Raw genomic sequence first — 57671 nt, forward strand, 5'->3', positions numbered from 1 at the left:
TCTGATTATGGCCTATCCGGTTGCCATGCTGATTGCCCAAAGCGCTAAAAAATACCGCAACCTGATGATATTGCTGGTCGTCCTGCCATTTGCCAGCAATTTTTTGATCCGCATCTATGCCTGGATGATTATTCTCGGGCCGGAATCAGCATTCAGCCATTTCATCAATAGTGTACTCCAGGCCTTTGGCTTTGAGCCGGTCATGATGTTGTTTTCTCCGTTCGCAGTATTGGTCGGAACCGTTTACGTGCACCTACCCTTCATGATTTTGCCGCTCTACACCAATCTGGAAAAACATGATCCGGTGCTGCTCGATGCTGCACAGGATCTAGGCGCAAACCGCTGGCAGCGCTTCTGGCTGGTCACCTGGCCACAGTCACTGCCGGGCGTCTTCTCCGGCTCCGCACTGGTATTCATCCCGGTGCTGGGCATGTTCGCTATACCGGATATTCTGGGCGGCACCGGTGACATTCTGATCGGCAACCTGATCAAGGATCAGTTCCTGGGAACACGCGACTGGCCGTTCGGCTCCACATTGTCCATCATGCTCATGCTGGCCGTGCTGTGTGTGACTGGATTATTCACTCTACTGGCTCGCCCTCGTGTACCCAGGTAAATAAATCTCCTGTTCTGATATGAAACACACCAATCTCACCCTGTGGCTTGCTGCCAGTCTGGTTTATATTTTTCTTTATATTCCACTGGTTATTGTCGTCGTTTACTCGTTCAATGATTCCCGCCTGAATGCGGAATGGGTCGGCTTTACGCTGGACTGGTACTACAAGCTGTTTAATAACCAGGAAATGCTGCTGGCCGCGCGTAATTCATTGATTATCGCTGTCAGCGCCAGTCTGCTTGCAACCATACTGGGAACCATGGCGGGATTAGCCATTCATCGCTACCGGATCAAGGTATTGCCGTTTCTTGCATTTGCACCAATTGCCATGCCGGAAATCCTGCTGGGAGTTTCGCTGCTGCTGTTCTTTCTACAAGTACTGAATCTGACGTTAGGTCTGGTTTCGATCATCATTGCCCACACAACATTTTGTGTTGGTTTCGTCGCCATTATTGTGCGTGCTCGGCTGCAAGGTATGGATGACAGTATTTTTGAAGCAGCCCGCGATCTGGGCGCAACACCCTGGCAAACCTTCAGGCTGATTACTCTGCCGCTGATCATGCCCGCAGTCATCGCCGGGGCGCTCATGTCGTTTACGCTGTCAATTGATGATTTTGTTATTACTTTCTTCACCAAAGGCATTGGTGAACCGATTCTGCCGATTCAGATCTACACCATGATCAAAATTGCTGTTACGCCCGAAGTTAACGCCATTTCTACATTATTCATGTTGTTGACACTGGTATTGATCATCATCGCTAATCGTCTGGATTCCGGCATCTTGCAGGGGGAAAAGAAATCGTGAAACTCGGCTACACCCTGATGGGTCTCTTTTGCCTGCTGATCATCGCGCTGACCGGCTGCACATCCGAAGATCAGGTTGCGGGTGATTTGTCCGGCAAAAATGGCAATATTCTGAGACTGTTCAACTGGAATAACTACATCAGCCAGCAAACAATCGAGCGTTTTGAGCAGACCTGTCAATGCCGGGTGACACAGGACTATTACTCAGATAACGAGGAATTGCTCGCCAAACTGGCAGCTGGTGCAACCGGCTATGACTTGCTCGTTCCAACCGGTGATGCCATGGACACCCTGATTCACCAAGGGGCACTAAACGCGCTGGACAAATCACAAATTCCCAATCTGAAGAATATTGATCCAAGCTATCTGGGAACTGTGTTCGATCCGGATAACCGCTACTCTGTCCCCTATGCCTACACCACGACATTAATAGGATTTAACCGTGAAAAACTGGCCGAACTAAACCTGCCTGCCGATAGCTGGGCGATCATCTTCGAGCCTGAGTATTTGAAAAAAATCAAGGGACGTATCACCGTACTCGACAGCCAGCGCGAACTGATGGCAGCCGCACTCAAATATCTGGGCTATTCCGCTAGTGATACTGATGAAAATCACTGGCAGCAGGCAAAGGCACTGATTATCCGGGCAAAACCTTACTGGGCCGCTTTCAGCAACACTAGCTATATCCGCGAACTGGCAATTGGTAACCTGTGGGTGGCTCACGGCTATTCAAACGATATGTATCAGGCTGCACTGGATGCAAAAAAAACCGGACGCCGCTTTAGCGTGGATTTTGTCATTCCCCGTGAAGGCGCAGTGCTGTCACTCGACAGCATGGTGCTCCATCACAGTGGCCATCGTCCTGATCTGGCCCACCGCTTCATCAATTTCATGCTGGAAGGTAAAAACTCCGCTGAACTGACCAACCTGACCGGTTCCGGCAACCCCAATCTGGCTGCTCGGCCCTATATCCATCCTGAAATTATCGCCAATCATGCTATTTTCCCGGATACAGCACAACTGTCCCGACTGGAAATGCTGCATGATATCAATCACACACAACGCCGGCTGCTCAGCCGAATCTGGACAGAAATCAAACTGAGGTGAAAGCATGAGCTATTATCAACATCACGTTTTCTTTTGCGTTAACCAACGTGGCAACTGTGAAGGCTGCTGTAATGATTATCACGCCCAGGCAATGCGCGATTACGCCAAGGCGCGCATCAAAGAACTCAAATTAAGCGGCAAAGGGAAAATACGCATCAACAATGCGGGTTGTCTCGATCGCTGCAACGAGGGTCCGGTTATCGTCGTCTACCCGGAAGAAGTCTGGTACACCTACGTTGACCAGGAAGATATTGACGAAATTATCGAATCCCATTTGAAAAATGGGCAAATCGTCGAACGCCTGAAAATCTGATCACCCCTTATCCGGAAATAACGAAAACCTGCAAAAATCACTCCGCTATCACGGTAACAACGGCAAACCCAGTTCTTTCAGAAAGGCGTTATGCTTGTTTTTTGCAGTTTCAATTTTCTGTACTAATGCAACCAGCTCATAAAACTTCTGGATAAAAAAACTTCCCCACGCCTGTGGGGAAGACGCAGCTACCAGTTTTGCTTTTTCCATACCAGCAGAAACACCCCCACGGGCGTGGGGAAGACGCCTCAATCGTGGAAGCAGGACATGAAAGAGCAGAAACACCCCCACGGGCGTGGGGAAGACGGCTTAATATCAAAGTTAAATAGCGTCCCGACAGAAACACCCCCACGGGCGTGGGGAAGACGCTTGCAGAGATTCCCAGTACAGCTTGTAATAGGAAACACCCCCACGGGCGTGGGGAAGACTACCTTAGAGGTCAAGTGGTTATGTAGCCATCAGAAACACCCCCACGGGCGTGGGGAAGACGTACCATTGGTATCCACGCCATACAAGGACATAGAAACACCCCCACGGGCGTGGGGAAGACACAACCGCTGGAACATCATCAATCGCGCGACCAGAAACACCCCCACGGGCGTGGGGAAGACCAGAAGATTCTGCCTTCTTCATCTTTTGCTCGAGAAACACCCCCACGGGCGTGGGGAAGACACCACTGGTATGGCGCGCGAAGACATAGACTTAGAAACACCCCCACGGGCGTGGGGAAGACGTTATCCTTCAGGCTCATCACAGAGAATCGATAGAAACACCCCCACGGGCGTGGGGAAGACCTAGGGTACATTTTTCTATATCTCTTTAGGGCAGAAACACCCCCACGGGCGTGGGGAAGACTCCGCTGGTAGATCCACTACAGCTACTTATGGAGAAACACCCCCACGGGCGTGGGGAAGACGTATACAAGTAGCAATATTCCCAAGGTAGGAGAGAAACACCCCCACGGGCGTGGGGAAGACTCGAAAAGGAATGGCTGTCGTACTCCTGGGTCAGAAACACCCCCACGGGCGTGGGGAAGACGATCCGTATATCGTGATAGGGGTACAGTAAGTAGAAACACCCCCACGGGCGTGGGGAAGACACGTTTCAGTCTAGTTATACCAGTATGGAGCGAGAAACACCCCCACGGGCGTGGGGAAGACTTGATTTCCTCCAGGGAGGAATCGTCAAGCGAGGAAACACCCCCACGGGCGTGGGGAAGACATTGCCCGCTGCGTCTGCTTTGATTAGGGCTTGGAAACACCCCCACGGGCGTGGGGAAGACGGTTATTTTTTTAATTCCCCGTGACCTCATCCAGAAACACCCCCACGGGCGTGGGGAAGACTTCCATTTTTGGAGCTGGCAGCGCTTCTTGCCAGAAACACCCCCACGGGCGTGGGGAAGACACACTCCAAGTGCCAGTGCCATGCCAACAACTGGAAACACCCCCACGGGCGTGGGGAAGACCCCCTACGTTCATCTTGAGAGAGACGGTATCAAGAAACACCCCCACGGGCGTGGGGAAGACTTAATTTAATAGTACTCTTGTCTACAATCCCTAAGAAACACCCCCACGGGCGTGGGGAAGACGCGCGCCATTTGCTGCTGGAACGCCATCTGCTGGAAACACCCCCACGGGCGTGGGGAAGACGAGCTGACACACCTACATTTGATAAATCATGCAGAAACACCCCCACGGGCGTGGGGAAGACCATCATACGCGACGAGATTATATCCTCCCAGTGGAAACACCCCCACGGGCGTGGGGAAGACCCATCCGCGCTCATGGCAACCAGAGTAATCGTGGGAAACACCCCCACGGGCGTGGGGAAGACCCAGGTGGCCATATCTCAGAACCCTGCCAACTAGAAACACCCCCACGGGCGTGGGGAAGACTGAGATCAGCTCTTTCAATGCTTTGATTTTTCAGAAACACCCCCACGGGCGTGGGGAAGACAGCAATATATTGTTAAAGAATGCTGTTTTCAGACTACATTTAGTTATTTTCCGATTTTCAGGGTTTCAACAATTAACTGTAATCCGGAAACATTAATCATTGGTTTACGTGGTGGGCCGATGCAGCGTATTTCAAATCCAGGTGGCTGTGGTACTGAGCGCACCATTAGCAAACCGGATTCTGGTGGGCAATGCTTGTAAAGATAATCCACCACGGTGGACGCTACTGAATCCTTGATGCCTGATACAAAAACATTGGGTCGAGGTTCAATGAACCATAGTTTCATACGTCCACGCACAGCGGGTGGCAGATCATTTGCGAGAACGACGAGCACGGTCACCTCCTAATATTACAGTTACATCGTCCCCCACCTTAGCCAACAAATCTATTTCAACTACCCGTTCGCGAAATTTTGCCGCTACCTGATGCTTATCGTAGCGCCCAGCCAGTTCACGAGTCATGAAAAAAGCCAAGTCAATACACAATGCCTCTTTATACAAATCAGCCAGATCGTACACAAAAGGCAAGGGACTACCGGAATGGATAAAGCCTATATGCGGCGAGTAGCCCATGCTGTGCACCGCTGAGCACAAAATTCCATAAAGAGCTGCATTGGTGGAGGTCAGGATCTGGTTGGTCAGGTCACTGGTCTCAAATTTTCCTGGCGTAAAACTCCGTCCTTTCCAGCCAACCTGATATTGCTCGGCCTTTTGCTGGTATAAGCTGCGTACACGACTGCCCTCCATGCCCATCATTTCCTGCAACGTCTTACCTTCCAGGTCAGCATCGGGAAAGCGGCGGGCAAACATACGTCGCGCGACTTCAATAGATTTTTTAGGATCTGCCGAAAGCTCAATTTGCTTTTTTAGGTTACGTGTATCAGCGGTGGGCAAAAAACCTGCAGCATAAAATAGTAAAGAATCTTCGCCTACCCAGCAAACGGAACAGTTAGCTGCCGCAGCGGTTTTGACAGCATCATGTGTAATACTCGTGCCTGGACCAAGCAATAATGTATTGAGTGTGGCTACAGGCAGTGGTACTACATTATTGTTTGAATCAATCCATTTAATGCTACTGTCATCAATCTCCAACCGTCCTCGTTCCAGGTATAAGAAAGGATATTTATCCTTGATCTGAGGTAAAGATTCACGGGTAACTTTGACGAATAGTCGTTGTCCTTCTGCCATACTTGCTACTCCAATCGCTGCACACTGACGCGCCGGTCGCGGTATTTCTTGTGTTCACCAAACTGCAATGGCACATCATTCAGGGTCAATACCTCGCCGTCATGTTCGCCCTGCAATATGCGCAGTGCAAAAGTACGTTTTTTTTCATCTGCCAGCTTCTGCCCCGCAGCCAGAGCCTGTTCAGCACTGTCGAAAATACCTTGATAAATAAATTCGCTGGGTACGCAGTTTTTGCGCCCCAGATACAGATCCCACACTGGCGATTGCAAGGCACCGGCAGCCTCCTGCACCAATGCTGCCGGTGCCTGCAGGGCGACAGCATACGCCATGTCTTGCAGGTAGTAGCGGTAGGTCATTTTGGTGCCGCCGCCCATGGCTTTGCCACCGTCGCTTTTTTTGGGGATTAGCAGAGTTTGCCAGGGATCTTGATCGTCATAGCCGTTGCCGATCATATGAAAATCCCGTAACAAGGGCTGGCGTAGCAGGGGTTGGCCTTTAGCATCCTGCAGCACATAAGCTACTACCCGCATATCCAGATTAGCCCAGGCTGCCAGCCACTCGGCCTGTTCATCCCCCGCGCCACGAGCACAGCAGATCAGCCCCAGTACGCCGGACTTGGTGGGAAAGTCCAGGCTATCACGGCGGCCGAATTTGGAATCATGCCCCCAAGCTTGCAAGGGGGATTCCAGCCAGAGTAAAAGATAGGGATCGTTCATAAATCTACATGACTCTGCAGGGCGGAGACCAGGTTGTCGATACTGAAGTTCTCATTTTCACCCCAATCGTAGGCGGCCACTTTGCCAAACAGCGAGCCGCTGAGTTTTTCTTTTTTGTCGAGATAGGCTTTCAATTCATCGATGCTGGGCAACAGATAACCCTCACCTTTGGCTTTTACTGGCTTTTCAAAAGACACTTGCAAACGTTGTCCCTTGCGTACCAGCACACGGGCAAATTCCCAGTTACCAGCGCCAGACATTGTCGTCTGCCGTGCATTTGGAATTGCCGAATACAGCGCTTGGGTGAAAGCAGCAATAGCTTTTTTCAGTTCCTCTGCACCCAGGGTTTGTGCCAACTGACCTAAATCCAGACTAACGTAGCGGTAGTAGGTGGCAGAGTTGAACTCCAGGCTACCCATATGAGCTGATCCTGGCTCCATCTGCAAATCATCGAGAGCAGTGAAAAACTCTACCTCGTTGCTGACTTTATGCGTGGAAATAGCATGAGCAAAAGAAGCAGCGGCTTCCACGTTCATTTCTGCAGCTTTGGCGACCATGCGGCCAAAAAGAGCAATATCCAACGCGTCCACTGCCGGGTTGAGTGCCTTTTTAGCAATCTTGGCCAGCTCCTTATCTTTGAATGTGCTGGCATCAAAGCCGTTTTCCTTGGCGTACTCGGCAAAGGCTGCCGCTTCAGTATCGCTGATAAACAGTAAGGTATCGTCAATAATCAAATCGGCCAATTTCTTACCGCACTCTTCTGCCTTGGCTTCTTCTGCGCCAGCAGCCTTACAGGCGTAAGCAAAGACAGTAGCAGCCTGCTTGGTGCGCATCGCCAACTTGATGCCAAAATTACGCATCGCCAGCCTTACCTGCCGCTTCCAGCATTGTGAGCTGATGCGAGCACGGGTAACGCCACCGACCACAGCTGTCTTGGGTGCACCCACATCGTCGCGATTGAGGCAGGTAACGGGAAACGATTGCAGGATGTGGTACTCGATGCGGGTATTGGTGCAGGTATTGCTCATAAGTTGTCTCCTGATCAGGCAAAGGGGTTATCAATAAGGGGAATGATTTGCAACAGGCCGCAGCCAAAGGCACGACCTCGGCCGATACCTTGAGCAAAACTTTTCTGAAACAGTGTTTGATCAGTGACTTGTAGTTGGCCGCTGATATGAGCCTGAGCCAGGGTCACAGGGTTCTGCGCTTTATCGTTGAATTGCAGCACATCAATACGATCAACCTGCAAATGTTCAAGTGACACGGCAAAACCCCAACTAGCCGGCGCGCGCTCAGCAAACCAGGTGGCTACAGCTTCACGCCCCTTGAGTGGAATAAGCTTGCCGCTGCGGCTTTTCTGTTCAGAGAAAGATTCACGTCGTTTCGGGTCACGCTTTGTAGGGTTAACAATTACCTTGAAACGATAACGTTCGTGCGTCAGAAAATTATCGTTAATCGGTTTGCTAACCACCTGGCCGTGGCCACCTTCAGCCTGTTCGCTGGGAATGCGATTGGCCAACAGTAAGATTTTGCGGCTATTAAAGTCACCACCCTGATCAGCATACAAAATGCCGCTGGATAGGCTAGCGGCCTTCTCTGCCCTACTGCGGCTATCTTCATAGAGGCTGTACACCACGCGGTGCAGAGAGTAGGAGTCGGTGATGCGCAGCGCCTTGATGGCAGCACGGTCCAGATGAAGGATACTGGCGGTTAGGTTCATGCGGTGCCTCCCGTTTCTGCCTGCCTGTCCGCTGATCGATCATAAAATTCCTGCGCCCATTGCACTTTGCTTTTTTGTGCATCAAAGGCAAAACGGCGTAATTGTTGTAACAAACACACATAATCCAGCGGCTGCGTTACCCGGCTGTCGATAAGCGTTAGAATCGGACGCAAAATACGGCACAATTCCGGCAGCTCATCGCAGGCCAGCACGCGGCGCAGTTTGGCCTTGGCTTGATCGCTCTGGTTGCCATCGGCGTAGCAGGCTGCAATGGCTTGACCCAACTTCAAACTACCGTTGCGATCGGCTTTAGCTTTCGCCAGTGCAGAGGCCACGGTGACAAAAGGCAGGCGCTGGTATTCTTTTTCCAAATCAATGCCAAAACCCGCCAAAAACTCCCAGCTTTGGTATTCGGTAGCGGGGTTGTCGGCACGGCGCAAACGGGCAGCCATACCCTTATCCTGTTGCATGCGGACAAGCAGGTAATTGACAAAATTTTCTTCACGGCTGACGGGACGAGCAGGCGTTTCCGTACTCATGAATTAATCCTCCTGTTTCAGATATTTACTGAGATTGGGGCGACACTTGGCCCAGGCGTCCAACTGGCGAGCGGTTTCGCTGGAGCAAAGGCGGTTGTAAGCCTGGTGGACATAATCAGCAAAGCACAGGCGCAATTTTCTGCGCCGGATCTGGCTTGCTTCATCTTGATCGCAGTTATCCACCAGGGTTTGAAAGTCGCGTTCGCACAGTTGCCAGAAAAGATTAGTGGCCTGGGCGGCGAGTTTGCTGCCATCAACGAGCTGGGATTTGAAGTAGGCCATGACGCAGCCGTAAAGTGTTTTTGCAATCGTATCCAGCGCAGATATTTCAGTTTGAAGCTGGGCAAACCAGAGAGCACCTAACGTACTGCTGTGCAGCCAGATCTGGGATTCAACAAAATCATTACTGCCAGAAACGTATTGCTCACCAGCATTGCTGCTCACACACAGGCCACCGGACCAAAGTGCAAAGCTTTCAGTGACATCACAGGCACGATCAAGGCTGGCTTGAATTTGCCAGCATTGAAACCCCTGGTTTCTTTGCTGTGAAATGAAACTGATCAAAGCTGTTAATTCTCGCCAAGGACGTTTTTCAGGATTAACCCACAATGCTTTGGGATCTTTACCCGAGTAATCAATAGCCGTTGTTGGATCTGTAAGGCCGTCTTTGTAGCTTAAATGTAGCAACCCCTCGGAATAGTGCAAGCCATCCTTGACCAGCAGGCAAAAACGAGACAGCGGGATAAGACGTCCCATCAGCGATTGTTTGAGCTGCTTGGCAATGGCGCAATCTTCACCCTCCGGCATCTGTTCCCAGGGTGCAATACCACAACCTTGAGGAAAAAGATTGATCTGCGCTATTTGCTGATGAGTGAACAGGTTGAGCCACAGACTGTGCCACAGATCGTGCCCCAACAGAAAATTGTGTAGCAGTCCCATGTGGGCTACTGCAGGCCCAGGTTTACCGGTGGATGGTTTGCCTTTGTCATTACTTTTACCAGCATAGCCTGTGCTCAAAACCACGCTGTTGTCCGTTTTTTTTCCGCCCAAAGCAAAGCTCATCAAATTCACCAGTAACAAAGCTCTTTCTGCATCATCGGGAGCGCGTTCCTGCTGGGTTTGGGTCAGTACAGTGGTATTGCCGGTGGAAATTTCCGGTTGCACCGCGCCATAACTTTGCAGGTTTGCCTTGGCAATCGCAAGCATCTGCAAAAATGGCTTTTCTCCATACAGCCAGAAACGATCGTGCCATTTATCCAGATAGGCCAAGCAGCGCTGCGCCAGGCCCCTTGCACCCAGTGCTTTCCATTCCTGTTCATCTTTAGGTGTGCAGGCAGCTTGGGCAATGGCCAGTAGCAGCTTCATTAGGGCGATTTTCTGCACTGGATTACCGCCCAGGGCACGATATTCCGAATTGCTGAAAATCTGCTTGAGGCTCACCCGTCCTACATCGGCCACAGGCAACCAGGGTTTGTCGATCAGGTTGAACCGGTTTTCCAACATGTTTGTCATCAGATTCTCCATTTCAATTTTTCACTACCCGGTAACCCAGCTCATCTCGGTATTCCAAGGTATGGCGATCATGCGTAGACGCGCCGTAGAGACCTTGCAACCGACCTGTCTCATCAACCAGAGCCAGACGCAGCAAGCTTTCGTCATCTGCCCAGTTGCGATCACCCAGATAAAAGCAATGGTGAAAGCCCAGTTTCTCCAGCAGCTCACGAGAAGGTGCCAAGGGCGCATCCTGAGCACGTACTGGCACAAGTTGCTGCATTAAATAGGCAGTGAGGGCCTTCCACTGCGGTTTTGTTAGTTTGTGGCGCTGAGTAGGTAATTCCAATATTTTCCTATCCAGCGAGGTTAGGCGGGTAGTTTGGCTGATTTCGTCATAAAACAAACAGCGTAATAACAGCACTTCATGGCTGTCATTTTCGCTATAGCGCGTTTGCGCCTGGGATTCAGGCAAGGTTTTGCCATCTTGCGCCAAACCAATGCGTGCCAATTGCTGCAAGGCAATCCGGCCTTTACGCGCGTTGCGGCCTTGGGTGCCGTGATCCAGCTCATACAGCCAGCGCACCATCTGTCCCTGCTCATCACGACTGGCATAGCTCGCTTCAATCAGGCGTCGAATATCACCGGGCAAGACAAGCTGCTGGATGGACTGCCATACCTCCAGGCTACGACACAGTACGTAGGGCGCATAGACAAAAGCACTGGCACCGAAGCTGCTGATAGGCGATTCAGTAGCGCTAGCCAAATCAGGAGCTAGTAGCCAGGCTTCGCAAATTGCACCTGCAGCGCGCGGCGTATCAGCGTGGCGCCACAAACGACCCATGCGCTGCAATAGCATGTCTGTAGGTGCAAAGCGGCTGACAAGAAAGTCAGCATCAATGTCAAGTGACTGCTCCAACACTTGGGTGCCAACCAAGATACGTCCTTGCTGGTTGCGGATTGGCCAACCGGGTTTGCCAAATAAATCCACCCAGTGATCTTCGATAGTTTGGCGGTCAATGGCGGTAAAACGCGAATGCAACAAGCCACAATCCAGACCCAGCTCACGGGCACGAGCCGCCAGATCCAGATAGCGTTGTTGAGCTTCATTCACTGTGTTTTCTATCCACAGTATCTGCTGCCCTTGCGCTGCACGATCAAGCGCGGCTTGCACCGCCTTGGCTTCGTCTTGCAGCAAAATAATGTTGACTCGCGTATCGGCAGGCGGCCCAACGGCCAACTCATGTACTGCCTGCCCTGTGCTGGCAGCGGTAATCAGCGGGTAGGCGTTGCTGGTGAGCTGAGTTTTGAGCAACTGGCTACGGCGTTCCTGATTGAGCGTGGCGCTCAAAATGATCACCGTACAATGCAGGCTGCGCAGTAGTTCAACCAAGGCATCGAGCAAAGTACCAGTGTAGACGTCGTAGCTATGCACTTCATCGAGAATCACCACCTTACCCGCCAAGCCAAAGGCACGCACAAAACCGTGTTTGACGTTCATGGCAGCCATCAGTGCCTGATCGATGGTGCCCACAGCAAAGGGAGCGAGTAACCCGCGTTTAGCCCGATCGAACCAAGCACCACCGGGACGCCCCTCCTCGCCCATTTCCATTGTTTGCAACCAGGCTTTACCATGCAACAGCAAGGCGTGACGATGCAAACAGCTGGGTGCAAGAATGCGCTCTAGAAAGTAATTGAAGCGTTGGTAAATTTTGTTGGAGGTGAGCTGGGTAGGCAGAGCAAAGTAAATGCCGCAAGCTTGGCCAGATTGGAGCGCCTGATAGGCAGCGTATAACGCTGCCTCCGTTTTACCCAGACCCATGGGCGCCTCCAATACATAAACACCAGGTTCTTTCACAACTTCAATTAGCTGATTTTGTACTGCACGTGGTGCAAAACCAAACACTTCGGCGAAGCTCAAACTCTGTTGATAAACGGGAGGAATAAAACCCGCTTCATCCAGGGCACGTTCGATATTATTCTGCCAAGGCTGTGACGGATCTTCAAAATGCTGACCTGAACCGATCCAGTCGGCCACGCTGGTCAAGCCCGCCACCAAGCGAGCTTGCTCTGGCGAAGAAATTTGTGGCCAATCCATACCAAGCCGCTGCTTCAGCTCATCCACCAGTGCACTGCGTTCCTGCAGCCAGGCAAGACCACCGAAAAGCTCGGCATCAGCGCGTTTGCCGGCGATGGATGGAGAAAAACCATGGTGCTGGCCTAGAATCTCGGGTACCCATTGCGGCGCGTGGAGTGCCTTGGCTGTGACCTGGCTGATACCGGCATGGCCACCCCATTGCCTTTCTAAGTCAGGATTGATTGGCAAGGCCGGCAGCCAGGTCACAGGCTTGGTGAAATACCGTCGCAGCTTTTCCACAAAAGTTGGGCTGACCTTACCAATATCGTGGCAGGCAGCGGCAAAGGGAGCATTAACGGGAAAAATAGGCCGTAAAGCCAAGGGAATACGAGCAATCAGAGCCCTGGCTACTTCACCGACAATTTGGCAGTGCTCTGGCACTGATCGACCGGGATTAACATAACCGTTATCACGTTGATATGTTTTTGCAGGACAGCTCGCAAATGGAATACAGGGAAAATTGTCTGAATTTCCAGATTGACGTCGTCGCAACATATTAAATTTTGTTTGTCATATTAAATAATCTATCTGGAGATCCTCTGCAAAATTCTGTCATTACGGAGGAATCGCAGGCTGATATGGAACCTAGTGCCGCTGTACCCTTTTGCTGCCTTTCATATCCGTTTACCCGAATAGCCTCTAGCACCCACCGCGTTATACTCACAATTACAATTGCGATGTGGAAGCTATGCAAATTATCCCTGGCATCGCTTAAAACAAATTGTCGAGAAATTCCTGTTGAATACATCATGCGAGAAATGCTGATCGAAGTCATGGAAGCAGAAATTCACCAAGAATATTTTGCAACAAGATTTCTGGCATCTTGCCATATCCGAAATTTGGCCAGACTCGGAAACAGAGAGATGTTTACTGGCCTGCTATCGTAGATAGCCTTTGGGAATGTAATTGATTAGTGGAGAGAAAAACGAAATTATGGCTTTACTGATCGCATTCTCACAACATGCTATTTCGATAGATAGGGTTCATCTACTCATGCACGCTTTCCCACAGTTTTTGTAGGCGTTTGACTGATACAGGCATGGGGGTTTTCAGTTCCTGGCTGAACAGGGAAATACGCAGTTCTTCAATTTGCCAGCGGAATATTTCCAGATTCGGGTCGGTTACGCTGGCCTGGTGGTGTTTATGCAAGCGTTGTTCGTACTGTTCACACAGTGCGGTGATGATTTCGGTTTGTTCCTGGTCACGTTCCGGATTTTTGTTGTATTTGTCGAGGCGCAGCATCATGCCTTTGAGATAACGCGGGAGGTGTTGCAGGTACTGCCAGCGGGTTGTGCTCAGGAATCCCGGATAAATCAGGTGGTGCAGCTGTGTTTCCAGATCTTTTTTCAGGAAAGCCACTGATTTTTCCAGAGTGGCTAGTCGCTTTTTCAATTCCTGACAAGGTTGGGCAATCGTCTGGATCAGCTCGGCCATCTCCTGCGAAATAGCTCCCAGCCGTGTACGTGCACGTGTAGATTGTGCGGTAAATTCATGTTCGTTACGCGGTAGCGGATCATCGCCGATCAGAGCCAGATCAATGATGGCCGAACGGATATCTTCCCTGAGCCTGCCAATCTCGATTAAATTGCTCATGAGTAGGATTGCTTTCTGATCAACGGGTAAATTTTTTTCCAGTTGCCTGATTCTGTCCTTAAGCGCAAGGCATAACAACCGCCGCACCCCTCCCCGCATACTGTGTTGCGCGCCTTGCTGCGTATCAAATATACGAATGGCAACACTTTGCTCCTGATCAACCAGTGCCGGATAGCCGGTCAGTTGCTGATTGCCCCGGTTAAAACGGGTTTCCTGTGGTAATTCTCCAAAATCCCATTGGGTGATGCCGTCACGCTCGATTGAATTGGGCTCTGCTCCCGCGCCACGCGTAAATAATTGCTGTGCTGTCTGGCCAAATTGTGCTTTTAATTCAGCCAGATCATGCCCCATGCCCAGCGTGGTGCCGGCATCGTCGATCACTTTGACATTCATTTGCAAATGCACGGGTAACGATTTGTCATCCCAGCTATCCAGCGGCACCTTGATTCCAGTTTCGTTGCGGATGAATATGGACAGGGATTCAGCAAGCAGCACAGCCTGATCCGGGCAGGTGTCCAGCCATTCCAGAAAGCGGGTAACGAATTGCGGCACCGGAATGGCGTGGCGGCGGATCGGCTTGGGTAACATCTTCACATACCAGGTCACTTTTTCCCGGATTAACCCCGGTACCAACCGGTCGAAATGAAACGGTATGAATTGATTGAGTAACGGCAGCGGGATGGTAACTGTTACCCCATCCAGAGGATGACCGGGATCAAAGTGGTAGCTCAAGGGCAGATCATGGCCAGCTACTACCAGTGTTTCAGGAAACTGCTCGATGGTTGCTGCATCTGCAGCTTGCCGCATCAGCATTTCCCGCGTCAGGTACAACAGCCTGGGGTCAATCTGTTCTACCTGCTTGCGCCATTTTTCAAAGGTATTGCCACTACTAATATCTGCAGGAATACGCGCAGCATAAAACTCGAATATCTGCTGATCATCCACCAGAATATCCTGCCTTCGCACCTTGCTTTCCAGTTCGCAGATTTCATCAATCAACTGCTGATTGTGCTGCAGGAAAGGTGCATTGCTTTTATATGCTCTTGCGACCAATGCTTCACGGATAAAAATTTCGCGTGCATGGGCTGGGTCAATCGGGCCATAAGCCACGCATCGTTTGGGTACGATGGTCAGGCCATACAGGGTGACACGCTCAAACACGACAGCTTGTGCGCGCTGTTTTTCCCAGTGCGGATCAAAGTAGTGTTTTTTACACAGTTTGCCAGCGATTTTTTCCAGCCAGATTGGATCGATGGCGGCTACACAACGTGCATAAAGTTTGGTGGTTTCTGCCAGCTCGGCCGCAACTACCCATTTCGGCTGTTTTTTTCTCAGGGATGATCCAGGGAAAATTGAAAACTTGATTGCACGCGCACCTTCGTATATCCCCTTCTCATCCGATTTGAAGCCGATATTACCTAGCAGGCCGGACAGCAGCGCCCGGTGAATTTCATCATAACTGGCAGGAACCTGGTTAGGACGTAACCCCATTTCCTGAATCTGCGTATGCAACTGGCCGTGAATCTCGCGCCATTCCCGCATTCTGCGATGGGAAATAAAATTTTTCTGACATTGTTCAATCAGCTTTCTATTGGATTTTTTGTGTTTGAGCAGATCGTTATAGAAATCCCACAATTTGAGATAACCAATGAAATCGGAGCGATCATCGCGGAATAGCTGGTGCGCTTGATCAGCCGCCTGTTGATGTTCAAATGGTCGATCACGCGGATCCTGCAGACTGAGGGCGGAAGCGATGATCAGCACTTCGGTCAGGCAGTTTTCTTGCCTGGCGGCAATAATCATGCGGGCAATTTTAGGATCGATGGGAAACCTTGCCAGTTGATGCCCGGTTTGTGTCAGCCCTTTTTGCTCATTCAGCGCACCAAGTTCCGATAAAAGCTGGTAACCATCGGCAATCATGCGCGCAGCAGGCGGCTGAATAAACGGAAACTGTTCCACATCTCCAATTTTCAGCGATTTCATGCGCAAAATAACCGCCGCTAACGAGGAACGCAGAATCTCCGGATCGGTATATTGCGGGCGGGCAGCAAAATCTTCTTCTGAATACAGGCGAAAACATACGCCGTTCATCACCCTGCCGCATCGTCCAGCACGCTGATTGGCCGAAGCCTGGGAAATTTTCTCGATCAGCAGCTGCTCCACCTTGTTGCGATAGCTGTAACGATTAATGCGTGCCAACCCGGTATCAATCACATAGCGAATACCGGGAACCGTGAGTGAAGTTTCGGCAACGTTGGTGGCCAGCACAATGCGTCGCCGTTGGCCAGGCATAAAAATACGCGCCTGTTCTGTGTGGGACAATCGGGCAAACAGGGGCAAGATCTCTGTGCCAGCCCTGCTACCGGGGCCGGAAAAGGTGTGTTTACGCAAGATTTCTGCGGTTTCCCGTATTTCCCGTTCTCCGGGCAGGAATACCAGCATATCTCCCTCCCCCATGTGCATGGCTTCATCAACCACATTCAGAATGACTCGGGACAGATCACGCTCCTCACCATCTGCCTGATCGTTGAACGACCGGTAATGGATCTCTACCGGGAATAATCTGCCAGATACCTCAATGACAGGTGCATTATTAAAATGGGAAGCAAAGCGCTGGGCATCAATGGTGGCGGATGTAATAATCAGCTTCAGATCCGGACGGCGCGGCAGTAATTGCTTGAGATAGCCGAGCAGGAAATCGATATTCAGGCTGCGCTCATGCGCTTCATCGATGATGATGGTTTGATAGGCGCGCAGCATGGGATCTTGCTGTGTTTCAGCCAGCAAGATCCCATCGGTCATCAACTTGATACGTGTATCAGGATGCGTCTGATCAGAGAAGCGGACTTTATAGCCGACCAGTTGTCCAAGCGGGCTGTTCAGTTCCGTGGCAATACGTGCAGCAACGGTTCTGGCAGCAATACGCCGGGGCTGGGTATGACCAATCAGTTTTTTGGCACCCCGCTGCTCTCCAATACTATGTTCCAGTTCCAGGCATATTTTTGGTAACTGCGTGGTTTTGCCGGAACCGGTTTCACCACAGATAATAACGGCTTGATGCTGCGCGATCGCGCGCGCGATTTCTTCACGTCGCGCGACGACCGGCAGTTCTTCCGGATAGGTGATGCGGGTAATTGATTCGGAGGGAGGTGCCAATAAATGTTACTTGCCGACGATGATGGTCTCTTTCTGGTTGCTGAGTGTGCCCTGCTCAATAATGGCAACGGTTAGCTTGGAAACAGCAACACGCTTGCCAGTGGCCTCCTCGGTAATGTCCGTTTGCCAGACCTGGATGCGTCTGCCGACATGCAACGGCGTACATACACCAATGACATTTCCTTCAGCCACTGCCCGGATATGGTTGGCATTTATTTCAATGCCAACAGCCCGGTAAATTTCAGGGTTGATCGTCATCCACGCGGATACGCTGCCCAGGGTTTCGGATAGCACGCAGCTGGCACCCCCGTGCAAAATACCAAAAGGCTGGGTGGTGCGATGATCTACCGGCATGCTGGCCTTAAGGAAATTCGGGCCAACTTCCAGGAAGCGTATACCAATATGCACACCCATATTGGCATTACGCAACCCTTCCAGATAATCAATAGTGTAGTTTTTAAACCAGATCGCTTGATCAGAACTCATATTGTCTCCACATACTTAACAGGTCGGGGCTCAGGAATTTGCAGCAGAATGGATTGGGATCAATACCGGTTCGGCGCGATGTTTACCTCTGCGCTTTTCCACTGCTTCGGCCAGATCGGAAAGTACCTGTTGTGTTGTCTCGAAATCAATACAGCCGTCTGTAATACTCTGTCCGTAAACCAGCTCTTTCAATTGTTTGCCTTCCACATTCTGCCGACCTGCCACCAGGTGGCTTTCAAGCATGACACCACTGATTGAGCGATTACCTTCCGTAATTTGTCGTGCAACATCAGCAGCCACTTCCGGCTGACGCCGATAATCCTTGTGGCTGTTCGCATGGCTGCAGTCGATCATCAGATAAGGAGGCAGTTTAGCTTTTGTTAACGCCTCAACTGCAGAAGCAACATTTCCTACATCATAATTCGGTGATCTTCCGCCACGCAGGATGATATGACAATCCTCATTTCCCCTGGTTGTGAAAGTGGCCACCCGTCCTTCTTTGGTGACTGACAGGAAATTATGCGGGTGGGAGGCTGCACTAATTGCATCAATTGCAATATTCAGATTACCGTAGGTGCCATTCTTGAACCCTACCGGACACGAAACACCGGAGGCCAGTTCGCGATGTCCCTGGCTTTCAGTTGTCCGGGCACCGATAGCTGCCCAGCTAATCAGGTCGGCCACATACTGCGGGCTGATCAGATCAAGAAATTCAGTAGCAGCCGGCATATCTGTATTGCCCAGTTTCAGCAATAAATTGCGAGCCAGTCGTAACCCTTTGTCAATATTGAAACTGTTATCCAGATCCGGATCATTGATCAGGCCTTTCCAGCCAACGGTTGTGCGGGGTTTCTCGAAATAAACCCGCATAATGATATGTAACTGACCTTTCAGCTCCTGACGCAGACGACTCAGCCGGGAAGCATATTCTACGGCTGCATCTACATCATGAATTGAACACGGGCCGCAAATGACAAGCAACCGATCATCCTCTCCCCGCAATATGTCATGGCACTCCTGCCTGGCAGTGACCACTGTTTCCGTTGCACGCTCGGTCAGAGGGTGCTCACGAAGCAGTTGCACTGGCGTGATCAGCTCATCTCCTCTGATAATGCGCCGATCGTCAGTTTTATGTTCCACTGATAATTCCTCGATGATTATTTCTCTCCATTTGTCCTCGCTACTCCACAAAAACGTACTATCCACTGTTCACTGTTACATTATGTGGTTCAGCTCTGCCTTAACAAGTAGGTCTATTTTACTGCGATGTCTCGCTAATCTCCATCATTCCTGTAACGAAGCCAGATGACTGGCCACATCTTCCTTGCTGAAACCGATTGCACTGGCAATACGGTCTGCATGGCTGATGCGCGAGACACCCGGAACAAGCCGGTGTGTCGGCTTCTCTGAAACGAATTCAACTTGCAGATAGTCTCCGATTTCTTCCTGCTGCAAACGTTCGCACAATTCGTGATTATGGGTCACCAGCAGCGTGGTGGCACCCAGCTGATGAAATCCTTTCAGCACATACTCCGAAAGTGTCATTTTTTCTTCAAAGGTGGTGCCTTCCGCCAGTTCATCCAGTATCACCAGAGAACGTGGTGTCGAATTGAAGAAGATTTCGCGGGTTTGTTTCAGCTCATGTGCAAAACGCCCCATTCCTTCCTCCAGTTGGCCGGGAGCAGGAATCTGATAAAAAATATGCTCTGCAGGCACTATTCGTGCTTGCGTTGCTGGGATATACGCTCCGGCTTGCGCCAGCAGCTGAATCTGAGCAACCGTTTTGCAGTAGGCGGTTTTTCCACCGCTGTTTGGCCCCGTCACGATCAGCAAGCGTTTATTGTTATCCAGCGTAATATCGTTGGGAACATAATCCGGATGCGTCCGTACCAGCAATGGGTTTTTGGCGGCAGAAGCAACCAGTGTGTGACGTTCGTTCCTATAGATTTCCGGCAGAACGGAATCTCCTGGTATGGAATGCGCATGCCGACGCAATGCCAGCAATTCATCAATCATCCCCAGTGCTTCAATTGCTCTAGCCAATTCCGGACTACTCCGAAACAGTTTCTGCAGCGGGTAGATGACCGAATCCCGGTCGGATGCACTGACTGCTTGTAAAATGATCGGAATGATCGGCACAAGCAGGATCAAAACCCCATAGCCAATGTAGCTGGCACCCAGCTCGCTCAGTGTACTCTGAAAGAAAAAAAGCAGACCGGCCATAAAAACCAGAAAGAAACCGATAAACGGCCACTTGAACACAGAGGGGCGAAATCGCGGAATAGGTAAGCGAGATTTTTCTTCTCTTGTCAGAAATTTTCTTTCCGAGACATAGATGGGTCCATGCATGAGTGAATAAGTACGTGTCCGGGCAAAATCACGCAACGCTTGCACCAGCGTGCGCAGGTAATCACTATTGGGAGTGGGAAGCGCTTCTGCCTGATCTACCATATCTACGGCAAAACCAGTGCCATCAACAAACTGACGATAGCCGTATCCACCAAATTCCAGTCTTTCCTTACCGGTTTTATCTTTGGGATCATCGGTCGTCAGTCCGCCTGCAAACTCGCCGTAAAGCAGATGGTATAGTGAGGTTTCATCGAACGCCATTCGTTTGATGTACTTTTCCAGGGCGTCCAACAGCTCAGGATTGGATTCAAGTTCACGCAACGCTTCCTGCTTGCTTTGTAATAATGCAGCATCGGTCACCGGGCGCGCAATTGAGCGGTACAATACGGATTGCCCTACCCGGGTCTGTGCATGGTTGATTTCATCAAACAGGGCATCAGCCTCCACCGCAACAAAAGTCTTGGCATCCAGTGCCCCGTAATTATCTGCAGTGGGTTTTGTATCCCGTATCTGCGTCTGATGTTTGCCGGATGACAAAATGAAACTTTCGCGCCAGACAGAAGCAGTAACAGCTTGTGATGTATCATTCATATTTTTATATATTGATGGATTGCAATTGAACTTAGCTCGTACAACTTTAGACGATTTTACTACCTCATGCAGGGATTAATGGTGATAAAACCTCCCTCATCGCCTTACTATTAATTACTAAGTAATTAATTTTTTCGGGCAAGAATCATGCTGCGTAAAATTTTTAAAAAATATCTGCCTTCTCACGAAAGTATCCAGCAGAGCCGCTTTGTGAAATTTTTTGGCACGCTGCTGTATCATCATAACCTTTGGCATTTACACCGCCGTTCTGTTGCCGGAGGAGTAGCTGCCGGTCTGTTCGCCGGTCTGGTTCCGGGCAGCAATCCGGTGCAGTTCTTTTTTGCCACTCTGTTTTCCGTGATTTTCAAGGTCAATCTGCCCATCGCTGTATTTACGACGCTTTACTCCAATCCTTTTACTATCGTACCGCTTTATATAGCAGCGTATTTTTTGGGTAGCTGGGCGACCGGCAGCAAGATAAGTAGCATGGATGACCTGCCTCCACTAGAATTGCATTTGCTGGACAAACATCTTTCTGAATGGGCTCCCGTACTGACGGACTATCTGGCAACCCTCGGGAAACCACTGATTGTCGGGCTATTTTTACTAGCCTCCCTGCTATCTGTCACCGGCTATTTCGCGGTACGCATGTTCTGGCGTTACTACGTTATCCATACATGGCATAAACGAGCCAAGCGTAAGCGTCACTCCAACAATAACCCCTAACCTTTCATCTTCATGCCTGGAACACGTTTACTGCTTCGCATAGCAGGCATTGCGCTACTGATTACCGCAGCAGGGTACATCACTTGGCATTTAACCAGAAGCCAGCCTCTGGAAGTGGAACTGGCGACCGTTAGTCGCGGTGCCGTTGAAGCCACGGTGGTCAATACGCGCGCTGGCACGATCAAGGCATGCCGACGAGCCAAATTATCTCCACAAGCAGGTGGCCAGATCATCCGTATGGAAATCAGAGAAGGAGATCGGATCAAGAAAGATCAGGTGCTACTTGAATTATGGAATACCGATCTGCAAGCACAACATGATCTGGCAAAGCAGCAATTGGCTACAGCAGAAAGCCGGCGACAGGAATCCTGCATCCTGGCTGACAACGCACAACGTGAATATATCCGCACCCAACAACTGGTTGAGAAAGGATTTGTTAGCGTACAGCGTGCCGATGATGCAAGCGCTACTGCCAAAGCCAACCGGGCAGCCTGTGCCGCCACGGGTGCAGAAGTCAGGCGAGCGCGTGCACAGATTGCAGTCAGCCAGGCCAACCTGGATCGAACACAGCTTATTGCTCCTTTTGCTGGAGTCATTGCTCAGATCACAGGAGAACTGGGCGAATATGTCACCCCTTCCCCGCCGGGAATTCCCACCCCGCCAGCAGTTGATCTGATTGATGACTCCTGCCTGTATGTCAGTGCGCCGATGGATGAAGTCGATGCACCCAAAATCCGGGTGGGACAAGTTGCACGCATCACGCTGGATGCCCTCCCTGGCCAGATTTTTGAGGGGAAAGTACGTCGTATTGCCCCTTATGTGACTGAAGTCGAGAAACAGGCGCGCACGGTGGATGTGGAAGCCGAATTTGCCAATCCTGATCAGGCTGTTTTGCTGGTGGGTTATAGCGCAGATATCGAAGCAATTATTGATCATCGTGAAAATGTGCTACGCGTTCCCACCCAGGTGATCCGTCAGGGCAACAAGGTTTGGGTGCTGGATCAAGATAGCAGGCTTGAGGAGCAAACGCTGAAAACAGGCCTGGCAAACTGGGCCTATACCGAAGTGCTTGAAGGGTTGTCTGAAGGGGATCAGGTACTGCTGTCCGGCGATAATGGAGAAATCAAAACGGGCACACAAGTGACCCCCAAACCTCCTCAGCCATGATACAGCTCCAGGGTATCACCCGGATTTTTCATATGGGGGATCAAGCTATCCATGCACTTGACCATATTGATCTGACAATCGACTCTGGTGAATATGTTTCCATCATGGGGCCTTCCGGATCGGGCAAATCAACCCTGCTGAATGTTATCGGTTTACTCGACCGGCCGGACAGCGGGCATTATCTACTGGATGGCAGAGACGTCACCGCACTGTCGGAAACCGAGCAAGCACAAGTTCGCCGGGAAAAAATTGGTTTTGTTTTCCAATCTTTCCATCTGATCCCGCGTTTGACGGCTGCAGAAAACATTGAAATTCCTCTGATACTGACTGGCATGCCTTCAATAGAGCGTAAGGAGCGCATCGCAGAAACCTTGCAGGCATTCAACTTGAGTGATCGTGCACACCACCGACCGGCTGAACTATCTGGCGGGCAGCGCCAGCGGGTGGCCATTGCCCGCGCAACGATCTTGCGTCCTACTGCATTGCTGGCGGATGAACCCACCGGCAATCTTGATCATCGTATCGGCTCAGAAGTAGCAACGTTGCTGGAAGCATTGAATCAAACAGGTACCACGCTTATCGTCGTAACGCATGATCGCGAACTGGCATTACGCGCCCGGCGCCGGGTTGCCATGCACGATGGTCGGATCGAAACCGACGAACAATGAGACTACAGGATCTCCTGCGTTTTTCCCTTAAAACTATTACCAGCTACCCTGCTCGCTCGTTTTTGATCATACTGGCCATGGCATTGGGTGTGGCTGCAGTGATCATTCTGACTGCATTGGGCGATGGGGCGCGCCAGTATGTCGTCAATGAATTTTCTTCGATCGGCACCAACCTGATTATTGTCCTGCCTGGTCGTTCCGAAACAGCAGGGAGTTTTCCAGGCGCAGTCATGGGCCAGACGTCAAGAGATCTGACGCTGGATGATGCTCATTGGGTAGGAAGGCTGCCACAAGTCAGGCGTTACGCTCCCCTGAATGTCGGTGTGGCTGAACTTTCTGCTGCAGGCAAGCTGCGGGAAGTCACGCTGATGGGCACCACCGCGGATATTTTCCCAATCCGTCACATGAAGCTTTCACAGGGAAAATTTCTTTCAAGCGCGGATGAAAGCAGTGCCCAGATTGTATTGGGTGCCAAGATTGCACAGGAATTTTTCCCGGATGGAAATGTACTGGGGCAGCGCGTTCGCCTGAGTGATCGGCGTTTTCTGGTCACCGGCGTGATGGCGGAACAAGGCGAATCCATGGGATACAACTCGGATGAACTGGTCATTATTCCTATCCAGCATGCCCAGACATTACTCAACACTAATTCGCTGTTCCGGTTGCTGATTGAAATCCGCCATCATGGCGAAATCGATAATGCCAGGGAAGCAATTCGTCAAACGCTCATTCGACGTCATGACGGGGAAGATGATGTCACCGTAATCGCCCATGATGCTGTACTGGCTACATTTGAACGTATCCTGCGTGCATTGACACTGGGGGTTGCCGGTATCGCCGTCATCAGCCTTGCTGTTGCCGGCATTTTGGTGATGAATGTTATGCTGGTATCGGTCAGTCAGCGCACGGCAGAAATTGGGCTACTCAAGGCAATTGGCACGCCGGCTGCTGTCATTCGCTATATTTTTCTGGCTGAAGCCGTCTGGCTATCCCTGGCGGGAGCCCTGGCCGGATTCATACTGGGACAGGCAGGCAGCTGGGCACTACGTCTGGCATATCCGCTGTTGCCCGCCTGGCCACCACTCTGGGCCAATTTTGCCGGGGTAGGAGTCGCAGTATTGGCTGGCGTTCTGGCGGGATTATTACCGGCAATCCGTGCGGCGAAACTGGATCCGGTTGATGCACTTGGCAAGCGATAAAGTCGATGAATCTTGTTGAATCCCTGAGATTTGCACTCCGCGCATTAACCGCCCACCGAACGCGCACATTTCTGTCTGCATCCGGTATTGCCATCGGCATTGCCGCCGTGATCCTGTTAACATCAATCGGTGCAGGTATCCAGCGTTTTGTGTTATCCGAATTCACCCAGTTTGGAACCAACATTGTGAATATCACACCCGGCAAGACTCGTACGCGAGGTGCTTCGACCGGATCAATTAGCAGTGTGCGCCTGTTGACAATTGAGGATTCGCTCGCGCTGAAATCCTCTCGCCATGCGGTCTATACCAATGCAACCGTCACCGGGAACGCGGAAGTACGCGGTAACGGCCACAGCCGACGAGTTACTGTATATGGCCAGGGGCCGGATTTCGATCGGGCATTTAATATGCACACTGCGATCGGGCAATTCCTACCAGCGGACGATCCGCGTAATCCACGCGCCTTTGCTGTGCTCGGTGCAAAAGTACACAAGGAGCTGTACGGCAGTACCAATCCGCTTGGCTCGGTACTGCAGGTCGGTGGTTCACGTTTTCGTATCATTGGTGTCATGGCCTCCAAGGGCCAGGTACTGGGTTTTGATCTGGATGATACGGTTTACATTCCCACAGCACGGGCATTGGAAGTTTTCAACCGGGAAGGTGTGATGGAAATTCAGGTAGTCTATCCGCCAGCCACACCACTGGATGAAGTCACGCAAGATATCAAACGTATCATGCTTAAACGGCACGGGCGTGAAGATTTTACGATAACACCACAGCAGCAGATGCTCAGTACACTCTCTACCGTACTGAATGTACTGACTTTTGCCGTCGCGGTATTGGGAGGAATTTCATTGCTGGTCGGAGCGGTGGGGATGATCACACTGATGCACATCACTGTAACAGAACGGATGGCCGAGATCGGCTTGCTGAATGCATTGGGTGCAACCCCCATGCGTATCCGTATCTTGTTCCTGCTGGAATCCACCGCGCTTTCGACGCTGGGGGGGATTGTCGGATTAATCACAGGATCAGGGATTGCCGGACTACTGGGAATACTGGTCAGCGATTTGCCCATCAGCATCCCGTGGCGCTATGTCATCGCGGCATTGCTCCTGTCAGGGGTAATCGGGCTGGCAGCGGGCATTGTTCCCGCCATACGCGCAGCCCGTCTTAATCCGGTGGATGCCCTACGCGCTGAGTAAAGCCTGGCTTCAGTGATTTTTTACGTAATCCACTAACTTCTGGAAGGAAAATAGATTGTCCTGTTTCTGTAACGGGTTATGACATTGTGCACAATTCAGATCGTTATCCTTTACTTTGCCATTTGGTTCATACAAGGCAAACCCCCAGTTACCGGAGCGATCTTCTGCTTTAAAAGTGCCATCCCAGTCACTTCTTTTTTCCATAACACCTACAGCAGCCAGTTTGTCGATGACAAACAAGCCATCCTCACCCGATTGGATTTTGCCCTCGGCATCTTTCTTGGGTATATATATTTCCATGACCACAACTGAACCGGGAGCAGCCTCCTCACCTTTTTTGTAGCTATCCACGGCAATCTTATTTGCATAGAATTTTGCTAACTGTGTTTGATTAGCACGGTTAGCGGTGCCATATTGCGAAAATATCTCAGTATAATTTTCCGGAAACTTAACAAACTCCGGGTTTCCTCCCCCAAAGGCAGGGAATGACAACGTTAAACCGATCAGTGCAGACAAACCTAAACTTGATTTCATTTTTTCTCTCCTTTTAAAAATCATTCTGCGGGCAAATCACCAGCAAACATGATTTACTTTGTTTTTGAGCGGAAAACGAAACATACGTGTAAAACACGCAAATTCCACTGACATTATAGACGCTCCCCATACAAATCATGAAACCTATCATCTGGATGATGATACTCATCACAGAAATTCCTGCAGAGTCAGAAAATACCCATCCTTAATCATCTTGCAGACTGACCGGAATATCTCTCCGGACATGCAAAACGTCAATGTAAACGGCGGAAATAGAACCACAACGCTGATAATGACATTCAAACTTATGAAAACAGCTCAGAAAAAATGGTTTTGATTAAGCGGCTGAAAATTGTTAGCAGATGTCGTTTTCGGCGTTAAATTTGTGACGCGATTAAACAAAGTAGAGATCAAAAGCAGATGGCTACTTGATCCTCCATACATTCAATTTGACTATCGCTCATCGCAAACACAATCAGCCCTTGCTTAATCTGCGCTACAAATTTGATAGTCAGCAAGTTTCGGGTCGTATTTATGAAAATTCGCTTTTATTCTATGGGGATAGGAAGGATAGAATATAACGCGAAGGATAAAAATGATGATCGATCAAGCGCAAACTCATTACGACCGTATTGTCAAAGCAATCGAATATATTCAAGAAAATTTTAAACAGCAGCCTGCTTTAGAGGATATTGCGGCGGCAGTACATTTAAGTCCGTTTTATTTTCAACGACTGTTTTCTGAATGGGCGGGAGTGAGTCCCAAGAAATTTGTCCAGTATCTTAGTTTGGAATACGCTAAAAGTTTGTTAAAAAACAGGAATTCCAGCTTGATGGAAGCAGCGTATGAGACAGGGCTATCGGGAGCCAGCCGATTGCACGATCTCTTTGTGAATATAGAATGCATGACGCCGGGTGAATTTAAAAATGGTGGCAAAGCCTTGCGTATCGATTACTGTTTTGCTGACAGTCCGTTTGGGAAAGTGATGATCGCATCTACCTCCAAGGGAGTTTGCCGGATCGCTTTTGAAGAGGATGAAGTCTTGGCTTTCAGCAATCTTAACAAGAGCTTTCCCAATGCTTCCTATACACAAAGGGTTAATCAATCTCACCAGGCTGCCCTGTTTATTTTTCAAAAAGATTGGTCACGGCTGGATGAAATCAAGCTACATTTAAACGGCACGCCGTTCCAACTCAAAGTTTGGGAATGCTTGCTCAAAATTCCGATGGGCGATCTAACCACCTACGGCCATATTGCAAAAACAATCGGCAACCCTAAAGCCTCCAGAGCTGTCGGTACGGCAATCAGCCGTAATCCCGTCGCATTTCTCATCCCATGCCACAGAGTCATCCAATCCAGTGGGCAGATCGGCGGTTATATGTGGGGGGCCACCCGAAAATCCGCGATGATTAGTTGGGAAGCCGCGAGAACGGGAGCATGAACATGCAAGACACTCTGAAAAAGATAGCTGCGGCGAATTGGCAACATGTGGCTGATGACATGCACGAAAAAGGCTATGCGATCGTGCCCGGTATTTTGTCGGCTGTGCAGTGCCGTCATTTCATTGAGCTTTACGACTGCCCTGACAGCTATCGCAAAACGGTAACCATGGCGCGTTATAGGTTTGGCCTGGGGGAGTATAAATATTTTGCCTACCCGTTGCCGGATATTATTCAGGCCTTACGGGAAAAGCTCTATGCCAAACTCGTTCCTGTTGCTAATCGATGGATGAACGCTTTGAATATCGAAACGCAGTTTCCAGAAAAACTGGCAGACTTGCATAAGCAGTGCCGCGACCATCATCAATGTCAGCCAACCCCCTTGATTTTGAAATACGGCAAAGGCGGGTTTAACACCTTGCATCAGGATTTGTACGGGGATATTTATTTCCCAATTCAAACCGTATTTTTTTTAACGGAACCTGATGAAGATTTTACCGGGGGCGAATTTGTCTTAACGCAGCAAACATCGCGAGCACAGTCCAAGGCAATCGTGTTAAAACCCAGGAAAGGCGACATGTTGATGATGACGACTCACTTTCGCCCTGTGAAGGGAAGCAGAGGTTATTACCGCGCGAATATGAAACATGGTGTCAGTGAAGTGCATAGCGGGCAACGCTATACGATGGGTATTATCTTTCACGATGCAGTAAGTTAAAGATCAAATAAACTCAGGCAGGGAGAGTGACGAATCCTGGCTGATGGTACTTGGGGTAGATGATTTACTAAAATCAATCACATTTTACGAAAATGGGTTTGTACCCCCATATTTTGAACACCTAATGGAAAATGTCACACTCCCTAAATTTACCCCTAACTCTGTTAAGTGGATAGACCCAGAAAATGATTCGGCATAGTGAAATTAGTGATCAGGATGTAAGGCGAGGGATAAAAGCCCTGCACATTCAATTTGGCGGCAACAGTCAACTGCAAATCTATGGCACTTTGGGATGTCAATCTGGCAAAAGAATGCGGCGCAAAAATCGGGTATTTTTTGCCAGTGCTCAAGCAGCCATCGAGGCAGGTTATCGCCCTTGCGGCAATTGTATGAAGGAAGCGTATAAGAAATGGACCGGATCACGCATACTTTAGATGCCCCTGAAAATCTGTTACCCCAAGCGGGGGAAGTCAATTATTACGGGCCAATTTTATCGCTGGAAGAATCTGATCGTTATTTAGCGATACTTCTGAAAGATATCGCGTGGCAACCGGATGAAGCGATTATTATGAGCAAACATATTTTGACCAAACGTCATGTCGCCTGGTACGCGAATTCACCCTTTCAATACACGTATTCGAAAATCACCAAACAGGCTCTGCCATGGACGCAGGATTTATTGGAGTTAAAAACGATTACTGAGCAGGTAAGTGGGGAGACATTCAATTCATGCCTGCTGAATCTTTATCATGATGGCTCCGAAGGCATGGCGTGGCACAGCGATGCAGAAAAAGATCTGAAAAGAGACGGGGCGATCGGCTCCTTAAGCTTGGGTGCAGAACGGAAGTTTGCATTTAAGCATAAGCGCAGCAAGGAAACCGTTTACATCCTGCTGGAACATGGTAGCCTGTTAGTGATGAAAGGAACCACCCAAACCCATTGGCTTCACCGATTGCCCCCAACCAAAACCATCCATACCCCCCGCGTTAATTTAACATTCCGCATGATTGTGAATCAGGGTATTGAGGTGACGTAATAGAATTTTTCAAAACAATGGAATATCTAGCCAAAGATTCCACACTGAAAACACTGCCTACCTACCCATTTCTGTGAATAGGGTGAACAGGCTCGCAGGCGCAGCAACAGTTACCTGTTACAGCTTAGCTTAGCGTTTAAAGTGCAATAATCGGTTATTAGCGGGCATGTCGTAATCTTGCTGCAAGTTGAAGCCAGCCTTAGCGGCAAGGGCAATCACATCTTCAATATTACGAATGCCCATTAACGGATCGCGTTGTTGTAAATGCTGATTAAAACTAGCATTACTGGCACTGGTAAATTGGCCATTGTAGTTAAAAGGGCCGTAAATACACAGCTGTGCTTCAGGTAAGCAAAACTCATTTAAGCGTTGAAACAGTTGTTCAACTATCTGCCACGGCATGATATGCAAGGTATTAGCAGTAAACAGCGCATCCACTTTTTCAGCACTAAACACCGAGCTAGTAATATCTAAAGCTAGCGGGGCAGGTAAATTTGCTAAGTTAGCTTGTTGGATCCGGGCGCTAAGGTCGGATAAATAAGCCGGTTGATCGCTACTTTGCCAGTTTAAGTGTGGTAAGTGCTTAGCAAAGTGGACGGCATGTTGGCCGGTGCCACTGCCTATTTCTAACACCCGCTTGCTATGCTGAAATACCTGCGTCAACACCTGCAGAATAGGCGCTTTGTTATTTTCACAAGCTTGAGAAAATGCTAGCACTATTTTTTTACCTACTTAGGTTATTCTGCCGCAAAGCGTTGCTGCAAGTAGGCAATAATATCGTTAGATTCATACAACCATTGCACCTCTCCGTTATCATGGCTAATACGTAAGCAAGGGACTTTAATCCGACCTCCACCCGCTTTGAGAGCTTGGCGATGGGTTGAATTATCCAGGGCGTCGTACTTAACAACATTCAGGCTTAACCGGGCCATTTCTTTACGTACCCTAATACAAAATGGACAAGCCTTAAACTCATACAAAGCTAACTGACTGCAGTCTGCATCAACTTGGGCTTGCGCTTCACTATCACGATTTATGCCTTTAGGTGTGGTTAGCTTTTCGGCGATTAGCATAAAAGGGGTTAAAATAATTCGAATAAGTTTAAATACCAAACGCATATATTGACCACCTAAAAATTCAAATAAAAATTGTTGCACATTATGTCATAACCACTGCTTTTAGCAGATAATGTAGTCACAAGATATCCACCCAGAGGGCGAGACATCTAATTTGTACGGCGGCAAGGAAAGAAGAGGTATTTTGGGTGTGTCTGTTAGCAACGCTACCTTTTGAGATGAAGGAAAGTATTTTCGGCGAAATACCTCAGTTTATACAGCACTTGATCATAATGCCTTTGCGTCCTCCGGTTCTTCTTTGGAGGAATAACAACCTCCACTCCCCGTTTTTCCGCCTGTTCAATAATGGCATTACGGTCATGCCACGATCTGCTAGCAGATGATCTGCATCCATCCCTTCGATCAGGCGGCCAACTTGCGGGCAATCAGCAGTGGTACCTTGTGTAACAAGGATTCTGAGCGGCATACCATGCGCATCCACGGCCAGATGTATCTTGGTGTTGAGCCCCCTTTCGCCCGATTCATCTCCTGATTATCCCCTCTGGCCCCGCTGGCATGTGGGTGAACCTTGCCGTGACTGGTATCTATCATCAGCCATTCATAATCCGGATCATCCATCAGGATTTCCAGCAATTTTTCCCAGATACCCTTGTCACGCCAGCGAATAAAGCGACGGTGGGTATTACTCCACCCCCCATAGTCCGGCGGCAAATCCCGCCACGGGGCTCCTGTTCGCATAATCCATAAAACAGCATTGATAAACCGACGATTATCTGTGGCTATCCCTCCCCATGCCCCTTCTCTACCTGGTAAATGCCCCTCAAGTAGCGACCATACCTTATCTGAAATATCATGCCTGCGATGGGATGGTGTCATGCAAATCTCCTTTAATTTCTTAAAAGGATCTCATATTTCTTGTCTCATGACTACACTATCTAGCATTAAGAAACCATTTTAGAATCAAGTGAATGCTCGAAAACCCTGATTAAGGAACCCGATAGCTTTGCGACCAAACCCTAATGGGTAGCCCTATGGCTGGTTTCTGTCGAGAGGAATGAGGTCAAAACTCGGGAAAAAATTTAACTTTTAGCCTGCGCGCGAATAACTAGCGTATCAACCCTTCCTTCTGCATGGTTTCGATAACTGCTGGGCGCGCAGCGATGCGGGTCATATAATCCGTGAGTGCTGGCCACTTGCTCATATCGACCTGATGAAACTTGGTCCAACTTAGTGTCGTAAACAGGTACGCATCCGCAATGGTGAACAGGTCACCCAGCAAATATTGCTTACCATCAAGCTGATCGGCTAAAAAATTACAGTGCTTGCTGAAGGTGGCAAGTTGAGCAGCCTTCCATTCTGGCGTAATGTTGGGATGAAAAAGTGCACCCAGTGTTTTGTGGATCTCCGTTGCGATGAAATTTAGCCATTCCATCAACCGATAACGCTCCATGCTGCCAAACTTCGGCGCTAATTTAGCATCCGGCTTTTCATCAGCAATGTATTGCAACAGTACAGCGACTTCGCTCAGAATCTCGCCGTTGTCGAGTTTAAGGGTGGGTACATAACCATTGGGATTGATCTTGGTGAAGTCTTCACCGTGTTCAGTCTGCTTGCTGGCGAGATCTACTTTCTCCAGTTCAAAGTTAAGACCTGCTTCACGCAACGCGATGTGAGGGGCCAAAGAACAGCTGCCCGGTGCATAATATAGTTTCATAATAGTCTCCATTGGTCAGAATTGTGATTGACGGACAATTCTGGATTTTGTCGCATTAAGCGCAAAAATGTATCTTTAGGGTGGGCTGGCATGCCGTCACTTTAAGCGAGACATGGTTGAATAAACTGGGCTTAGCGTCGAGAATATAGCCTGTGAGGCACGATGCTGAGAAATTTCACCTGTAAAAAACAATCCCCTATCAGTACAACGAAGTCCGTCGTCTTAAGATCAAAAAATCTCGTTATCAAGTGACAAACTGATACAAGTATAACAACGGATTACGGCGATGGGGTGATATCCCGATTTGATTTGCGGAGGCAGCAATCGCTGAGTGGCACCCCGTGAAAACGGCAGCTCACGGTAGGTAATACCTGCCGCGAAAAACAAAAGCATGGATGAGTGCATCTGCACTCAACAAAATGGCTAAGCCAGGTGTGCCGGAGTCTATAAAAATCTAGAAATTAACGAGCGAATGAGCACTTGAGTTCAAATCTTGATTTATTCCACCACCCTAACGTTTCAGGCAATTTAAACGGGTAGAAAATCTTAAGCATCCACATCAATCCATTTTCTGTGTACCAGTAATTTTTCAATTTCCACCACAAACAACACCAACGACGATAATGCGAAACCCACGATTGGGCACCTTGAATAACCCGAGGTTTTCAGTAAATCCGGTCGCGAAATGATGAGCGCGATTGAATTCGATTCAATTTCCATGACAAATCGCCGCTTTTCCTGGCGATGTTGCGCCGTTTTTACCCTGAATCGCCCCGGGCATTGGCGATTTGGCCCATTTCGGGTATCAAAAGGCCTTGATTTCTGTCTCTCTGAAGTAGACCAATCGCTTCAGGTTGTAGTAGACCGCCATCATCGTCATCGCAAAGTTGGATGGAATACACCCAATACTTCCAGCACAATAAAAAGGGAGCTTTGCTTTGCCTGAAGGCCAGGGTCAGTTTACAAACGGTTTCATGGTTATCCATGGCAATCAGCCCGAGCTTTTGCGGCAGTTGCTGGTGCACTGGTTCAAGGCACATTCGCTAGATCCACTGGAAGATGAAATCATTCTTGTGCAAAGCAACGGGATTGCTCAATGGCTCAAGCTCGCGCTGGCAGCAAATACAACAGATACTCCCGGCAGTGGTTGTGGTATTGCGGCAGCACTCGATATGCTGCTGCCCGCCCGCTTTATCTGGCGGGTTTATCGGGCCGTGCTGGGGCCTGATGCTGTGCCGGACATCTCCCCATTTGATAAACCGCTGCTCATCTGGCGCTTGATGCGTCTCCTGCCAGACGTTATCCCCCTTCCGGGTTATGAACCCTTGGCACGTTTTCTGGAACAGGACAGTGATCTTCGCAAGCGCTACCAGCTGGCTGAAAAAATTGCCGACCTTTTCGATCAGTACCAGGTCTATCGTGCCGATTGGCTCGCCGCCTGGGCCAGAGGGGAACATGTACTGTACAACACTCACCATATTGCTCGCCCGCTCGATGCGACTCACTGCTGGCAGGCTATGCTGTGGCGCGCTTTGCTTGAAGACGTGGGAGTCGCCAGCCAGAGCAGCCGGGCAGTTGTGCATCAGCGTTTTCTGGATGCCGCCAAGAAACTGAAAAACCGGCCTGACGGGCTGCCTCGCCGTGTTTCTGTATTTGGTCTGTCTTCACTGCCGCGTCAGTCGCTGGAAGTATTACTGGCCATCTCGCCTGTCACGCAGATTCTTTTGTGCGTCCACAATCCCTGCGAGCATTATTGGGCCAATCTTCTCTCTGAAAAAGACCACGCCCGGCGAACCTCAAACCGGCATGCTCATAAAAACAATACACCTGCAACTATCACGGAAGATGCTTTGCATCTGTATGCCCATCCATTACTAGCTGCGTGGGGAAAGCAGGGCCGTGATTACATTGCCCTGCTGGATGAGCTGGATGAACCTGATGCCTACCGCGCCCGATTTGAACAAGTCGGCGAGCGGATTGATCTGTTTCAGAGCCATGGAGAATCAACGCTGCTGAACCAGTTGCAGGACGATATCCGCCTGCTGCGAACGGTGGATGAATCACGCGATACCTGGCCGGCAATCGATCCTGCCAGCGATCGCTCAATTCGCTTTCATCGCGCGCACAGCGTACAGCGCGAGGTTGAAATTCTGCATGATCAACTGCTGGCAGCATTCAATGCAGATGCAACACTGCGGCCGCGTGATGTTATCGTGATGGTGCCTGATGTAAATGCCTATGCACCCTATATTGAAGCAGTTTTTGGACAAGTTGAGCATTCTGATGCGCGTTATATTCCATTTTCAATGGCTGATCTCACGCAACGCCAGCAAGCGCCACTTATATTTGCCCTGGAATTTTTGCTGGATGTGCCAGAATCACGCTTGACTGTCAGTGACCTGCTCGATCTGCTTAACGTTCCAGCTGTCAGACAGTGTTTCGGGATCGGCATTAATGATTTGCCACGCCTGCATCAATGGATCAGACAAACCAACATCCGCTGGGGGTTGAGTGCCCGCCATCGCGCGAAATTTATTCAGGAAAGTCTTGAGCAAAATACATGGGCGCAAGGGCTCAAGCGTATGTTATTGGGCTATGCCGTCGGCTGTGATCCCACCGGACGCGAAGATTACAGTTGGCGTGACATTGAACCCTATGGTGAGGTTTCAGGGCTGGAAGCCGCGCTGACTGGCTCCTTGTCCCGGTTGCTGATCCAACTTGAAACACTTACCGAAACCTTTGCGGAGCCTGCCACACCTGCCATTTGGGGCCAGCGGTTGCAATTCCTGCTTCAGGGCTTTTTCAAGAGCGAGACAGCAGAAGACACAGCCCTGCTTTTGCAGTTGCAAACCAGCTTGCATGCCTGGCTTGAAGCTTGTACAGCCGCCAGTTTTACCGAAATGATCCCGCTGGCTGTTATCCGTGAACACTGGCTGGCCCAGATTGATCAGCCTAACCTGGCGCAACGCTTCATGGCCGGCGAACTGACCTTTGCAACCTTGATGCCAATGCGTGCTATTCCGTTCCGGATGGTCTGCCTGCTCGGCATGAATGATGGTGAATTTCCCCGTACCCACCCACCCGTCGATTTTGATCTGATGGCACGGGATATACGCCCGGGCGATCGTTCCCGCCGGGAAGATGATCGTTATCTGTTTCTGGAAGCGCTGCTCTCCGCTCGGGAGAAACTGCATATCAGCTGGGTGGGCAAAAGCATACTGGATAATTCCGATCTACCGCCATCCGTACTGGTCAGCCAGTTGCGGGATCACATCGCAGCCTGCTGGCAATTGGCGGATTCCCCGGACAACGATCTGCTGGCTGCCCTGACGGTTGAACACAAGTTGCAAGCTTTCAGCCAGGATTATTTTGGCAAGGATCCGGCCACCTCAGCGTTGTTCACCTATGCGCGCGAATGGGAGCGCAAACTTATCAGTCCAGCGACTCCAGCTGCTACGGAGCCTCCTTTGTCATTGCCTGTTTTCAATAGCCCTGTCTCGCTCGGACAGCTGATCGCCTTTTTGAAAGATCCCGTCAAAACCTTCTGCCGTGAACGGCTGGGTATTTATTACGAAATGGATGACCTGACCAGCGAAGATCACGAGCCTTTCATTCTGGATGGACTGGAACAGTGGTCACTCCAGGATCAATTGATTCAGGCTCGACTAGATGCTGTCAATCATGAAAATGACGAAACAGCCGCAGTGGAACAACAACTGGATCGCGCCCGGCGACGAGGTGAGCTGCCGCTTGGCGGAATGGCGGATTTGCTGAAAGCAACCCTGGCCGATCCTTTGGACAAAATGTTTAAGTGTTATCGCGAAGCGATTGCCAGTTGGCCATTTCCGCTGGAAGACCAGGCATTTGAGTATCCATACGTCACCACTAATGGTCTGGCAATCACTGTGCAGGGGTGCATCACACAGCGCTACTGTATGCATGATGCAAGCAACACGAGCAATACAAGTAATGGTGATAAATACTGCCGGATCGAACTGAGTTCCAGCGATTTGCTGAAAAATAACAAATGCCGTCATGACAAACTGCTTGCTGCCTGGATATTCCACCTGGCCGCACATCTCGATGGCCAGCCGATCACAACACGGATCATTGGCAAAAATGATCCGGTACAAATTAATCCACTGACGCCGGATCTCGCCAGGCAGTACTTCAACATGATTATTGAAGCCTACGTTAACGGCTTGTGTACGCCACTGCCACTGGCGCCCAAAACCGGTTTTGCCTGGCTGGAAAAAGAAGGAACACCTTTTAACGGCTCTCTTGCGGCATGTAAGCAAAAGGCTGTTGGCACTGCCCGCAGCCAATATGAAGATGGCTACCAGCGTACTGGTGAAGCCAGTCAGAGCACCTATCTGCAGCGATTTTATCCAGCCTTTGCACAACTGTGGTCAAACGGCCGCTTTACGCAGCTTTGTGATGATCTGTACGCGCCGTTGATGCACCATGCCGGCACACTTGAGGTAAATGCCAAAAATCCGGAATAAGGGCCAGTACACACCATGAGCCAGAACATCACACCACTTGATCTCTTTACCCTCCCTTTGACCGGGAGCCATCTGATCGAAGCCAGCGCCGGTACTGGCAAAACTTTCACTATCGCCATGCTCTATGTTCGCCTGATCCTGGGACATCAGGGGGAATTTGCCTTTTCCGGTGGCGCATTGACACCCCCAGAAATTCTGGTGGTAACTTTTACGGAGGCCGCCACCAAGGAACTACGCGATCGGATTCGCGCACGTCTGATAGAAGCCGCCCGCCTCTTTCGAGCTGACCCGATAAATGCGCAATCACTGAACGATACTGATCCGCTGCAGCAGTTGCTCTTCGAATACTCACCTGCCGAATGGGCTGCCTGCGCCCGCAAACTGGAACTGGCAGCTGAATGGATGGATGAGGCAGCCATCTCGACCATTCATGGCTGGTGCAACCGGATGCTGCGGGAACATGCCTTTGATAGCCAAAGTCTCTTTACCCAGGAGCTAGAAACTGATCAAACAGAATTACGGGCAGAAGTGGTACGGGACTATTGGCGGATTTTTTGCTACCCGCTTACCCTGGAAGAGATTGTCCGGATTAATGGTTATTGGAAAAGCCCTACCGAACTGGAAAAGGCTGTCACCCCCCTGCTCGATTATGTGAATCAATTGCCTGATTTATCTGCTACGGATCCATCGGCCATTATCAGTGTCAGCCAGGAAAACAAACAGAATCTACTGACCAAGCTCAAACAACCTTGGGCACTCTGGGCAGATGAATTACAGGTGCTGTTTGATGCTGCTGAGGCAGCCGGCCAGATTGATGGGCGCAAACTGCGTGCTGACTGGTACACCAATTGGTTGAATAAGCTGAGAGATTGGGCCAATGATCCCGCCATGGATAGCGTAGACATTGGTAAGGGTTGGGAGCGTTTGACGCCGGAAGGGATCACGAAAGCATGGAAAAAAGGTACCTCCCCCCATCATCCCGCATTCGATGCAATTCCTGTGCTAAAGGAAGCACTTGATAACCTGCCCGATCCCAGGATTGAACTGCTAAGCCATGCCGCCCGCTGGATTGCCGAAAAATTTGACACCATTCGGAAACACCGCGCCCAGATCGGTTTCAATGATCTGCTGACCGGCCTTGAAACCGCCCTCACCGGCCTTTATGGCGAGCGGCTGGCTCAAGTCATTCGCCAGCAATTTCCGGTTGCGCTCATTGATGAATTTCAGGATACCGATCCTGTTCAGTACCGGATTTTTGAACATATTTATGAGATTTCCGGCAATCGAAATGATTGTGCGCTCATCCTGATCGGTGATCCCAAGCAGGCAATCTACGCTTTCCGGGGAGCAGATATTCATACCTATCTCAAGGCCCGGAGAGCAGTTGAGGGACGACTCTACACGCTGAATACAAATTTCCGCTCAACCCAAGCGATGGTTGATGCTGTCAATCATTGCTTTGCATCTGTTGAAAACCAGGCGGATTCTCGCGGCGCATTCCTGTTCAGAACCGGAGATGGTAACCCCGTGCCTTTCCTGGAAGTTCAAGCCAATGGCCGCAGGGATACATTCCAGATTGAGGGAAAGACATTGCCCGCCATGCTGCTGGCTGTTTCAGCCCAACAGATGGAACTCTCAAACACCGATTACATTGAGCAGATGTCTGCCCTCTGTGCAACCCGGATCGTTGACTGGTTGAACGACGGGAAATCTGCAAAGGCCGGGTTTGCCGGCCAGGACATGCCTTTCCGGGCAGTCAGGCCAGGGGATATAGCCATTCTGGTCAATAACGGAAATGAAGCCACCAACATCCGCCAGGCTTTGCTGCAACGGGGCGTCCGTTCAGTGTATTTGTCCGATAAGGACACGGTTTATGCCACCTGTCAGGCAACCGAAATCCATCGCTGGCTAGCCGCCTGTGCTGAACCTGACAACGATCGCCTGCTACGCGCGGCGCTGTCCACCACATCGCTGGGCCTCACACTAGCAGAGCTTGATGCTCTCAATACGGATGAAGCGGCGTGGGAAGCCCGGGTGATTCAATTCAAGGGCTATCGCGAGTTATGGCAAAAGCAGGGAGTGCTCCCGATGCTGCGCCGCATCCTGATTGATTTTAAATGCGGCGATCGCCTGCTTGCGCTCAAGGAGAATCTCAACGGCCAGAGCGGAGAACGCATCCTGACTGACCTGCTTCATCTGGCAGAAATATTACAGCAGGCAAGCTTTACGCTGGAGGGTGAACATGCGTTGATCCGTTTTCTGGCCGAGCAAATTGCTGCCCCCGAGGGGGAAACAGATAGCAAAAAACTTCGTCTGGAAAGCGATAGCGATCTGGTGAAAGTTGTCACCATTCATAAATCAAAGGGGCTTGAATATCCGCTGGTTTTCTTACCGTTCATCTGCACAACCCGGCCTATCAAAAATAGTGATATCCCGCTCAAATGGCACGACGATCAGGGCACATTAAAAATTTCCCTTGCTGCTCACCCCGAAATCATGGCACGTGCCGATCTGGAACGCCTCCGTGAAGACGTACGCAAGCTTTATGTGGCATTGACGCGTGCCTGCTATCTGACCTGGATGGGTTTGGCACCCATCAAGAACAAGTCAAGCGCGGTTGGTCATTTGTTCAGATTGAAAGCTACCCCGGCTGAACAATATCTTGACGCTCTCCAGTCTTTTGTACAGGAACACCCTGATTTCTGCATGACGGACAAACCGGACAACAATCTTGGGCAATATGTTGCAGAAACCCGATCTGCCCCGCCGGGTGAGGCTTGCCGCCCGCTGCGGGTGGTGAGAGAAAACTGGCGCATCAGCAGTTATTCGGCGCTTCGGGTTGATGGTAATGTTCCATCCACGCGAATAGCTCAGGAAGATACACCGCAGGCAGAAAATCTCCTGGAAGAGCAACTCGAACGCTCATTCATCTCACTACAGCCTGTTTCAGAACAACCGGCAAGCGTGACCATTCATCATTTTTTCAAAGGAGCTGAAGCGGGCATCTTTCTGCATGAACTGATGGAATGGGTCGCCAACACCGGCTTTACTATTGTATCGAGTGATGAAACCGACTTGCGTGACACCATTGAGCGTCGTTGCAAGATGCGCCACTGGGAAACCTGGGTTGCACCACTTGTTGACTGGGTCAAGCGCATGCTGTCCACATCCCTGCCGTTTGGCTCAATTGGAATTTGCCTCAATACGCTGACTGTTGTTAAAGCCGAAATGGAATTCTGGGCTGGAGCCAGCAACGTCGATCTGACTCTGCTGGATGCCGCCGTGATCGAACAGACACTGGCAAGTCGCCCGCGTCCGCATCTGACGCAGAGTGAGTTAAACGGAATGCTCAAGGGTTTTATCGATCTGGTTTTTCAATATGATGGGCGCTATTACGTTGCGGATTACAAGTCAAACTGGCTCGGTGCCACAGATCAGGATTACACTGTGGCTGCCATGGACGAGGTGATTCGTGCCAACCGTTACGATCTGCAATACGTCATTTATCTGTTTGCCTTGCATCGGCTCCTTAAATCCCGTCTGCCCGATTACAATTACGAACAACATGTGGGCGGTGCCGCTTGCCTCTTCGTGCGCGGGATTGATGCACCCACAGCCGGTGTCCATTTTGAACGCCCCCCGGGAACGTTAATGGACACGCTGGATGAGCTATTTGCCGGGAAGACAGAAGGTAGCGCATGAGCACTCCAGCAACAAACCCGCAGGAAATACTGGCTCTGCTGGAAAGCTGGGTTACCCGTGGCTGGCTGCGCGAGCTGGATCTTGCCTTGGTACGTTTTTTAAAAACTGAAGTTCCTGCTATGGATCCGGTATTGATGCTGGCAACCGCTCTGGTCAGTCACCAACTGGGACGAGGTCATGTTTGTCTGGATCTGGACAATATCTTAAGCGATCCTTGTACGGCGTTGTCGTTGCCCTCTGGCCAGAATGAACCCTCTGCCAGAAAAGAAATTCAGCATATCAGCGTTCTTCTGGCGGACTGGAAAACATCCGGCTGGTTTATGCAACCACAAACGGAACTGATCAGTAAGGGTGAGAGGAATACGCCGCTGGTGCTTGCTGGCCCTCGTCTGTATCTGCGCCGCTACTGGCGTTATGAACGTCAGGTGGAAGCTGCTATCTACCAGCGGCTGACCAGTAGTCAGCAGATTGTCAGCCAGTTGCCTGAAATTGAGTTCAAAGACAAACTGAATACACTTTTTCCACCCAGCGGTACCACGTATACACAAACAGACTGGCAAAAAATCGCTTGTGCACTTGCTGCCCGCAGTGCATTCAGTATCATCACCGGCGGGCCAGGAACCGGAAAAACGACCACTGTAGTTCATCTGCTGGCACTGCTGCAATCGATTGCGCTCATCCAGCATCCGGAATGCCCCCTTAAAATCTGCCTGGCCGCCCCTACTGGCAAGGCAGCAGCACGCCTCAAGGAATCCATTACCGGCGCCATCGACAAGCTGCCCGCTTTTATTCAGGACGATACCACGCTGAAAACGAGCATCCCAAGCAACGTGACAACCCTGCACCGTTTGCTGGGCTCGCGTCCGGATTCCCGGCTGTTCCGGCATGATGCACGCCACCCGTTGCCACTGGATGTACTGGTGATTGATGAGGGCTCCATGATTGATCTGGAAATGATGGCAGCCGTACTCCTTGCCTTGCCCCCTCACGCTCGCCTGGTTATCCTGGGAGACAAGGATCAACTGGCTTCTGTTGAAGCAGGTTCTGTGCTGGGTGCCTTGTGCCACCGGGCTCAGCAAGGGCATTTCCAGCCTGAAACTGCCCAATGGGTTGAAACGGCCGCCGGAGAAAAGATTGATCCCGTTCTGCTGGATACAAACGGCTTGCCACTTGACCAGCATATTGTGATGTTGCGGACAAACTGGCGATTTGATGCTGCCAGCGGCATCGGGCAACTGGCCCGTGCAGTCAATACTGCTGATTCGGAAACCATTCGCACAATCTGGACGCAAGGCTATGATGACTTGTTCCGTCATAATTTACCTGATCTCGAAGATAGCCGCCTGGCAACCATCCTGCTCGGCCAATCTGGAGAAAAAGATACACCGCAAGGAATTGCGGGTTATCTGGGCATCATTAAAGCAGAGCGGCCACCACTGGATGCAGAAAAAGTTGCATTTGATGCCTGGGCGCATCAGGTGTTGCAATCGCACGGCCGTTTTCAGTTGCTGTGTGCGCTCAGAAATGGCCCATTTGGGGTCAGCGGCATGAATCAGCATATTGAAGCACTGCTGGCCAGACACCAGTTGATTAAACCTGGCAGCATCTGGTATGAAGGGCGCCCGGTACTGGTCACCCGCAATGATTATGCGCTTGGTTTGATGAACGGGGACATCGGGATAGCGCTCAGCTATCCCACGCCTAACAGGACAACCGGAAAACTGGAATGGGGTATACGGGTTGCCTTTGCCAGAGGAAATGGCAGCGGTGGTATTCACTGGGTGCTGCCCAGTCGTCTCTTGTCAATCGAAACTGTTTTTGCACTGACTGTTCACAAATCACAAGGCTCGGAATTTGAGCATTGTGCCCTACTGCTACCACCCGAACTGAATCCCGTTCTGACACGAGAGTTGATCTATACCGGCATCACCCGGGGAAAACGCTGGTTATCCATCATTTGTACCGGAAACAGCAATATTATTGATCAAGCCGTTTCCAGAACGGTCCAGCGCTCCGGCGGATTGTTTGCCGGATCATCCTGATCAGGAGCGGCTGGTACGCTAACTCAATAAAAACTGTTTCAACACTTTGATCATATATTCGTGATCCTGCACGCCCGCGCTCTCCCGGATGCTGTGCATGGCCCACATCGGGCAACCGATATCAATACTGCGTATACCCAGTTTGGCTGAAGTCATCGGCCCGATTGTGCTGCCACAAGGTAAATCTGAGCGATGTGAATAGCGCTGATAAGGTACATCCGCTGCTTCACACCAGTGAATGAAATGAGCGGCAGAAATACTTTCTGAGCTATAGCGGTGATTGGCATTGAATTTGATTACCGGCCCCTGGTTCACGGATACCTTGTGATCTGCATCATAAGCCGAGGGAAAGTTGGGGTGATAGGCATGTGCCATATCTGCACTAATGAGAAAACTCTGCGCTAGTGCACGCGCAGCATCTTCGTGATCTGGAGAAGTGGCCAGGCTGATCCGCTGTAACAAATCTGTCAAGAAACTGCCGCCCGCACCAATATGGCTTTCACTGCCAATTTCTTCATGATCAAAAAATGCGCAAACAAGCGTATTTGCGGCATGGTTAAGCGCAGTATCATCCAGCATTGCCTGTAATCCGGCATGACAGGACGCCAGATTATCAATCTGGCTATTGGTATAAAACTCCTGGTTTGCCCCCCAGAATGCCCCTTTCTGTGTATCGTAAACAGCCAAATCCCAGGACAGGATTTGTGAAGCACCAATTCCTGTCATCTGTTCCAGCAGCGCCAAAAAACAGGATTGCGGCAGTTGATCGTTGGTCAATTGCGCAAGGAATGGCAACAATTCATTCTGTTTGTGCAGCTTCAATCCTTCTTCATTGACGCCCCGGTTCATGTGAATTGCCAGGTTCGGTATGCGCAGCAAAGGATGATCAATACGCACTAATTTATGTGCAAGATGTCCCTGCCCGTAGGAATAACTGACGCGCCCGGCCAGGCTTAGATCACGATCAGCAAAAGTGGCGAGAATGGGGCCGCCATAAACTTCAACCCCCAACCGGACAATACCATCACTGGCAGTTGCGGCATTGGGTCTGATTCGCAATCCGGGAGAATCGGTATGTGCGCCGATAATTCTGAATCCGGATTCTGCCGGTGGTGTCTGTCCCGGTACGAATAATATAATTGAGGAATCATCTCGCACCACATAGTAGCGCCTGCCCGGATGTAACTGCCATCTGGCTGTTTCATCAAGCCGGATGAATTGAAATTTTTCGATCTCTGCTTCGATCGAAGCAACGGCATGCCATGGGCTTGGACTTTTGTCGATAAAATCCAGCAGATTCTGCACATACGTTTGAGCTGTCATGATCTCTGTTTTTAAAGGGAAGTTATAAAATTACAATATGTTGTTGGCTTGCACCTGAAACAATGTCCGGGTTCAGGCGCGAATCGAAGCTGACAAAACGGCAATGATGGCGTACAGCGAGCCCCAGCAAATAACTGTCAATAATTTGCCAATGACCAAGCATTTGTTGCCAGTTTACTTGTTCTGCATCCAGCAGACTGTAATCATCTGCTACAAATGCATGGGTTGGATGCGCTATAGCCTGTGCTAATCGGCTGGCCACAGCAGCCAGCGACAATGCTTCCGGATAGGCCGGCTGAGTCATGATGCGCAGACACCCGTTTTGGGTGAGCGGACAAGAAGCCCAACCGTGGATGATCTCCTGCTCCAGCCATTGACTGGCACGAACATGATGGACATGGCCCGCATCAAGCAGGGCAATCAACACGTTGACGTCAAGCAAAGCGCGCATCAAATACCTTCTTCATCACGCAGGCGATTAATAAGTTCGTTGCTGACAATTACGCCACGCGATGGAAATGGCCGAAAACCGGTTACAGAAGAGGCATCGTCAGGAGAAGATACTTCGGCAACATGGCCAGCCAGAGCCTGGCGCACAAGACGTGATATAACTTTGCCAACGCTTACATTTTCCGTACGGGCAATTTCCTTTGCGGCGGCAAGAACATCGTTCTCAATATCTATCGTGGTACGCACAATAAACTCCTTTGACTGATGTATACGCATCATGATGTTATCACACCATGCGATCATGCCACCCAATCTTGGGAGTGCAGGCTGTTATTTGCTTCTTTCGAAGTGCAGTATGACGCTGAGTCCCCCAACAGGATGGTTTTCAATCAATAATTCACCGCCATATACCTGCATGATGTCGCGTACTATGGCCAAGCCAATACCGTGGCCAGAGGTGGATTGGTCGGCACGCGCACCACGTTCCAGAATGCGGGCGATTTCATGCGGTGGGATACCGGGGCCGTCATCCCTGATTTGAATTTCCACTTGATTTCCCTGATAACCGGCAGATAAATGAATGCTGTAACGGCACCACTTGAATGCATTGTCGATCAAGTTCCCAAGCAGTTCCATCAGATCGCCTTCGTCAATGCGCAGACGGATGCTGTTATCAATGTTCACTGTAATATCCGGATGCTTGTGGCGATAGGCTTTGGTCACCGTGTTGATGATTCTGTCGATCATCGGGCGTAACAAGATCAACCCCATGCCTGGTGAGCTGCCGGCAGTCGCGGCACGGCGTAATTGATACTGGATGGTGTTATCCATGCGGTCGATTTGCTCTTGAATTGTTTTGTGCCGGATGACCTCCTCGTCCTCACCATGAATCGCGCCTTGCAGTATAGCAAGTGGTGTTTTCAGACTGTGCGCCAGATCAGCAAGACCGTTGCGATAGCGCTTCTGCTGCTTGTGTTCATGGGTAATCAGGGAATTAATGCTGTCAGTCAGTAGTTTAAGCTCTCTGGGATAGATACCCTTGAGGCTTTCCTGTCGACCGGATTCAATTGCGGCAAGCTCCACGGAAACTTTGCGTAATGGCAGCAGCCCCCAGCGTAATACCAGCATTTGTGCAGCGAGCAGAACTACCGCCATGACACCCAACCAACCCCATAGATCTTCACGATAACGTTCTATCTGGGCATCAAGCAGCGTGGTATCGGTTATGACGTTGAAAGTCAGCGGGTAACCGCCAGAGGAGGTTTCCCAAGCGATGCCGTAGCGATAGATAAAGTGTGGTTCGTCATTGAGCAGGATCTGCTCAAATATTTTTTCTCCCTGTCCCAGTGGGGCAATAGCCGGAATAGATTTATTCAATGACGAGATGGAACGCCAAATGATCGTGTTGGCAGGGCCGATGATGAAGGCATAAGTATGCGAGTTGACGTGTTCAAATTCCACATCCAGCTGATTGACAGGCACATCCAGTTCGCCGTCTTCCACTTCGGCATCACCCATCAGCATTAACAGTTTTGCAAATAGGCGATCCTTCACCCCTATGCGTGCACTGTCGTAGAAAGCGCGATCCAATGTAAACGTAATGCCGCCAATAAAAACCAGTAATACCAGCGTTGCACTGAGCAGGACACGCTGATTGAGCGACATCATGCCGATTTATTACATTCCAGTATGAAACGGTAGCCACGCCCACGCATGGTTTCAATTGGCTTTAATGTACCAGCGGGATCAAGTTTGCGCCGCAACCTGCCAATCATGACCTCAAGCACATTGCTGTCTCGATCTTCGTCATGTGGATAAAGGGCGTCTGCAAGTATTTGTTTAGAAAGCACTTCACCACGATGACGCACCAGTTCTTCCAGCAAGCGGTATTCAAATGAGGTTAATTCGATATTTACACCATTGATGGAAACCTGTTGTGCTGTCATATCCACCGCGATAGGGCCGCATTCCAGCAAGGTCTGCGGGATGCCGTTGGCACGGCGCAATAATGCTTTGACCCGGGCTTGCAGTTCTTCCATTTGAAATGGCTTGGTCAGGTAATCATCCGCACCCATTTCCAGGCCGCGCACCTTGTCTTGCCAACTGCTGCGCGCGGTCAGAATCAAAATTGGCAGGAGACTGCCCCGCTGTCGCAGTGCCTTGATTACATCCAGACCGGATTTACCGGACAGGCCAATATCGATAATGGCGGCATTCAAACGGTATTCCGTAGCGAGAAACAACCCTTCTTCGCCATTGTTGCAAGTATCAACCATGTAACCTGCTGCTTCCAGTTGCTGACGAATCTGGTTTTGCAAAAGGAATTCATCTTCGATAACCAGAATGCGCATTCAAGCCTCTTGTCTCACAGGGTGACAATAAAATGCGTTGAATTGAATCATGAAATTTACTTTGAAGATTAATGCGTGGATACAACCGCGCCATTCTGTGCATTGATCAGAATGGTATGCACTATGCCCTGGTCACTCAGTATTTTAATGCGATAGAGATTATCAGTTCGGTTGATTGCCAGCACACGTCCCCTGAAATGTTGTTGTGCGATGGCGATTGCTCGCTGTTCCGAAATGCCGTTTGCTGAACTGCCTGCTTTGCTGCGCTCACTGGCTGTATTAGGTCGGCTGGCGGTGGTGTCGGATATTGCAGCGATCATGATTAGCACAACCAATAACGCTTGCTGCCATCCATTCATAAACCCTTATCCTTGCACGCCGATAATTAAAATCAGGCGGAAGCAGAATAAGTTTTTAATTTAGATCTGCCTCTCGCCTTTCGCATCAGAAACGTAACATAAAATCCACATTCCCGGCACTGATCCCCATATTCATTCGGGGTGGTACAACATATACCGGAGCCGGGGGGTAATAGTTGTAATTGTAATTATATTGTGATTGCGGGTAGTGTTGCTGATAATAGACAGGCGGCTGACTATAGATGTGCATATGCCCGTTAGAGTGCCGATGATGATCATGATCATGATGGTGATGGTGGTGGTGCTTATGCTTATGGCGCTTATGCTTATGATGGGAATGGCCATGATGTCCTCTATCAGCGTGCGCCAAGGAGGGTGTTGCCAGACTGGCAGTCAATAATGTGGTTAGTGCCAGACCAATCAGTTTTTTGGTTTTGACGTTCATGATATTTCTCCTTGGTATTATTCTTTTCAGGTTGATTCCTGATGCTACCAATGTTAGGACACCCAGCCTGAACCCAAGCTGAATAGGAAAACCCACTACCCAACCATCGTTCAATTAGTGTAATTTCTATCGTTTTAAGCATGGCACCCCACTGGAATCACAATCTGGTTTTCCCGGTTTTTGAGGGCACCGTGAACCAGATCACACATCTGAGAGGCGTTAAAACCAGGTGTAATAATTTAGTGATTCGAGATATCAGGTTTGCACGTTAACTTTTCGAAACTCGATAGCATGGTAATGAAAATATACACAGAGGTTCTGTCATTCTGGTTCCAGGAAATCAAGGAAAAACTCTGGTTTTCTGCTGATGCAAACTTTGATGAACTGATTCGTCAGCGTTTCTCCGGTTTGATTCAGCAGGCCGCCGCTGCCGAATTGTTTTCATGGCGGACGACTGCGACAGGCCGTCTTGCTGAAATCATCGTACTGGATCAATTTTCGCGTAATGTCTATCGTGATACCCCACAGGCATTTGCCCAGGATCCCATGGCATTGGCGCTTGCCCAGGAAGCTGTCGCTTCCGGCGCACTGCAGTCATTGAATCAGAAGCAACGCGGTTTCCTGTTGCTGCCTTATATGCACAGTGAATCGCGGCAGATACATGTCGTGGCAGCAGCACTCCATAAGGATTTTGCCTCGGCAAAAAGCTATTACTACGAACAGCGACACAAAGCCATCATTGACCATTTTGGCCGCTACCCGCACAGAAATAAAATTTTGGGACGAATTTCCACGCCGGAAGAACAAGCGTTTCTGAAGCAGCCACTCTCACATTTCCATTAAGGAGCCTGTAAAAAAACTACCTGTGCTGCCATTTCTGCGTTTAAAGTTTGCTCAAAAGCTTCCATTCTTTTGCTAACTTTGTCCTTGAACTGCCTATAAGCGTTAGGCAACTGGAAACATTCTGATTAATCAGTTTTACAGATGATCCAGCGGGCTGATCACACCTTTGCCACCTTTGTTCAGTACATGGGTATAAATCATTGTGGTGGCAACATCACTATGCCCCAATAGCTCTTGCACTGTACGAATATCATAGCCAGCTTGTAAAAGATGCGTGGCAAAGGAATGGCGCAGGGTATGTGGTGTAGCTGGCTTGGTCACTCCCGCTGCCAGCACTGCCTTCTTCATCGCACGCTGCAGCAATTTTTCATCCATATGATGACGTCGCTCTACACCACTGCGCGGATCAACTGAATAGCTCTTGGCAACAAAAATATACTGCCAAATCCAGTCAGTCGCCGCCTTTGGATATTTTCGCTCCAGTGCATCCGGTAAATACACTGCGGCCATATCTTTGGCCAGATCATCCTCGTAGAGCAATCGCCGGTGTCGTATATGCTCATTCAAAACCGGGATCAAACTTTGCGGCAACATTGTTACCCGATCTTTTGCCCCCTTGCCATCGCGCACCAGTATTTCAGCTCGCTCAAAATCCACATCTTTAACCCGCAAACGTACACATTCCATTAACCGCATACCGGTGCCATACAGCAAGCGCGCCATTAAGCCATGTGCTCCTGTCATCCGACCCAACACCGCCTGTATCTCATTATGCGTCAGCACCACCGGCAAACGTGCCGGCCGCTTTGCTCGCACCACGTTGTCAAGCCAGGGCAAATCGATTTCCAGCACTTCCCGATATAAAAACAGCAAAGCTGAAAGTGCCTGATTCTGCGTTGATGCCGCCACCCTGCCCGATACAGCAAGATGTGTCAAAAAAGCCTCCACCTCCCCGGCCCCCATCTCCTGTGGATGCCGTTTATCATGAAATAAAATGAAGCGCCGTACCCACTGGACATATTGCACCTCAGTCCTTATGCTGTAATGCTTTAAACGCAGCTTGTCACGAAGCTGATCAAGTAACTTGGGTGAAGTCGGCGCATGAGATGGTGGCATTTTATTCATACTTTTTTTAAATTCATTGTGTTATCAAATAATAAATTTGTTATACACCTTCTTGTGAAGAAGTATACACCGCTTGCGGTGTATACTGAACGTTAGACATCATGAGTAACGCAGTACCCGCCGAGATTTCGGTACAGCTATCACTGGCTCTCAACGCCATCGAGCGTCATCTGGAATCAACGTTGCTGGCCGTGCATTTGTACGGCTCTGCACTGGACGGTGGCCTGAAGCCATACAGTGATATTGATTTGCTGGTTACTGTGGCTGCACGGCTCGATGAGACTGTCCGACAAGCCCTGGTCGTAGATCTCTTGGAAATTTCTGCCTCCCCTGGCCAAAGTGAGGCTCTCCGCGCCTTGGAAGTTACCATCGTCGTGCATGGTGATGTTGTCCCTTGGCGTTATCCGGCCAGACGGGAACTGCAATTCGGGGAGTGGCAGCGTAAGGACATTCTTGCGGGCATCTTCGAGCCCGCCACAACCGATGTTGATCTGGCTATTCTGCTAACTAAAGTAAGGCAGCATAGCCTTGCATTGGCAGGTTCGGCCGCAGAGGATTTCTTTAACCCAGTTCCGGAAGGCGATCTATTCAAGGCATTGAGCGACACTCTGAAACTATGGAATTCGCAGCCGGATTGGGAAGGCGATGAGCGGAATGTAGTGCTTACCTTGTCTCGCATTTGGTACAGCGCAGCAACCGGCAAGATCGCACCGAAGGATATCGTTGCCAACTGGGCAATGGAGCGTCTGCCAGATCAACATAAGCCCGTACTGCTTGAAGCCCGGCAGGCTTATCTTGGACAAGGAGAAGATTGCTTGGCCTCACGCGCGGATCAGTTGGCGGCGTTCGTTCACTTCGTGAAACATGAAGCCACTAAATTGCTTAGTGCCATGCCAGTGATGTCTAACAATTCATTCAAGCCGACGCCGCTTCGCGGCGCGGCTTAATTCAGGCGTTAGACATCATGAGTAACGCAGTACCCGCCGAGATTTCGGTACAGCTATCACTGGCTCTCAACGCCATCGAGCGTCATCTGGAATCAACGTTGCTGGCCGTGCATTTGTACGGCTCTGCACTGGACGGTGGCCTGAAGCCATACAGTGATATTGATTTGCTGGTTACTGTGGCTGCACGGCTCGATGAGACTGTCCGACAAGCCCTGGTCGTAGATCTCTTGGAAATTTCTGCCTCCCCTGGCCAAAGTGAGGCTCTCCGCGCCTTGGAAGTTACCATCGTCGTGCATGGTGATGTTGTCCCTTGGCGTTATCCGGCCAGACGGGAACTGCAATTCGGGGAGTGGCAGCGTAAGGACATTCTTGCGGGCATCTTCGAGCCCGCCACAACCGATGTTGATCTGGCTATTCTGCTAACTAAAGTAAGGCAGCATAGCCTTGCATTGGCAGGTTCGGCCGCAGAGGATTTCTTTAACCCAGTTCCGGAAGGCGATCTATTCAAGGCATTGAGCGACACTCTGAAACTATGGAATTCGCAGCCGGATTGGGAAGGCGATGAGCGGAATGTAGTGCTTACCTTGTCTCGCATTTGGTACAGCGCAGCAACCGGCAAGATCGCACCGAAGGATATCGTTGCCAACTGGGCAATGGAGCGTCTGCCAGATCAACATAAGCCCGTACTGCTTGAAGCCCGGCAGGCTTATCTTGGACAAGGAGAAGATTGCTTGGCCTCACGCGCGGATCAGTTGGCGGCGTTCGTTCACTTCGTGAAACATGAAGCCACTAAATTGCTTAGTGCCATGCCAGTGATGTCTAACAATTCATTCAAGCCGACGCCGCTTCGCGGCGCGGCTTAATTCAGGCGTTAGCCATCAAAAAGGTCATGAGCGTGAACCAAGCATTGAAGGATGAACTGCTCTCAATGGCAGAAGAAGACCAACGAGTTTTGCAAGAATTGATCGATAGCGGTGAGTTAGGCACCACTGAATATCATCCGAGGATGAGGGCGCTTCACGAAAAGAACAACATGCGCGTCAAAGAGATCATTGGCCAATATGGATGGCCGAGTATCAGTCTTGTCGGTAAGGAAGGTTCTGAGGCTGCATGGTTGATCGTTCAACATGCAGTTTTGGATATTGGGTTTATGGATGAATGCCTGCCTCTTTTGAAAGCGGCAACAGTTCAGGGCGAAGCGGAAGGGTGGTGCGTCGCTTATCTCCAAGACCGAGTACTCGCAAAATCCGGGAAACCGCAGATTTATGGCACGCAGCATGATATTGATGAGGATGGAGTCGCATATCCTCTACCAGTTCAAGATCCTCAGAGAGTGGATATTTTACGCAAGGAATTAGGTCTTGAGCCCCTCTCTGAGACAACGCGGCGAATACAAGAGAGGCACAATGCCACGATCGCTAATCGCACAAAAAAATAGCTAACAATGCCGTCAACTCGGACGCATTTTCCGCTCGCGTTGCTCACTATAAATGCGCCGGTTACGGCTAGCGTTAGATTTCACGGATACACTGATGCGAAAGCAAATTAAAATCGAGTGGGCTGCGATAAAGGTTGGCATAAGCGCAGTGGAGCGCGGCCTCGCATCCGGCAAATATCCGGTACCACCGAAATCTATGGAGCAATTGCTTATTGTTGGCGAGGACCACCGCTTCTGGCACCACTGCGGAGTGGATATCTTCGCGCTCTGCCGTGCGTTTTGGCGAAGCCTTCACGGCTCGCGGCAAGGTGGCTCCACCATAGCTATGCAACTCGTCCGCACGCTTACAGGGAGCTACGAACGGTCCTTCCCGCGAAAGGTTCGAGAGGTCGTGCTCGCCATACTGGTTACTTCCATTTACGGTAGAGAGCGACTTCCCGCGTATTACATATCGTTGGCATATTATGGATGGCGTATGAATAGCTTTTCACAAGCGTGCAGCCGACTCCGGCTTGATCCGCTGAGTATGAGGTCCGCGGATGCCGCAGGCCTTGTAGCACGGCTGAAGTACCCAGAGCCGCGTGTCACCGGCGCGCGACGCAAAACACAGATCAAAAAGAGAACAACACACTTGCTGTCGCTCGCCTTTTCCGATCAAGTAAACCATCCTAGCGTGCCGCAGGACGCAATGTGGATCAGTTCAAAGTAGCTAGCCATCTAAAAAGCATGCTGCAAGCATATCCTGCGGCAGCCGATGTTGCCGCGGCCGGGAAGCACGGGGGCGCGCAAGCAAGGTACGCGCTTGCGCGGCTGTGGCTGTCCGAGGGCATCCCGTGGGCGTTCAAGGAATGCCCTGCCGTGTACGAATCCATGCGGTCCTGGCTTGGTGTAATGCTCGGCGTGGACCCCAAGGAGGTCGGCCTTACGGGTAGCGCACGTTTAGGTTCCTCGCTGTCGCCACAAAAGCTCGGGCAGCCCTACGGCGACGCTTCGGATCTAGACTTATTCATAGTCTCAGAGAGGCTGTTCGACCAACTACGCGAGGAATTTACAAATTGGTCGTTCTCTTTTGAATCCGGCAAGGTCAGTGCACATAACGAACGGGAGCTTACATTCTGGAAAGCCAATAATGAGAGGGGTCCAAAAGTTATACAAAGAGGGTTCATTGATCAAAACATGATTCCGAACCATTCAGCATATCCAATCACGTCCAAGATCAGTCAGACGATGTGGCTAGTTGTCGAAAAACTCAAGAGAACACCGGGAGCACCGCGGCCAAGTAAAGCATCCATCCGGTGCTACTCTTCTTGGCTGTCCTTTGTACAACAGATCTCAATAAACTTGCAATAGGGCTTAAAATCTAACCAGTCATTCAACCGGACGCCAAAACCGCTACGCGGTTTCGCCGCCGGTTAATTCCAGCGTTAGGCGAATAGGACGAATGTAAGGAAATAGCTATGCCGAGAGAACCTTCCCCGCCGTCGATAACTGAGACCGCCTTCGATTGTCCGCATTGCGGGGCATACACGACTCAGTATTGGTTTGAGGTATACGCAAATGCGCGAGACAAAAACGCCACCCCGCATATTCCGGACGGAAACACACGAAAACGGATAACCGAGACTAAGGACATTCCAGATGAGGCAAAACGCAATTTCCTCGAATGGTGTGACAAGATGGATAGCGGTTTAATCTATCTGGAAAAGAATGACGGCAAATACGTATATAGAAATGTTAACAACCTAAACCTAAGTCAGTGCTATAACTGCGACAAAGTCGCTGTATGGGTTCATGGGAATCTGATCCACCCAAATGAAAAACTTGGCGTGCTCCCAAATCCCGACCTTCCTGATCACATAATTCGGGATTATGAGGAAGCTCGGGGCATTCTTGGTGATTCGCCAAGAGGTGCAGCAGCGTTGCTTCGCCTTTGTGTGCAAAAACTCTGCATGCATCTTGGGGAGAAAGGCAAGAACATTGATGATGACATCGCAAGTCTGGTTTCAAAAGGATTGAATCCACTTGTTCAAAAGTCATTGGATATAGTTCGTGTAATCGGAAACGAGGCGGTGCATCCTGGCGTAATCGATCTAAACGATGACAGAGACACCGCCAGCCAATTACTCATCCTCATCAACTCTATTGCCGATCAGATGATTAGCCATCCCAAGAAAGTCGAAGAACTTTACGGAAAACTTCCCGAAAATAAGCGTGAGGCAATAGAAAAGCGCAATAGCAAGGTAAAGCCGAGTGAATAATTCGCCTAACAATGCGCTCCTGCCGACGTCGGCGTTAACGCGCCGCCGCGGCAGAGCTTAGGCGTTAGGAGTATCAACGATGCGAAACATCGCGTTAATCACATTGGTTTTGGCACTCGCTGGATGCGCATCCGCATATAAGCCCAAAGGGTTTGGAGGCGGGTTCAGCGAAACACAGCTGGATACGAACGTTTTTAGAGTGTCATTCCGAGGAAACGGCTACACTCGCGCAGAAAGAGCAGAAGAATTGGCGCTGCTACGCAGCGCAGAACTTACGCTTAAAAATGGGTTTACCCATTTCGCAATTATTGACAGCCAATCACGCGAGAAGCACAGCGCATACACGGCGCCAACGCAGTCATATACAACAGCAAACGCCACTGCATACGGCAATTCTGCCTACGGTACAGCCAACACCACAACATACGGCGGGCAAACCTTCTTAATTTCAAAGCCGAGCACAACCAACACAATTATGTGCTTCAAAGGAAAGCCTGATATCCAAGGGCTCGTGTATGACGCACAGTTTTTATGTGGCTCGCTCGGCAAAAAATATGAAGCTATCTGCGGTGCAAATTAAGGCCACTCCTAACATTGCGGTCGAGAGGGACGCTCCGCCAGCGGGGCGGGCTTCGCCCATTTTCGCCCCGTTTGAACCGCCCCGGGTTTTGAGGAGGCTCCACTATCTGAGAAGATGGAGCCATGAACAAATCAAATAAATATTCCCCCGAAGTAAGAGCGCGCGCAGTCCGTCTGGTGCAGGAACACCGCAGTGAGTATCCCTCGTTGTGGTCGACGATTGAATCCATCGCGCCGAAGATCGGCTGTTCAGCCCACACATTGCTTGAATGGGTGCGCAAACACGAGACCGATACCGGCTTGCGAGACGGTGTGACCAGCGAAGAGCGCGACCGCATCAAAGCCCTGGAACGCGAAGTAAAGGAATTGCGCAAGGCGAATGAGATTCTGAAGCTGGCCAGCGCTTTTTTCGCTCAGGCGGAGCTCGACCGCAAACTCAAATCCTGAGATCGTTCATCGACCAGCACCGCGACGCCCATGGGGTCGAGCCGATCTGCAAGGTTTTGCAGGTCGCCCCATCAGGGTATCGGCGATATTTCGCGCAGCAGCGTAATCCGGCTTTGCGCAGTGCTCGCGTCCTGCGTGATGATGAACTGCTGCCGCAAATACAGCGGGTCTGGCAGACCAACATGCAGGTCTATGGTGCCGACAAGGTCTGGCGTCAGCTTAAGCGTGAAGATGTCCAGGTGGCACGCTGTACGGTCGAACGGCTCATGAAACGGTTAGGGCTGAAAGGCGCCAGGCGTGGCAAGGTTGTGCGCACCACAGTTCCGGACAAGGCGCTGCCGTGTCCACTGGATCGGGTTAACCGGCAATTCAAGGCAGATCGTCCGAACCAGTTGTGGGTGTCAGACTTCACCTATGTCTCGACCTGGCAAGGCTGGCTGTATGTGGCTTTCGTCATCGATGTATTTGCCCGGCGCATTGTGGGCTGGCAGGTGAGCAGCTCCATGCGCACGGACTTTGTGCTGGATGCCCTGGAACAAGCGCTGTATGCCCGGCAACCGGGGCGGATGGATGCCTTGGTACACCATAGCGACAGAGGCTCGCAATATGTCTCCATTCGCTATACCGAGCGACTCGCCGAAGCCGGAATAGAACCCTCGGTCGGCAGCAAGGGCGACAGCTACGACAACGCGCTGGCAGAAACCATCAATGGGCTGTACAAAACAGAATTGATTCACAAGCGCGCCCCCTGGAAAACCAGGGAGGCCGTGGAGCTGGCAACGCTGGAATGGGTAGCCTGGTTCAACAACCAGCGGCTGCTGGAACCAATCGGTTACATCCCTCCCGCAGAAGCTGAGGTAAACTACTATAGGCAATTCGCCAGGGAAGCCATTCCGGTGGCTTGACTTTAACCAAACAGCCTCCACGAAACCCGGGACGATTCAATGGCGATGTTGAAGTCGGCTTGTCCAGCCTGGATGAGCTTCCCTACGTCATGGGCATGATTCGCCAATCTTTTGATCGTCAAATGGGCAACCCGCAGGATGTCTGATTCGAGAGAATTCTGAGTTCGAGGATATGGATACACGCGGGTATATCCATTTTGCTTGCGCTGATTGTCGCATAAATTAGGGAATTTACGACGCCGTATGCACAACAGGCTTTATGCCTCATTGATTGGTGCAGTCGTCTTCTGAAAATGACAAAGGAGATGGATCGTGAATATCTGCTTGTAATCAAGTGCAAAAAATCATTTTTTGAAAACACCGTCAGGATTGACGATCTTTTGTCCGTCGCATTTATTCCTGGTTTGCACCGATAAATGCAGGTCAGCTAGATTGAATGCAGGTTCATTTGCAGTTATCTCTGGTTTGCGGGGGTGGATAGATGCAGTTATTACTGGCTCAAAATCGCATTGAATGCAGGTTGATCCAGTTATAAATGCAGGTTATTACAGCTAAGAATTTCAGAGTATTGTACAAATCATTAAGTTAGTGAAATTATTTCTATACTGTTGCAGCTATTTGTATAAATGACAGCCAGACTGCTTTGCCCATTGGCATATCACCTAGGCCGGAATGATTGAACGATAGGAGCGGTATGAATCGAGAGATTCACGTACCGTTGCGGGAGAGCCTGAAGGTGAGATTCCCTTGGGCTACTCGATCATATATATTGGAGAATAATATCTGAGCAGGAAATTACTGGGTCATTACAGTATGAATAAATAACAGAACTTTTGATCGATTCCTGTCTCCTATATTGTAATGAGATGGAATCGATCTTATAGAAGGTTACTTTAGTAGTACATTCCAAGAATCTTGGAAGAGTGTAATCAGATAAAAAACTTACTCTGGTTTTTTGTTACAAAAAAGTAACCGCCATAATTACCAGATACCGTCATCACCTTCATCAAGGCATGATCCATTAGCATCTAGCCCGTATGGACACTCTATTATTTCACCAGCAACAATTTTTTCATAATTTTCCTTTTCTCTTTCTGTAACCTGTACCCCAGGACGATTACACGCAGCTATCAACATAACTGATAGAGTAATAGTAACTACATAAATAATACGCTTGATCAAACTTCCTTTAAATTTCAGAATAGCCCCAATCATATTTATCTCCTACATATAATAAAATACCCATCATAAATGGCGTGGTAATGAAGGAAGTCTTGATAAGTAATCATTTGGATCTTCATAATTTTAGAAAATCCACCCTGAATCAGCAGTCTTTTCCTTACCAATTATCAGGTTTTCTAGTGATATCTTGTGCGCTCATGTGATGGTCAACACCTGTCTAATCTGATGCAGGTTTGCTGGTGCAAGCAAGGTAAATACCAGATCGAAGATCTCAACAGCGTGACTTCGCGCTTCCTTTTTAATACCCCCCTTGTTTTCTTCATGATGATTTCCACAAGAGAGTGGGATTGTCCATTGTTTCTTATATAGAACAAAGACTATTTTTTGGATAACATTGCTTCATTAATGGAGCATTAGATATGAAATTTTTGAATGACATGGCTCTGTTCGTAGAGGTTGTCAAGGCCAAGAGCTTTCGCGGTGCTGCCGATGCTATCGGAATGCCAAACTCAACGCTATCGCGACGGA

General features: G+C 50.0%; 54 protein-coding genes, 1 pseudogene, 1 CRISPR repeat array and 1 other annotated feature (2 of these 57 only partly in view). Of the genes and pseudogenes, 27 read left to right on the forward strand and 28 right to left on the reverse strand.

Annotated features, from left to right (window positions below; genetic code table 11):
* The 4 genes in view from ACZ5EJ_RS06140 to ACZ5EJ_RS06155 are tightly spaced (at most 19 nt apart) and all read left to right on the forward strand, a layout consistent with a single transcriptional unit that may run on beyond the window.
* Window positions 1-616, forward strand: partial view of an ABC transporter permease gene (locus ACZ5EJ_RS06140; RefSeq protein ID WP_011634387.1) — the 3' portion only. 287 nt of this gene lie to the left of the window's left edge; only the last 616 of its 903 coding nucleotides appear in the window; its start codon lies off the left edge, out of view; the stop codon is at window positions 614-616.
* A 19-nt stretch (window positions 617-635) separates the two neighbouring features.
* Window positions 636-1421, forward strand: a complete 786-nt coding sequence (locus ACZ5EJ_RS06145) for an ABC transporter permease (protein ID WP_011634388.1) — start codon at window positions 636-638, stop codon at window positions 1419-1421.
* Window positions 1418-2527, forward strand: coding sequence for an ABC transporter substrate-binding protein (locus ACZ5EJ_RS06150; protein ID WP_107818392.1), 1110 nt, complete (start codon window positions 1418-1420; stop codon window positions 2525-2527). The genes ACZ5EJ_RS06145 and ACZ5EJ_RS06150 overlap by 4 nt, the downstream gene beginning before the upstream one ends.
* Window positions 2528-2531: 4 nt before the next feature.
* Window positions 2532-2840: a (2Fe-2S) ferredoxin domain-containing protein gene (locus ACZ5EJ_RS06155; RefSeq protein ID WP_011634390.1), complete on the forward strand. Its 309-nt coding sequence runs from the start codon at window positions 2532-2534 to the stop codon at window positions 2838-2840.
* Between the two features lie 48 nt (window positions 2841-2888).
* Here ACZ5EJ_RS06155 and ACZ5EJ_RS06160 read toward each other — a convergent pair whose 3' ends face one another.
* From ACZ5EJ_RS06160 to ACZ5EJ_RS06220, 13 genes are all read right to left on the reverse strand, one after another.
* Complete coding sequence (locus ACZ5EJ_RS06160) at window positions 2889-3050, reverse strand: hypothetical protein (protein ID WP_439822765.1); 162 nt, start codon at window positions 3048-3050, stop codon at window positions 2889-2891.
* A 6-nt stretch (window positions 3051-3056) separates the two neighbouring features.
* A CRISPR array of direct repeats spans window positions 3057-4795; the repeat unit is 29 nt; unit sequence AGAAACACCCCCACGGGCGTGGGGAAGAC.
* Window positions 4796-4838: 43 nt separating this feature from the next.
* Window positions 4839-5129: a type I-E CRISPR-associated endoribonuclease Cas2e gene (gene cas2e, locus ACZ5EJ_RS06165; RefSeq protein ID WP_074455636.1), complete on the reverse strand. Its 291-nt coding sequence runs from the start codon at window positions 5127-5129 to the stop codon at window positions 4839-4841.
* The gene (cas1e, locus tag ACZ5EJ_RS06170) at window positions 5107-5982 is read right to left on the reverse strand and encodes a type I-E CRISPR-associated endonuclease Cas1e (protein ID WP_074455635.1); all 876 of its coding nucleotides are present in this window, start codon (window positions 5980-5982) and stop codon (window positions 5107-5109) included. The genes cas2e and cas1e overlap by 23 nt, the downstream gene beginning before the upstream one ends.
* Before the next feature lie 5 nt (window positions 5983-5987).
* The gene (gene cas5e / locus ACZ5EJ_RS06175; protein ID WP_074455634.1) at window positions 5988-6698 is read right to left on the reverse strand and encodes a type I-E CRISPR-associated protein Cas5/CasD; all 711 of its coding nucleotides are present in this window, start codon (window positions 6696-6698) and stop codon (window positions 5988-5990) included.
* Complete coding sequence (cas7e, locus tag ACZ5EJ_RS06180; protein ID WP_074455633.1) at window positions 6695-7726, reverse strand: type I-E CRISPR-associated protein Cas7/Cse4/CasC; 1032 nt, start codon at window positions 7724-7726, stop codon at window positions 6695-6697. Before cas7e ends, cas5e begins: the two co-directional genes overlap by 4 nt.
* Window positions 7727-7740: 14 nt before the next feature.
* Window positions 7741-8418 (reverse strand): type I-E CRISPR-associated protein Cas6/Cse3/CasE, encoded by a 678-nt coding sequence (cas6e, locus tag ACZ5EJ_RS06185; RefSeq protein ID WP_074455632.1) that lies wholly within the window; start codon window positions 8416-8418, stop codon window positions 7741-7743.
* Window positions 8415-8957, reverse strand: coding sequence for a type I-E CRISPR-associated protein Cse2/CasB (gene casB / locus ACZ5EJ_RS06190; protein ID WP_074455631.1), 543 nt, complete (start codon window positions 8955-8957; stop codon window positions 8415-8417). The genes cas6e and casB overlap by 4 nt, the downstream gene beginning before the upstream one ends.
* 3 nt (window positions 8958-8960) lie before the next feature.
* On the reverse strand, window positions 8961-10469 hold the full coding sequence (gene casA, locus ACZ5EJ_RS06195) for a type I-E CRISPR-associated protein Cse1/CasA (protein ID WP_218117867.1): 1509 nt from the start codon (window positions 10467-10469) through the stop codon (window positions 8961-8963).
* A gap of 13 nt (window positions 10470-10482) precedes the next feature.
* On the reverse strand, window positions 10483-12966 hold the full coding sequence (gene cas3 / locus ACZ5EJ_RS06200) for a CRISPR-associated helicase Cas3' (protein WP_218117866.1): 2484 nt from the start codon (window positions 12964-12966) through the stop codon (window positions 10483-10485).
* Window positions 12967-13572: 606 nt separating this feature from the next.
* Complete coding sequence (gene hrpA / locus ACZ5EJ_RS06205) at window positions 13573-17334, reverse strand: ATP-dependent RNA helicase HrpA (protein WP_074455628.1); 3762 nt, start codon at window positions 17332-17334, stop codon at window positions 13573-13575.
* Between the two features lie 6 nt (window positions 17335-17340).
* A complete protein-coding gene (locus ACZ5EJ_RS06210) occupies window positions 17341-17820 on the reverse strand; it encodes a hotdog fold thioesterase (RefSeq protein ID WP_011634395.1) in 480 nt (159 codons plus the stop codon).
* Between the two features lie 30 nt (window positions 17821-17850).
* The gene (locus ACZ5EJ_RS06215) at window positions 17851-18960 is read right to left on the reverse strand and encodes a 3-deoxy-7-phosphoheptulonate synthase (RefSeq protein ID WP_011634396.1); all 1110 of its coding nucleotides are present in this window, start codon (window positions 18958-18960) and stop codon (window positions 17851-17853) included.
* Between the two features lie 144 nt (window positions 18961-19104).
* The gene (locus ACZ5EJ_RS06220; RefSeq protein WP_011634397.1) at window positions 19105-20760 is read right to left on the reverse strand and encodes a MutS-related protein; all 1656 of its coding nucleotides are present in this window, start codon (window positions 20758-20760) and stop codon (window positions 19105-19107) included.
* Between the two features lie 147 nt (window positions 20761-20907).
* Between ACZ5EJ_RS06220 and ACZ5EJ_RS06225 the strand changes: the two genes are divergently transcribed.
* The 5 genes from ACZ5EJ_RS06225 to ACZ5EJ_RS06245 are packed head-to-tail and all read left to right on the forward strand — an operon-like array spanning window position 20908 to window position 25725.
* A complete protein-coding gene (locus ACZ5EJ_RS06225) occupies window positions 20908-21486 on the forward strand; it encodes a DUF2062 domain-containing protein (RefSeq protein WP_011634398.1) in 579 nt (192 codons plus the stop codon).
* A 12-nt stretch (window positions 21487-21498) separates the two neighbouring features.
* Window positions 21499-22653 (forward strand): efflux RND transporter periplasmic adaptor subunit, encoded by a 1155-nt coding sequence (locus ACZ5EJ_RS06230; RefSeq protein WP_011634399.1) that lies wholly within the window; start codon window positions 21499-21501, stop codon window positions 22651-22653.
* Window positions 22650-23321, forward strand: coding sequence for an ABC transporter ATP-binding protein (locus ACZ5EJ_RS06235; protein ID WP_011634400.1), 672 nt, complete (start codon window positions 22650-22652; stop codon window positions 23319-23321). The genes ACZ5EJ_RS06230 and ACZ5EJ_RS06235 overlap by 4 nt, the downstream gene beginning before the upstream one ends.
* Window positions 23318-24520: an ABC transporter permease gene (locus ACZ5EJ_RS06240; RefSeq protein ID WP_011634401.1), complete on the forward strand. Its 1203-nt coding sequence runs from the start codon at window positions 23318-23320 to the stop codon at window positions 24518-24520. Before ACZ5EJ_RS06235 ends, ACZ5EJ_RS06240 begins: the two co-directional genes overlap by 4 nt.
* A gap of 5 nt (window positions 24521-24525) precedes the next feature.
* The gene (locus tag ACZ5EJ_RS06245) at window positions 24526-25725 is read left to right on the forward strand and encodes an ABC transporter permease (RefSeq protein ID WP_011634402.1); all 1200 of its coding nucleotides are present in this window, start codon (window positions 24526-24528) and stop codon (window positions 25723-25725) included.
* Between the two features lie 9 nt (window positions 25726-25734).
* Here the strand turns inward: ACZ5EJ_RS06245 and ACZ5EJ_RS06250 are convergent, their stop codons facing one another.
* Window positions 25735-26259, reverse strand: coding sequence for a cytochrome P460 family protein (locus ACZ5EJ_RS06250; protein WP_041353488.1), 525 nt, complete (start codon window positions 26257-26259; stop codon window positions 25735-25737).
* Window positions 26260-26854: 595 nt separating this feature from the next.
* On the opposite strand from ACZ5EJ_RS06250, the gene ACZ5EJ_RS06255 reads away from it, so the two are divergent.
* The 4 genes from ACZ5EJ_RS06255 (at window position 26855) to ACZ5EJ_RS06270 (ending at window position 29452) form a co-directional block, all read left to right on the forward strand.
* Complete coding sequence (locus ACZ5EJ_RS06255) at window positions 26855-27700, forward strand: bifunctional helix-turn-helix domain-containing protein/methylated-DNA--[protein]-cysteine S-methyltransferase (protein WP_011634404.1); 846 nt, start codon at window positions 26855-26857, stop codon at window positions 27698-27700.
* A 2-nt stretch (window positions 27701-27702) separates the two neighbouring features.
* On the forward strand, window positions 27703-28416 hold the full coding sequence (locus ACZ5EJ_RS06260) for a 2OG-Fe(II) oxygenase (protein ID WP_011634405.1): 714 nt from the start codon (window positions 27703-27705) through the stop codon (window positions 28414-28416).
* A gap of 185 nt (window positions 28417-28601) precedes the next feature.
* On the forward strand, window positions 28602-28850 hold the full coding sequence (locus ACZ5EJ_RS06265) for an Ada metal-binding domain-containing protein (protein ID WP_041353490.1): 249 nt from the start codon (window positions 28602-28604) through the stop codon (window positions 28848-28850).
* The gene (locus ACZ5EJ_RS06270) at window positions 28826-29452 is read left to right on the forward strand and encodes an alpha-ketoglutarate-dependent dioxygenase AlkB family protein (protein WP_011634406.1); all 627 of its coding nucleotides are present in this window, start codon (window positions 28826-28828) and stop codon (window positions 29450-29452) included. The genes ACZ5EJ_RS06265 and ACZ5EJ_RS06270 overlap by 25 nt, the downstream gene beginning before the upstream one ends.
* 129 nt (window positions 29453-29581) lie before the next feature.
* On the opposite strand, the gene ACZ5EJ_RS06275 is transcribed toward ACZ5EJ_RS06270, so the two are convergent.
* The 5 genes and pseudogenes from ACZ5EJ_RS06275 to ACZ5EJ_RS06295 form a co-directional block, all read right to left on the reverse strand.
* Window positions 29582-30169, reverse strand: coding sequence for a DUF938 domain-containing protein (locus ACZ5EJ_RS06275; RefSeq protein ID WP_464556764.1), 588 nt, complete (start codon window positions 30167-30169; stop codon window positions 29582-29584).
* A gap of 20 nt (window positions 30170-30189) precedes the next feature.
* Window positions 30190-30609 carry a glutathione S-transferase N-terminal domain-containing protein gene (locus ACZ5EJ_RS06280; RefSeq protein ID WP_369668790.1) on the reverse strand — a complete coding sequence of 140 codons (420 nt, stop codon included), beginning with the start codon at window positions 30607-30609 and terminating at the stop codon, window positions 30190-30192.
* 37 nt (window positions 30610-30646) lie between these two features.
* Window positions 30647-31404 (reverse strand): annotated as a pseudogene (locus ACZ5EJ_RS06285) (IS5 family transposase).
* A gap of 229 nt (window positions 31405-31633) precedes the next feature.
* On the reverse strand, window positions 31634-32242 hold the full coding sequence (gene gstA / locus ACZ5EJ_RS06290) for a glutathione transferase GstA (protein WP_074710592.1): 609 nt from the start codon (window positions 32240-32242) through the stop codon (window positions 31634-31636).
* Between the two features lie 546 nt (window positions 32243-32788).
* Window positions 32789-32962, reverse strand: coding sequence for a hypothetical protein (locus tag ACZ5EJ_RS06295; RefSeq protein ID WP_177165369.1), 174 nt, complete (start codon window positions 32960-32962; stop codon window positions 32789-32791).
* Between the two features lie 218 nt (window positions 32963-33180).
* Between ACZ5EJ_RS06295 and recC the strand changes: the two genes are divergently transcribed.
* Genes recC through recD form a run of 3 tightly spaced genes read left to right on the forward strand, consistent with a single transcriptional unit; the run spans window position 33181 to window position 42491 of the window.
* Window positions 33181-36747, forward strand: coding sequence for an exodeoxyribonuclease V subunit gamma (gene recC, locus ACZ5EJ_RS06300; RefSeq protein WP_464556766.1), 3567 nt, complete (start codon window positions 33181-33183; stop codon window positions 36745-36747).
* A gap of 15 nt (window positions 36748-36762) precedes the next feature.
* Window positions 36763-40449: an exodeoxyribonuclease V subunit beta gene (recB, locus tag ACZ5EJ_RS06305; RefSeq protein WP_464556767.1), complete on the forward strand. Its 3687-nt coding sequence runs from the start codon at window positions 36763-36765 to the stop codon at window positions 40447-40449.
* The gene (gene recD, locus ACZ5EJ_RS06310; RefSeq protein ID WP_464556769.1) at window positions 40446-42491 is read left to right on the forward strand and encodes an exodeoxyribonuclease V subunit alpha; all 2046 of its coding nucleotides are present in this window, start codon (window positions 40446-40448) and stop codon (window positions 42489-42491) included. The genes recB and recD overlap by 4 nt, the downstream gene beginning before the upstream one ends.
* Before the next feature lie 18 nt (window positions 42492-42509).
* Here the strand turns inward: recD and ACZ5EJ_RS06315 are convergent, their stop codons facing one another.
* The 7 genes from ACZ5EJ_RS06315 to ACZ5EJ_RS06345 all read right to left on the reverse strand — a co-directional run bounded on the left by ACZ5EJ_RS06315 (window position 42510) and on the right by ACZ5EJ_RS06345 (window position 47419).
* Window positions 42510-43814, reverse strand: coding sequence for a M18 family aminopeptidase (locus ACZ5EJ_RS06315; RefSeq protein WP_464556771.1), 1305 nt, complete (start codon window positions 43812-43814; stop codon window positions 42510-42512).
* Between the two features lie 22 nt (window positions 43815-43836).
* A complete protein-coding gene (locus tag ACZ5EJ_RS06320; protein WP_011634415.1) occupies window positions 43837-44265 on the reverse strand; it encodes a TA system VapC family ribonuclease toxin in 429 nt (142 codons plus the stop codon).
* Complete coding sequence (locus tag ACZ5EJ_RS06325) at window positions 44265-44510, reverse strand: hypothetical protein (protein WP_041353760.1); 246 nt, start codon at window positions 44508-44510, stop codon at window positions 44265-44267. Before ACZ5EJ_RS06325 ends, ACZ5EJ_RS06320 begins: the two co-directional genes overlap by 1 nt.
* Window positions 44511-44594: 84 nt before the next feature.
* Window positions 44595-45932, reverse strand: a complete 1338-nt coding sequence (locus ACZ5EJ_RS06330; protein WP_011634417.1) for an ATP-binding protein — start codon at window positions 45930-45932, stop codon at window positions 44595-44597.
* On the reverse strand, window positions 45929-46615 hold the full coding sequence (locus tag ACZ5EJ_RS06335; protein WP_464556773.1) for a response regulator transcription factor: 687 nt from the start codon (window positions 46613-46615) through the stop codon (window positions 45929-45931). Before ACZ5EJ_RS06335 ends, ACZ5EJ_RS06330 begins: the two co-directional genes overlap by 4 nt.
* Window positions 46616-46683: 68 nt before the next feature.
* Entirely contained in the window at window positions 46684-46974 is a 291-nt protein-coding gene (locus ACZ5EJ_RS06340; protein ID WP_011634419.1) for a PepSY domain-containing protein, read from the reverse strand.
* 85 nt (window positions 46975-47059) lie between these two features.
* On the reverse strand, window positions 47060-47419 hold the full coding sequence (locus ACZ5EJ_RS06345) for a DUF3824 domain-containing protein (RefSeq protein WP_041353492.1): 360 nt from the start codon (window positions 47417-47419) through the stop codon (window positions 47060-47062).
* Between the two features lie 297 nt (window positions 47420-47716).
* On the opposite strand from ACZ5EJ_RS06345, the gene ACZ5EJ_RS06350 reads away from it, so the two are divergent.
* On the forward strand, window positions 47717-48262 hold the full coding sequence (locus ACZ5EJ_RS06350; protein WP_041353761.1) for a DUF924 family protein: 546 nt from the start codon (window positions 47717-47719) through the stop codon (window positions 48260-48262).
* A 135-nt stretch (window positions 48263-48397) separates the two neighbouring features.
* Here the strand turns inward: ACZ5EJ_RS06350 and ACZ5EJ_RS06355 are convergent, their stop codons facing one another.
* Window positions 48398-49387, reverse strand: coding sequence for an integron integrase (locus ACZ5EJ_RS06355; RefSeq protein ID WP_011634422.1), 990 nt, complete (start codon window positions 49385-49387; stop codon window positions 48398-48400).
* 101 nt (window positions 49388-49488) lie between these two features.
* On the opposite strand from ACZ5EJ_RS06355, the gene ACZ5EJ_RS06360 reads away from it, so the two are divergent.
* The 9 genes from ACZ5EJ_RS06360 to ACZ5EJ_RS06400 all read left to right on the forward strand — a co-directional run bounded on the left by ACZ5EJ_RS06360 (window position 49489) and on the right by ACZ5EJ_RS06400 (window position 56107).
* Window positions 49489-50334 (forward strand): ANT(3'')-Ia family aminoglycoside nucleotidyltransferase AadA6, encoded by an 846-nt coding sequence (locus ACZ5EJ_RS06360; RefSeq protein ID WP_022675713.1) that lies wholly within the window; start codon window positions 49489-49491, stop codon window positions 50332-50334.
* Between the two features lie 17 nt (window positions 50335-50351).
* On the forward strand, window positions 50352-51197 hold the full coding sequence (locus ACZ5EJ_RS06365; protein ID WP_022675713.1) for an ANT(3'')-Ia family aminoglycoside nucleotidyltransferase AadA6: 846 nt from the start codon (window positions 50352-50354) through the stop codon (window positions 51195-51197).
* Between the two features lie 26 nt (window positions 51198-51223).
* Entirely contained in the window at window positions 51224-51772 is a 549-nt protein-coding gene (locus ACZ5EJ_RS06370; RefSeq protein ID WP_464556775.1) for a DUF6624 domain-containing protein, read from the forward strand.
* Between the two features lie 196 nt (window positions 51773-51968).
* Window positions 51969-52481, forward strand: a complete 513-nt coding sequence (locus tag ACZ5EJ_RS06375) for a biosynthetic peptidoglycan transglycosylase (RefSeq protein WP_464557694.1) — start codon at window positions 51969-51971, stop codon at window positions 52479-52481.
* Window positions 52463-53122, forward strand: a complete 660-nt coding sequence (locus ACZ5EJ_RS06380) for a hypothetical protein (protein ID WP_218117890.1) — start codon at window positions 52463-52465, stop codon at window positions 53120-53122. The genes ACZ5EJ_RS06375 and ACZ5EJ_RS06380 overlap by 19 nt, the downstream gene beginning before the upstream one ends.
* Before the next feature lie 107 nt (window positions 53123-53229).
* On the forward strand, window positions 53230-54030 hold the full coding sequence (locus ACZ5EJ_RS06385) for a DUF4145 domain-containing protein (RefSeq protein WP_011634423.1): 801 nt from the start codon (window positions 53230-53232) through the stop codon (window positions 54028-54030).
* A 79-nt stretch (window positions 54031-54109) separates the two neighbouring features.
* Window positions 54110-54610, forward strand: a complete 501-nt coding sequence (locus ACZ5EJ_RS06390; protein WP_011634425.1) for a CC0125/CC1285 family lipoprotein — start codon at window positions 54110-54112, stop codon at window positions 54608-54610.
* Between the two features lie 122 nt (window positions 54611-54732).
* Window positions 54733-55961 (forward strand): IS3 family transposase gene (locus ACZ5EJ_RS06395; RefSeq protein WP_464556777.1). Its coding sequence is split into 2 segments (ribosomal slippage): window positions 54733-55012 and window positions 55012-55961, totalling 1230 coding nucleotides; the frame shifts between segments, so codons are not numbered across the junction.
* Window positions 55011-55127: a sequence feature (AL1L pseudoknot), on the forward strand. (Overlaps the previous gene by 117 nt.)
* Window positions 55958-56107 carry a hypothetical protein gene (locus ACZ5EJ_RS06400; RefSeq protein ID WP_011634427.1) on the forward strand — a complete coding sequence of 50 codons (150 nt, stop codon included), beginning with the start codon at window positions 55958-55960 and terminating at the stop codon, window positions 56105-56107. Before ACZ5EJ_RS06395 ends, ACZ5EJ_RS06400 begins: the two co-directional genes overlap by 4 nt.
* Window positions 56108-56942: 835 nt before the next feature.
* Here the strand turns inward: ACZ5EJ_RS06400 and ACZ5EJ_RS06405 are convergent.
* Window positions 56943-57176 (reverse strand): hypothetical protein, encoded by a 234-nt coding sequence (locus ACZ5EJ_RS06405; RefSeq protein ID WP_041353494.1) that lies wholly within the window; start codon window positions 57174-57176, stop codon window positions 56943-56945.
* A gap of 386 nt (window positions 57177-57562) precedes the next feature.
* Here ACZ5EJ_RS06405 and ACZ5EJ_RS06410 point away from each other — a divergent pair, with 386 nt between their 5' ends.
* Window positions 57563-57671, forward strand: partial view of a LysR family transcriptional regulator gene (locus ACZ5EJ_RS06410; RefSeq protein WP_011634428.1) — the beginning only. 767 nt of this gene lie beyond the right edge of the window; only the first 109 of its 876 coding nucleotides appear in the window; it begins with the start codon at window positions 57563-57565; the stop codon falls past the right edge of the window.

The sequence above is a fragment of the Nitrosomonas sp. TNE100 genome, from assembly GCF_055387135.1.

What these genes read in the sequence shown, in the direction of transcription:
- ACZ5EJ_RS06385 (WP_011634423.1), top strand. Translation starts at nt 53,230, where the DNA reads ATGCCGAGAGAACCTTCCCCGCCGTCGATAACTGAGACCGCCTTCGAT.
- ACZ5EJ_RS06365 (WP_022675713.1), top strand. Translation starts at nt 50,352, where the DNA reads ATGAGTAACGCAGTACCCGCCGAGATTTCGGTACAGCTATCACTGGCT.
- cas6e (WP_074455632.1), bottom strand. Translation starts at nt 8,418, where the DNA reads ATGAACCTAACCGCCAGTATCCTTCATCTGGACCGTGCTGCCATCAAG.
- gstA (WP_074710592.1), bottom strand. Translation starts at nt 32,242, where the DNA reads ATGAAACTATATTATGCACCGGGCAGCTGTTCTTTGGCCCCTCACATC.
- ACZ5EJ_RS06295 (WP_177165369.1), bottom strand. Translation starts at nt 32,962, where the DNA reads ATGGAAATTGAATCGAATTCAATCGCGCTCATCATTTCGCGACCGGAT.
- ACZ5EJ_RS06340 (WP_011634419.1), bottom strand. Translation starts at nt 46,974, where the DNA reads ATGAATGGATGGCAGCAAGCGTTATTGGTTGTGCTAATCATGATCGCT.
- cas1e (WP_074455635.1), bottom strand. Translation starts at nt 5,982, where the DNA reads ATGGCAGAAGGACAACGACTATTCGTCAAAGTTACCCGTGAATCTTTA.
- ACZ5EJ_RS06220 (WP_011634397.1), bottom strand. Translation starts at nt 20,760, where the DNA reads ATGAATGATACATCACAAGCTGTTACTGCTTCTGTCTGGCGCGAAAGT.
- ACZ5EJ_RS06145 (WP_011634388.1), top strand. Translation starts at nt 636, where the DNA reads ATGAAACACACCAATCTCACCCTGTGGCTTGCTGCCAGTCTGGTTTAT.
- cas5e (WP_074455634.1), bottom strand. Translation starts at nt 6,698, where the DNA reads ATGAACGATCCCTATCTTTTACTCTGGCTGGAATCCCCCTTGCAAGCT.
- ACZ5EJ_RS06355 (WP_011634422.1), bottom strand. Translation starts at nt 49,387, where the DNA reads ATGAATAAAATGCCACCATCTCATGCGCCGACTTCACCCAAGTTACTT.
- recB (WP_464556767.1), top strand. Translation starts at nt 36,763, where the DNA reads ATGAGCCAGAACATCACACCACTTGATCTCTTTACCCTCCCTTTGACC.
- ACZ5EJ_RS06240 (WP_011634401.1), top strand. Translation starts at nt 23,318, where the DNA reads ATGAGACTACAGGATCTCCTGCGTTTTTCCCTTAAAACTATTACCAGC.
- recD (WP_464556769.1), top strand. Translation starts at nt 40,446, where the DNA reads ATGAGCACTCCAGCAACAAACCCGCAGGAAATACTGGCTCTGCTGGAA.
- ACZ5EJ_RS06350 (WP_041353761.1), top strand. Translation starts at nt 47,717, where the DNA reads ATGAAAATATACACAGAGGTTCTGTCATTCTGGTTCCAGGAAATCAAG.
- ACZ5EJ_RS06315 (WP_464556771.1), bottom strand. Translation starts at nt 43,814, where the DNA reads ATGACAGCTCAAACGTATGTGCAGAATCTGCTGGATTTTATCGACAAA.
- cas7e (WP_074455633.1), bottom strand. Translation starts at nt 7,726, where the DNA reads ATGAGCAATACCTGCACCAATACCCGCATCGAGTACCACATCCTGCAA.
- ACZ5EJ_RS06405 (WP_041353494.1), bottom strand. Translation starts at nt 57,176, where the DNA reads ATGATTGGGGCTATTCTGAAATTTAAAGGAAGTTTGATCAAGCGTATT.
- ACZ5EJ_RS06320 (WP_011634415.1), bottom strand. Translation starts at nt 44,265, where the DNA reads ATGCGCGCTTTGCTTGACGTCAACGTGTTGATTGCCCTGCTTGATGCG.
- ACZ5EJ_RS06260 (WP_011634405.1), top strand. Translation starts at nt 27,703, where the DNA reads ATGCAAGACACTCTGAAAAAGATAGCTGCGGCGAATTGGCAACATGTG.
- ACZ5EJ_RS06345 (WP_041353492.1), bottom strand. Translation starts at nt 47,419, where the DNA reads ATGAACGTCAAAACCAAAAAACTGATTGGTCTGGCACTAACCACATTA.
- casA (WP_218117867.1), bottom strand. Translation starts at nt 10,469, where the DNA reads ATGACAAACATGTTGGAAAACCGGTTCAACCTGATCGACAAACCCTGG.
- ACZ5EJ_RS06160 (WP_439822765.1), bottom strand. Translation starts at nt 3,050, where the DNA reads ATGGAAAAAGCAAAACTGGTAGCTGCGTCTTCCCCACAGGCGTGGGGA.
- ACZ5EJ_RS06245 (WP_011634402.1), top strand. Translation starts at nt 24,526, where the DNA reads ATGAATCTTGTTGAATCCCTGAGATTTGCACTCCGCGCATTAACCGCC.
- ACZ5EJ_RS06155 (WP_011634390.1), top strand. Translation starts at nt 2,532, where the DNA reads ATGAGCTATTATCAACATCACGTTTTCTTTTGCGTTAACCAACGTGGC.
- ACZ5EJ_RS06390 (WP_011634425.1), top strand. Translation starts at nt 54,110, where the DNA reads ATGCGAAACATCGCGTTAATCACATTGGTTTTGGCACTCGCTGGATGC.
- ACZ5EJ_RS06270 (WP_011634406.1), top strand. Translation starts at nt 28,826, where the DNA reads ATGGACCGGATCACGCATACTTTAGATGCCCCTGAAAATCTGTTACCC.
- ACZ5EJ_RS06375 (WP_464557694.1), top strand. Translation starts at nt 51,969, where the DNA reads ATGGAGCAATTGCTTATTGTTGGCGAGGACCACCGCTTCTGGCACCAC.
- ACZ5EJ_RS06335 (WP_464556773.1), bottom strand. Translation starts at nt 46,615, where the DNA reads ATGCGCATTCTGGTTATCGAAGATGAATTCCTTTTGCAAAACCAGATT.
- ACZ5EJ_RS06210 (WP_011634395.1), bottom strand. Translation starts at nt 17,820, where the DNA reads ATGAGTTCTGATCAAGCGATCTGGTTTAAAAACTACACTATTGATTAT.
- ACZ5EJ_RS06360 (WP_022675713.1), top strand. Translation starts at nt 49,489, where the DNA reads ATGAGTAACGCAGTACCCGCCGAGATTTCGGTACAGCTATCACTGGCT.
- ACZ5EJ_RS06265 (WP_041353490.1), top strand. Translation starts at nt 28,602, where the DNA reads ATGATTCGGCATAGTGAAATTAGTGATCAGGATGTAAGGCGAGGGATA.
- ACZ5EJ_RS06230 (WP_011634399.1), top strand. Translation starts at nt 21,499, where the DNA reads ATGCCTGGAACACGTTTACTGCTTCGCATAGCAGGCATTGCGCTACTG.
- casB (WP_074455631.1), bottom strand. Translation starts at nt 8,957, where the DNA reads ATGAGTACGGAAACGCCTGCTCGTCCCGTCAGCCGTGAAGAAAATTTT.
- ACZ5EJ_RS06225 (WP_011634398.1), top strand. Translation starts at nt 20,908, where the DNA reads ATGCTGCGTAAAATTTTTAAAAAATATCTGCCTTCTCACGAAAGTATC.
- ACZ5EJ_RS06330 (WP_011634417.1), bottom strand. Translation starts at nt 45,932, where the DNA reads ATGATGTCGCTCAATCAGCGTGTCCTGCTCAGTGCAACGCTGGTATTA.
- ACZ5EJ_RS06255 (WP_011634404.1), top strand. Translation starts at nt 26,855, where the DNA reads ATGATGATCGATCAAGCGCAAACTCATTACGACCGTATTGTCAAAGCA.
- ACZ5EJ_RS06370 (WP_464556775.1), top strand. Translation starts at nt 51,224, where the DNA reads ATGAGCGTGAACCAAGCATTGAAGGATGAACTGCTCTCAATGGCAGAA.
- ACZ5EJ_RS06250 (WP_041353488.1), bottom strand. Translation starts at nt 26,259, where the DNA reads ATGAAATCAAGTTTAGGTTTGTCTGCACTGATCGGTTTAACGTTGTCA.
- ACZ5EJ_RS06235 (WP_011634400.1), top strand. Translation starts at nt 22,650, where the DNA reads ATGATACAGCTCCAGGGTATCACCCGGATTTTTCATATGGGGGATCAA.